The sequence below is a fragment of the Oculatella sp. FACHB-28 genome (assembly GCF_014696015.1).
Classification (GTDB): domain Bacteria; phylum Cyanobacteriota; class Cyanobacteriia; order Elainellales; family Elainellaceae; genus JAAUTN01.
In genome coordinates this window covers 1-53,986 of the sequence record NZ_JACJPJ010000052.1, presented here as the reverse complement: position 1 = coordinate 53,986, position 53,986 = coordinate 1, and the positions used below count along the sequence as shown (strand labels likewise).

Annotated in this window: 51 protein-coding genes and 1 tRNA gene; 34 read left to right on the top strand and 18 right to left on the bottom strand. The window is 49.1% G+C overall.

Translation table 11 applies throughout. The features are described 5' to 3' along the window. Positions 1-170: 170 nt before the first annotated feature. Positions 171-326 (bottom strand): hypothetical protein, encoded by a 156-nt coding sequence (locus tag H6F88_RS10800; protein WP_190642758.1) that lies wholly within the window; start codon positions 324-326, stop codon positions 171-173. Between the two features lie 19 nt (positions 327-345). On the opposite strand from H6F88_RS10800, the gene larB reads away from it, so the two are divergent. Next, positions 346-1,140, top strand: a complete 795-nt coding sequence (larB, locus tag H6F88_RS10795) for a nickel pincer cofactor biosynthesis protein LarB (protein WP_190642757.1) — start codon at positions 346-348, stop codon at positions 1,138-1,140. Between the two features lie 44 nt (positions 1,141-1,184). Here larB and H6F88_RS10790 read toward each other — a convergent pair whose 3' ends face one another. After that, positions 1,185-1,922, bottom strand: coding sequence for a phycocyanobilin:ferredoxin oxidoreductase (locus H6F88_RS10790; RefSeq protein ID WP_190642756.1), 738 nt, complete (start codon positions 1,920-1,922; stop codon positions 1,185-1,187). Positions 1,923-2,071: 149 nt separating this feature from the next. Between H6F88_RS10790 and H6F88_RS10785 the strand changes: the two genes are divergently transcribed. The 3 genes from H6F88_RS10785 to tatA all read left to right on the top strand — a co-directional run bounded on the left by H6F88_RS10785 (position 2,072) and on the right by tatA (position 5,283). Beyond that, positions 2,072-3,532: a protein kinase gene (locus H6F88_RS10785; protein ID WP_190642755.1), complete on the top strand. Its 1,461-nt coding sequence runs from the start codon at positions 2,072-2,074 to the stop codon at positions 3,530-3,532. Beyond that, positions 3,426-5,018 (top strand): serine/threonine-protein kinase, encoded by a 1,593-nt coding sequence (locus tag H6F88_RS10780; RefSeq protein ID WP_347277689.1) that lies wholly within the window; start codon positions 3,426-3,428, stop codon positions 5,016-5,018. Before H6F88_RS10785 ends, H6F88_RS10780 begins: the two co-directional genes overlap by 107 nt. 82 nt (positions 5,019-5,100) lie before the next feature. Further along, positions 5,101-5,283, top strand: a complete 183-nt coding sequence (tatA, locus tag H6F88_RS10775) for a twin-arginine translocase TatA/TatE family subunit (protein ID WP_190642754.1) — start codon at positions 5,101-5,103, stop codon at positions 5,281-5,283. Between the two features lie 50 nt (positions 5,284-5,333). On the opposite strand, the gene cphA is transcribed toward tatA, so the two are convergent. Continuing rightward, entirely contained in the window at positions 5,334-8,099 is a 2,766-nt protein-coding gene (gene cphA, locus H6F88_RS10770) for a cyanophycin synthetase (RefSeq protein WP_190642753.1), read from the bottom strand. Positions 8,100-8,241: 142 nt separating this feature from the next. Then, positions 8,242-9,093, bottom strand: a complete 852-nt coding sequence (locus H6F88_RS10765) for a cyanophycinase (protein WP_190642759.1) — start codon at positions 9,091-9,093, stop codon at positions 8,242-8,244. Between the two features lie 626 nt (positions 9,094-9,719). Between H6F88_RS10765 and trmD the strand changes: the two genes are divergently transcribed. The 5 genes from trmD to H6F88_RS10740 all read left to right on the top strand — a co-directional run bounded on the left by trmD (position 9,720) and on the right by H6F88_RS10740 (position 13,982). After that, complete coding sequence (trmD, locus tag H6F88_RS10760; protein WP_190642752.1) at positions 9,720-10,433, top strand: tRNA (guanosine(37)-N1)-methyltransferase TrmD; 714 nt, start codon at positions 9,720-9,722, stop codon at positions 10,431-10,433. Positions 10,434-10,437: 4 nt separating this feature from the next. Next, positions 10,438-11,277: a sialate O-acetylesterase gene (locus H6F88_RS10755; RefSeq protein ID WP_190642751.1), complete on the top strand. Its 840-nt coding sequence runs from the start codon at positions 10,438-10,440 to the stop codon at positions 11,275-11,277. A 16-nt stretch (positions 11,278-11,293) separates the two neighbouring features. After that, entirely contained in the window at positions 11,294-11,785 is a 492-nt protein-coding gene (gene ispF, locus H6F88_RS10750) for a 2-C-methyl-D-erythritol 2,4-cyclodiphosphate synthase (protein WP_190642750.1), read from the top strand. A gap of 50 nt (positions 11,786-11,835) precedes the next feature. Next, a complete protein-coding gene (locus H6F88_RS10745; RefSeq protein ID WP_190642749.1) occupies positions 11,836-12,540 on the top strand; it encodes a PHP domain-containing protein in 705 nt (234 codons plus the stop codon). 737 nt (positions 12,541-13,277) lie between these two features. Continuing rightward, the gene (locus H6F88_RS10740; RefSeq protein ID WP_190642748.1) at positions 13,278-13,982 is read left to right on the top strand and encodes a hypothetical protein; all 705 of its coding nucleotides are present in this window, start codon (positions 13,278-13,280) and stop codon (positions 13,980-13,982) included. A gap of 18 nt (positions 13,983-14,000) precedes the next feature. On the opposite strand, the gene H6F88_RS10735 is transcribed toward H6F88_RS10740, so the two are convergent. Further along, the gene (locus tag H6F88_RS10735; RefSeq protein WP_190642747.1) at positions 14,001-14,471 is read right to left on the bottom strand and encodes a L,D-transpeptidase; all 471 of its coding nucleotides are present in this window, start codon (positions 14,469-14,471) and stop codon (positions 14,001-14,003) included. Positions 14,472-14,936: 465 nt separating this feature from the next. Between H6F88_RS10735 and H6F88_RS10730 the strand changes: the two genes are divergently transcribed. From H6F88_RS10730 to H6F88_RS10720, 3 genes are all read left to right on the top strand, one after another. Further along, positions 14,937-16,070 (top strand): hybrid sensor histidine kinase/response regulator, encoded by a 1,134-nt coding sequence (locus H6F88_RS10730; protein ID WP_190642746.1) that lies wholly within the window; start codon positions 14,937-14,939, stop codon positions 16,068-16,070. An 88-nt stretch (positions 16,071-16,158) separates the two neighbouring features. Beyond that, positions 16,159-17,541 (top strand): aldehyde dehydrogenase, encoded by a 1,383-nt coding sequence (locus tag H6F88_RS10725; RefSeq protein ID WP_190642745.1) that lies wholly within the window; start codon positions 16,159-16,161, stop codon positions 17,539-17,541. 15 nt (positions 17,542-17,556) lie between these two features. After that, positions 17,557-19,554, top strand: a complete 1,998-nt coding sequence (locus H6F88_RS10720; RefSeq protein WP_190642744.1) for a cation:proton antiporter — start codon at positions 17,557-17,559, stop codon at positions 19,552-19,554. A 1-nt stretch (position 19,555) separates the two neighbouring features. On the opposite strand, the gene H6F88_RS10715 is transcribed toward H6F88_RS10720, so the two are convergent. From H6F88_RS10715 to H6F88_RS10700, 4 genes are all read right to left on the bottom strand, one after another. Beyond that, entirely contained in the window at positions 19,556-20,140 is a 585-nt protein-coding gene (locus H6F88_RS10715) for a hypothetical protein (protein ID WP_190642743.1), read from the bottom strand. Between the two features lie 11 nt (positions 20,141-20,151). Continuing rightward, positions 20,152-21,378 carry a type II secretion system F family protein gene (locus tag H6F88_RS10710; RefSeq protein WP_190642742.1) on the bottom strand — a complete coding sequence of 409 codons (1,227 nt, stop codon included), beginning with the start codon at positions 21,376-21,378 and terminating at the stop codon, positions 20,152-20,154. A gap of 184 nt (positions 21,379-21,562) precedes the next feature. Next, positions 21,563-22,690, bottom strand: coding sequence for a type IV pilus twitching motility protein PilT (locus tag H6F88_RS10705; protein ID WP_190642741.1), 1,128 nt, complete (start codon positions 22,688-22,690; stop codon positions 21,563-21,565). A gap of 106 nt (positions 22,691-22,796) precedes the next feature. Continuing rightward, positions 22,797-24,800: a GspE/PulE family protein gene (locus H6F88_RS10700; protein WP_190642740.1), complete on the bottom strand. Its 2,004-nt coding sequence runs from the start codon at positions 24,798-24,800 to the stop codon at positions 22,797-22,799. Positions 24,801-25,297: 497 nt separating this feature from the next. On the opposite strand from H6F88_RS10700, the gene grpE reads away from it, so the two are divergent. The 9 genes from grpE to H6F88_RS10655 all read left to right on the top strand — a co-directional run bounded on the left by grpE (position 25,298) and on the right by H6F88_RS10655 (position 34,640). Continuing rightward, entirely contained in the window at positions 25,298-26,062 is a 765-nt protein-coding gene (grpE, locus tag H6F88_RS10695) for a nucleotide exchange factor GrpE (protein WP_190642739.1), read from the top strand. 214 nt (positions 26,063-26,276) lie between these two features. After that, complete coding sequence (dnaK, locus tag H6F88_RS10690; RefSeq protein WP_190642738.1) at positions 26,277-28,232, top strand: molecular chaperone DnaK; 1,956 nt, start codon at positions 26,277-26,279, stop codon at positions 28,230-28,232. A 111-nt stretch (positions 28,233-28,343) separates the two neighbouring features. Continuing rightward, on the top strand, positions 28,344-29,489 hold the full coding sequence (dnaJ, locus tag H6F88_RS10685; protein ID WP_190642737.1) for a molecular chaperone DnaJ: 1,146 nt from the start codon (positions 28,344-28,346) through the stop codon (positions 29,487-29,489). Next, on the top strand, positions 29,486-29,761 hold the full coding sequence (locus H6F88_RS10680) for a sulfurtransferase TusA family protein (protein WP_190642736.1): 276 nt from the start codon (positions 29,486-29,488) through the stop codon (positions 29,759-29,761). The genes dnaJ and H6F88_RS10680 overlap by 4 nt, the downstream gene beginning before the upstream one ends. 3 nt (positions 29,762-29,764) lie before the next feature. Beyond that, positions 29,765-30,865, top strand: a complete 1,101-nt coding sequence (gene rsgA / locus H6F88_RS10675) for a small ribosomal subunit biogenesis GTPase RsgA (RefSeq protein ID WP_190642735.1) — start codon at positions 29,765-29,767, stop codon at positions 30,863-30,865. 117 nt (positions 30,866-30,982) lie between these two features. Beyond that, positions 30,983-32,170 (top strand): HlyD family efflux transporter periplasmic adaptor subunit, encoded by a 1,188-nt coding sequence (locus H6F88_RS10670; RefSeq protein ID WP_190642734.1) that lies wholly within the window; start codon positions 30,983-30,985, stop codon positions 32,168-32,170. A gap of 37 nt (positions 32,171-32,207) precedes the next feature. Continuing rightward, the gene (locus tag H6F88_RS10665) at positions 32,208-32,693 is read left to right on the top strand and encodes a GNAT family N-acetyltransferase (protein ID WP_190642733.1); all 486 of its coding nucleotides are present in this window, start codon (positions 32,208-32,210) and stop codon (positions 32,691-32,693) included. A gap of 25 nt (positions 32,694-32,718) precedes the next feature. Then, positions 32,719-33,951: an ABC transporter permease DevC gene (devC, locus tag H6F88_RS10660; RefSeq protein ID WP_190642732.1), complete on the top strand. Its 1,233-nt coding sequence runs from the start codon at positions 32,719-32,721 to the stop codon at positions 33,949-33,951. Positions 33,952-33,953: 2 nt separating this feature from the next. Next, complete coding sequence (locus H6F88_RS10655; RefSeq protein ID WP_190642731.1) at positions 33,954-34,640, top strand: DevA family ABC transporter ATP-binding protein; 687 nt, start codon at positions 33,954-33,956, stop codon at positions 34,638-34,640. A gap of 7 nt (positions 34,641-34,647) precedes the next feature. Here H6F88_RS10655 and H6F88_RS10650 read toward each other — a convergent pair. Together H6F88_RS10650 and rplS are read right to left on the bottom strand one after the other, a co-directional pair. After that, positions 34,648-34,720: transfer RNA gene (locus H6F88_RS10650), tRNA-Trp, on the bottom strand. Positions 34,721-34,784: 64 nt separating this feature from the next. After that, entirely contained in the window at positions 34,785-35,147 is a 363-nt protein-coding gene (rplS, locus tag H6F88_RS10645) for a 50S ribosomal protein L19 (protein ID WP_190642730.1), read from the bottom strand. A 314-nt stretch (positions 35,148-35,461) separates the two neighbouring features. Here rplS and H6F88_RS10640 point away from each other — a divergent pair, with 314 nt between their 5' ends. The 7 genes from H6F88_RS10640 to map all read left to right on the top strand — a co-directional run bounded on the left by H6F88_RS10640 (position 35,462) and on the right by map (position 40,742). Continuing rightward, positions 35,462-36,334 carry a DUF4382 domain-containing protein gene (locus H6F88_RS10640; RefSeq protein ID WP_190642729.1) on the top strand — a complete coding sequence of 291 codons (873 nt, stop codon included), beginning with the start codon at positions 35,462-35,464 and terminating at the stop codon, positions 36,332-36,334. Further along, positions 36,331-36,828 carry a carboxypeptidase-like regulatory domain-containing protein gene (locus tag H6F88_RS10635; RefSeq protein ID WP_190642728.1) on the top strand — a complete coding sequence of 166 codons (498 nt, stop codon included), beginning with the start codon at positions 36,331-36,333 and terminating at the stop codon, positions 36,826-36,828. The genes H6F88_RS10640 and H6F88_RS10635 overlap by 4 nt, the downstream gene beginning before the upstream one ends. Positions 36,829-36,830: 2 nt before the next feature. Beyond that, entirely contained in the window at positions 36,831-37,481 is a 651-nt protein-coding gene (cbiM, locus tag H6F88_RS10630) for a cobalt transporter CbiM (RefSeq protein WP_190642727.1), read from the top strand. Positions 37,482-37,484: 3 nt separating this feature from the next. Then, a complete protein-coding gene (gene cbiQ / locus H6F88_RS10625; protein ID WP_190642726.1) occupies positions 37,485-38,294 on the top strand; it encodes a cobalt ECF transporter T component CbiQ in 810 nt (269 codons plus the stop codon). Positions 38,295-38,307: 13 nt separating this feature from the next. After that, positions 38,308-39,096: an ABC transporter ATP-binding protein gene (locus H6F88_RS10620; protein WP_190642725.1), complete on the top strand. Its 789-nt coding sequence runs from the start codon at positions 38,308-38,310 to the stop codon at positions 39,094-39,096. Positions 39,097-39,174: 78 nt separating this feature from the next. Further along, the gene (locus H6F88_RS10615; RefSeq protein ID WP_190642724.1) at positions 39,175-39,675 is read left to right on the top strand and encodes a sulfocyanin-like copper-binding protein; all 501 of its coding nucleotides are present in this window, start codon (positions 39,175-39,177) and stop codon (positions 39,673-39,675) included. A gap of 239 nt (positions 39,676-39,914) precedes the next feature. Then, positions 39,915-40,742: a type I methionyl aminopeptidase gene (gene map, locus H6F88_RS10610; protein ID WP_190642723.1), complete on the top strand. Its 828-nt coding sequence runs from the start codon at positions 39,915-39,917 to the stop codon at positions 40,740-40,742. Here the strand turns inward: map and kefC are convergent. The 5 genes from kefC to H6F88_RS10585 form a co-directional block, all read right to left on the bottom strand. Continuing rightward, complete coding sequence (gene kefC / locus H6F88_RS10605) at positions 40,739-42,616, bottom strand: glutathione-regulated potassium-efflux system protein KefC (protein ID WP_190642722.1); 1,878 nt, start codon at positions 42,614-42,616, stop codon at positions 40,739-40,741. The two genes, map and kefC, sit on opposite strands and share 4 nt — an antisense overlap. Beyond that, positions 42,609-43,244, bottom strand: coding sequence for an NAD(P)H-dependent oxidoreductase (locus H6F88_RS10600; RefSeq protein ID WP_190642721.1), 636 nt, complete (start codon positions 43,242-43,244; stop codon positions 42,609-42,611). Before H6F88_RS10600 ends, kefC begins: the two co-directional genes overlap by 8 nt. A gap of 205 nt (positions 43,245-43,449) precedes the next feature. Next, positions 43,450-44,172: a rhomboid family intramembrane serine protease gene (locus tag H6F88_RS10595; RefSeq protein WP_190642720.1), complete on the bottom strand. Its 723-nt coding sequence runs from the start codon at positions 44,170-44,172 to the stop codon at positions 43,450-43,452. Beyond that, positions 44,169-45,332 carry a pyridoxal phosphate-dependent aminotransferase gene (locus H6F88_RS10590; protein WP_190642719.1) on the bottom strand — a complete coding sequence of 388 codons (1,164 nt, stop codon included), beginning with the start codon at positions 45,330-45,332 and terminating at the stop codon, positions 44,169-44,171. Before H6F88_RS10590 ends, H6F88_RS10595 begins: the two co-directional genes overlap by 4 nt. Positions 45,333-45,668: 336 nt before the next feature. After that, complete coding sequence (locus H6F88_RS10585; RefSeq protein ID WP_190642718.1) at positions 45,669-46,928, bottom strand: MFS transporter; 1,260 nt, start codon at positions 46,926-46,928, stop codon at positions 45,669-45,671. Between the two features lie 103 nt (positions 46,929-47,031). Here H6F88_RS10585 and H6F88_RS10580 point away from each other — a divergent pair, with 103 nt between their 5' ends. Both H6F88_RS10580 and ruvA read left to right on the top strand, forming a co-directional pair. After that, positions 47,032-47,781: a sucrose-phosphate phosphatase gene (locus H6F88_RS10580; protein WP_190642717.1), complete on the top strand. Its 750-nt coding sequence runs from the start codon at positions 47,032-47,034 to the stop codon at positions 47,779-47,781. 39 nt (positions 47,782-47,820) lie between these two features. Next, positions 47,821-48,444, top strand: a complete 624-nt coding sequence (ruvA, locus tag H6F88_RS10575) for a Holliday junction branch migration protein RuvA (RefSeq protein WP_190642716.1) — start codon at positions 47,821-47,823, stop codon at positions 48,442-48,444. Positions 48,445-48,511: 67 nt separating this feature from the next. Here the strand turns inward: ruvA and H6F88_RS10570 are convergent, their stop codons facing one another. Together H6F88_RS10570 and H6F88_RS10565 are read right to left on the bottom strand one after the other, a co-directional pair. Beyond that, a complete protein-coding gene (locus H6F88_RS10570; protein ID WP_190642715.1) occupies positions 48,512-49,675 on the bottom strand; it encodes a GUN4 domain-containing protein in 1,164 nt (387 codons plus the stop codon). 31 nt (positions 49,676-49,706) lie between these two features. Continuing rightward, positions 49,707-50,057 carry a hypothetical protein gene (locus H6F88_RS10565; RefSeq protein WP_190642714.1) on the bottom strand — a complete coding sequence of 117 codons (351 nt, stop codon included), beginning with the start codon at positions 50,055-50,057 and terminating at the stop codon, positions 49,707-49,709. Positions 50,058-50,568: 511 nt separating this feature from the next. On the opposite strand from H6F88_RS10565, the gene H6F88_RS10560 reads away from it, so the two are divergent. The 4 genes from H6F88_RS10560 to H6F88_RS10545 all read left to right on the top strand — a co-directional run bounded on the left by H6F88_RS10560 (position 50,569) and on the right by H6F88_RS10545 (position 53,595). Beyond that, positions 50,569-50,808 (top strand): hypothetical protein, encoded by a 240-nt coding sequence (locus tag H6F88_RS10560; protein WP_190642713.1) that lies wholly within the window; start codon positions 50,569-50,571, stop codon positions 50,806-50,808. Positions 50,809-51,064: 256 nt separating this feature from the next. Then, on the top strand, positions 51,065-51,703 hold the full coding sequence (locus H6F88_RS10555) for a hypothetical protein (RefSeq protein ID WP_190642712.1): 639 nt from the start codon (positions 51,065-51,067) through the stop codon (positions 51,701-51,703). Positions 51,704-51,930: 227 nt separating this feature from the next. Continuing rightward, positions 51,931-52,512, top strand: coding sequence for a hypothetical protein (locus tag H6F88_RS10550; RefSeq protein ID WP_190642711.1), 582 nt, complete (start codon positions 51,931-51,933; stop codon positions 52,510-52,512). A gap of 243 nt (positions 52,513-52,755) precedes the next feature. Continuing rightward, positions 52,756-53,595 (top strand): hypothetical protein, encoded by an 840-nt coding sequence (locus H6F88_RS10545; RefSeq protein ID WP_190642710.1) that lies wholly within the window; start codon positions 52,756-52,758, stop codon positions 53,593-53,595. Positions 53,596-53,986: the final 391 nt, after the last annotated feature.

Below are 53,986 nucleotides of genomic sequence, written 5' to 3'. Positions count from 1 at the left end.
TCATCGACATGACAGAACAGGGATTCTAGACTAAGCATGGGGCGGTTAGATGAGTTAAAAATTAGGTACTTTCAACTCTATCTATTTCGCCCCTCCTTATCCCGAACTCACGTTAAAGTAGTAGATGAAAGGGATGAGAGATGAAGGAATGAGGGATGAAAGGGTAGAATCTATCCCGTAGGGGCGAACGGCCGTTCGCCTTTTAACTCGTTCCCAAGCTCTGCCTGGGAATGCAGATTTGGAGGCTCCGCCTCCCCTCCTTCACGAGGCAGAGCCTCGCTGTAGGCATCTCCAGGTGGAACCCGGAGACGAAGATTTCCTTTCATCCCTCATCCCTCCCTCCCCGTGTCTCAACCCGAAGCTCTCCAAAATCTGCTCAACGCCGTCGCTCTGGGTGAAATCAGCCCAGAAAACGCGCTCGACAAACTCAAGCATTTCGACTTTGAACCGGTTGCCGACTTTGCCAAGATTGATCACCATCGATCGCTCAGAACTGGCTTTCCAGAAGTAATTTGGGGTCCAGGCAAAACGCCGGAGCAGATTGCTCACATCATGACCGCAATGCGGCAGCGCAACCCCGTCGTGATGGCAACTCGAATTACGCCCGAAGTTTACGAAAAGCTTCAGCCACAGGTTCCTGGGCTACGTTACTTTGAGCTCGCCAGAATTTGCGCTTTGGTGCAGTCTTCTGCGGCAGATGGTGAAATGCCAGAAGTTCAGCATGAGGGGGCGATCAGCCTTCTCTCTGCCGGAACTGCCGACCTTGCTGTCGCCGAAGAAGCAGCCGTCACCGCTGAGCTATCTGGATTTCGGGTAAACCGACTGTGGGATGTTGGCGTTGCCGGAATTCATCGTCTCCTGAGCAATCGCCAGGTCATCCAGGAAGCCGATGTTCTCATCGTCGTGGCAGGTATGGAAGGCGCGCTTCCTAGCGTCGTGGCAGGGCTAGCAGATTGTCCCGTCATTGCCGTACCAACCAGCATCGGCTACGGAGCCAACTTTGGTGGGCTTGCCCCTCTCCTAACCATGCTCAACTCCTGCGCCGCTGGAATTGGAGTCGTCAACATCGACAACGGCTTCGGCGCAGCCATTCTCGCCGGACAAATTCTCCGCACCGCTCAGCGTCTCAAGGATCGCTAGACGCAACGCGTGTCTTTTAGTTTGAGGGCGATCGCCTAATGTTGTTATTCAGGTGGAAGGTCAAACAGTACCGTTGTCAGATAGCGCTCAGCCCATTCATCACCAAAAGCCTTCTCTAAAACGCGGCGAGTTTTATCATTTTTCTGCTGTTTGGTGCAGTAATAGTGCTGTCCAGCAAAGATTTCAGACCGTTGCTCTGGCGTAGAAGGAGTAGCGATCGCCACCTGACAATGAACTTCTAAAAATGCTGCTACCCGTTCCAAAAACAGCGTTTCTTCTTCAGGATTACCTGGACGAATAAATAGACAAAATTCAGAAAAAATATCACCCCAATCTGGCAAATCACGCGGTTGGGAAAAAAAGATGTGGGGTAAAGCTTGTAATCTGGACTGATAGCTTTCGGGTAATGTGCGATCGCTACTTGTTGGAGAGAGGTCAACGATTGCCGCGCTAATTTGTCCTCGTCCACCTACCAAATCTGTGCCAAACATCGGCAGAGCGTAGTCAGGATGCGGAAACATTACACAATGCAGAATGTCTAGCGTTGTCCCCACTCGCGCCAGCTCCAAATGCATCTTGCGGAACTGGGGTGACTGATAGCAGCGATTCTCAATCGTCAGCCTTTCCCCTTCCAATCGTCCTTCCACGTAGCCCAAATCTTCAGGAAGTTGGTAAGGAGACAGATCCAGATGCTCTTGCCAGATTGCTTCAATGCGATCGGCAAGCCGCTGAATTAAAGGATGCTGTTGGGCGCGAATAGAGGTTTTAGTAATTTCTGACATGTGAAACAGGAGTTTTATAAGAAATTAAGTGCTTGATCCAGCTTAGAGGAATCTGGGATCAAGGGCAGCAGAGTCACCCTATCAGGTGATTCTGCTCATCTAAAAAAATGAGCTATAAATGACGCACAACAATAGGGGAGCAGCTACGTATGACACAATCCCAGGAAAACGCTCCCGGTGAAGTATTACACGATCGCTACGAAATTCAGCGGCAGCTTGGGAAGAATGCTGGACGGCGAACGCTGCTAGCGCGTGACCTGCAAACCCAAGAGTTAGTCGTTGTTAAACTTTTGTCCTTTGACAACGATTTTGAGTGGGATGATCTGAAGCTATTTCAGCGGGAAGCCGAAATGCTGAAAGCACTTTCCCATCCGGCAACTCCTCAATATCTCGACTATTTTGAACTGGAATTAACCTACGGTAAGGGGTTTGCCTTTGTTCAGAACTACGTAGAGGGGCGATCACTTGAAGAACATGTCCAGTCAGGACGCACCTTTAGCGAATCAGAAGCAAAACAGATTGCCCAATCCCTTTTAGAAATTCTCACCTACTTGCACGGACGACAACCGCCTGTCATTCATCGAGACATCAAGCCCAGCAACATTTTGCTCACTGACCGATCGGGCAACAGTCCGGGACAGGTTTATCTCGTAGATTTTGGCTCCGTCCAAACGTTAACTGCAAGTCAGGGAGGCACCATTACTGTTGTCGGTACCTATGGCTACATGCCGCCTGAACAGTTTGGTGGATACGCTACGCCTGCTTCAGATTTGTACAGTTTGGCGGCTACTTTAATTTATGTATCGACAGGCAAACATCCCTCCGATTTACCTCAAAAAGATCTCTGTATTCAATTTGAGTCAGAAGCTCAGTTTAGCTCCGCGTTTACCAGTTGGCTCACTTGGCTCACAGCACCGAATTCGAGCGATCGCCCCTCCTCTGCTGAGCAAGCCCTAGAAGCATTGCAGCAACCTGCTCAAATTAGCCCCTATGTATTATGCCCCAAGGAAGTCGTGCCGATGGGGGAACTGTTGTGGAACAGCCTTTGGCGCAGTTGCAGTGTGGGATTTGTGGTTGGAGGAGTGATTTCTGTAATCGATATTCTGTCCATAGTAATCCTGATCGGGTTAACTTCTGACGCAAGTGTTTTCAACATTCTCAGTATTTTCTCTTACGCTGCTTTGGGGGGCTTATTAGGTGCAGTATTGTATGGCTTACTTGCAGGAATTCCGGTTGGTTTTATAATTAGCATCTGGACGCGTCGGCAATACTACCCCCTTCACCACCCACGCAAATACAGACAAACGATCAAAGCAGTTGGTACTCTGACTGGCATCGCTGCGGCAGTGATAATTTTTTGGGGTTTCATCATTGCCGGGCTAGCACTTACAGATTCTGATGCTGATATGGCTTCCTATAATGTAATAACCTTGGTTTTGGTTACGGTAAGAGCCTTTTCGTCAGTTGTCTTGTGGGGATTGGTGGGAGGAGCGATTGGACAAAGTGTTGCTCAGTGGTATGAGCGGCGATCGCGCATTGGAGATCCCGAAGAAGAAAAGCCTCGTCGAGCTTTACCCAATTACAAACTTTTCTTCATCAATCGGAGCTAATTCTGCTTTGCAGTCTCATTCAGGCAAAGACTGGTCGCTACGGGTTTACGGTCCCAATTGTCAGACATTAACCAACATGACAGATTTTGCCAGGGAAACCTTACCCAGTTCTTCTCATGCAGCCTCCATTAACCTTCTCAATCAGGTACTGCATGGACGCTATCAGATCCAGCAGCAGTTGGGCAGGCGAGCCGGACGGCGCACCTTTTTAGGCCTCGATTTAAACACTCAAACACAGGTTGTACTGAAGTTACTATCATTTGGTAATGACTTCGAATGGCATGACCTGAAGCTATTTCAGCGAGAAGCCGAAGTTCTTAAGGCACTGTCTCATCCAGCCATTCCCCAATATTTGGATTATTTTGAGCTAGACTTGCCTGGCTTGAGAGGTTTTGTGCTGGTGCAGACCTATGTAGCAGGCAAAACGCTAGAGGAACATCTGAAGGCGGGGCGATCGCTCAGTGAAGCGGAAGTCAAACAAATCGCCAAAGATCTGCTGGAAATCCTGGTTTATTTGCACGGACAGCAGCCTGCGGTCGTACATCGAGATATTAAGCCGAGTAATGTGCTGCTAGGCGATCGCTCTGGCAACAGTCCCGGTCAGGTTTACCTGGTAGACTTTGGCTCCGTTCAAAATTTGGCAGCAAGAGAAGGAGGAACCATCACCGTAGTAGGCACCTATGGCTACATGCCGCCTGAACAATTTGGCGGACGGGCAGTGCCAGCCTCAGATCTCTACGGCTTGGGAGCAACCCTGATTTATCTGGTGATAGGTAAGCATCCCTCAGATTTACCTCAGCAAGATTTTCGGATTCGGTTTGAATTTGCTACCAATGTTTCTCCAGACTTCGCAAGCTGGCTCAGACATTTAACAGAGCCAAGTTTAGAAAAGCGGTTTGCCTCTGCCCAAAAAGCACTGGACGCGCTTGGGCAACCTAGCTCCATTCAGCAAATGGGATTGGGAGGGTTTGCTCAACCTGTTGGAAGCCAAATTTCGCTGACCCAGCAACCCGACTTTCTAGAAGTTCTGATTCCGGGAAAGTTTAGCCTCAGTCAAGTTGCACTGATTGCGCTATATACCTTGCTTCCCGCTCAGATTCTTACTGCAATTTCGATAGAAACGCCAGGATTAGCACTCCTTGGTTTGTTGCTGCTATTGCCTTTGCCCAAAGTTTTGTTTTCAGCATTTGGGCGAATTCGACTACGGATTGATCAACAGCACATTTCTATAACGCACGAGTTATTTGGCTTCAACTTCAAGCAAAAATCTAGTTCAAGACAAGACATTCGAGCAGTACACCTGATTCAATCAAAGCGATTTGGAGCTAGATCAAGGTTAGTTATCTGGACTGAAGACACAGCTCCAAAACCCCAAAAATATAGTAAATACGAGCTTCGTAAGAATGATTTGCTAGACCAGTGGGAACTGAAATGGTTAGCGCATGGGATAAGCGACTGGCTGGGATTGCCGCTGACCCGAAAGTAAGGAGAACCGGAAGGCTTGCTCTTTCCTTTCCGAATCGCCCTATAGTAAATGGGATAAAGGGCTTAACGATAGGAGATTCTGTATGGCATTAGGTTTAGGCTGGGCAGAAGTGAGCGTTATTGGAGTCGTCGCACTGCTAATTTTTGGCCCCAAAAAGATTCCAGAGCTTGGTAGCGCTTTGGGCAAAACCTTGAAGGGCTTCAAGGAAGAAATGAACCAGCCCTCAGAAGATGAGGAACAGGATTTGGATGAGGACAAATACTAAATGAATGATTAAAGGTAGTAAACGTTTGCTACCTTTAACCGTTCACCCTTTTATCCTCGATTAACGCCTAAGTTCAGTGTCGCTTCCTCTGCCTGCACTTCAACAGTTTGGAAGCCGTTTTGAGTGTTGGCAGCAGTTTCGACTGTCACGGTATAGTCACCGTTGGAGTTACTGATGCTGGCAGTTTGGTAGGGAGTTGGCTGTTGTAACGGATGTCGAGCTTTGATCAGGCTAATGGCGCGACTGACAGTTTCCGGCAAAATGACAACTAGACCGCCTGAAGGCGCACTATCTAGAGCGGTATTCACTGCTTCGGTTTCATTCAGAATGACTTCGTAGGGGCGATCGCTTCCTCCTTTCTGAATGCCTTGAACAATCAGTGCGGCTGCATCACCTCGTGGACGACCTCTGGTGTCGTCGTCTTCTTTAACGATAATTCGGTCAAAGATATCGGCAGCGAGTTTGCCTAGCGTGATAAAGTCTTCGTCGCGGCGATCGCCTGGCCCACCCACAACACCGATGCATTCTCCGGGCCAGTTGTTGACAAAGCTGCCTAACGCCTCATAGCTGGCGGGGTTGTGGGCATAGTCAATCAAGGCATGGAATTCTCCCAGGTCAAATAGGTTCATTCTGCCGGGAGTTTGATCTACCGATGCCTGGAAGGTCATCAGCGCTGCTCGAATACTTTCGATGCTGACACCCTGAGCAAAGGCAGTAAGGCTGGCTGCCAGGGCATTGGCAATCATGAAGGGGGCACGGCCGCCCATCGTCAGCGGCACATGCACCGCTTGCTCGATTCGCAAGGTCCAGTCGCCTTTGAGAATGGACAGGTAGCCGTTCTCGTAGACTGCTGCCAGTCCGCCCCGTTGGGTGTGCGATCGCACCAATTCGTTGTCTGGATTCATCGAAAAGTAGGCAATCTGTGCTTTTACCCGTTGTGCCATTGCTGCAACGAGGGGATCATCAGCATTCAGAACAGCGTAGCCATTGGGTCGAGCTGTTTCTACAACAACGCTCTTGAGGTGTGCCAGGTCTTCTACCGTTTCAATGTCACCAATTCCCAGGTGGTCAGCCGCGACGTTCAACACAACGCCTACATCGCAATAGCTAAAGCCTAAACCCGAGCGCAGAATTCCACCTCGGGCTGTCTCCAATACGGCAACTTCTACGGTTGGGTCTTGCAAAATTACCTGAGCGCTTTGCGGACCAGTCGTATCGCCCTTTTCCACTAAATAATCTTGAATGTAAATGCCGTCGGTGGTGGTGTAGCCCACGACCTGTTGAGTTTGCTTAAAGATGTGGGCAATTAGCCGTGTAGTGGTGGTTTTGCCGTTGGTACCCGTGATCGCAATGATGGGGACGCGGGTCGGGGTTCCGGGCGGAAACAGCATGTTGATTACAGGTTCTGCCACGTTGCGAGGAATGCCCTCACTGGGGCAGACGTGCATCCGGAAGCCGGGGGCCGCATTGACTTCAACAATTACGCCATCGGTTTCACGCAAGGGACGAGAAATATCTGCCGTGACGATGTCGATCCCAGCAATGTCTAGCCCAATGATTCTAGAAACTCGCTGCGCCAGCCAAATGTTTTCGGGATGAATGTCGTCCGTGCGATCGACTGCAATCCCACCTGTGCTCAGGTTTGCGGTAGCTCTGAGATAGCAGATTTCTCCGGCAGGCAAGACGGTGTCGAGATCATAGCCCTGGCGATCGAGCAGTTGCCACGTGGTGCGATCGATTTCAATCCGCGTGAGAATGTTGTCGTGCCCTTCGCCCCGCCGGGGATCGCGGTTCGTCTCGTCTACTAGTTCAGAAATGGTAGATTTGCCATCTCCAATGACGTGAGCAGGAACCCGTTCTGCAACCGCGACGACCTTGTGGTTAACCACCAATACGCGATGATCTCGCCCGGTGTAGTAACGTTCAACGATGACCGCTTTGGAGACTTCTTTGGCTGCATCATAGGCTTCTTCTGCCAGTTCCCAGGAGTCAATGTTGATCGTGATCCCGCGTCCGTGGTTGCCGTCTAGTGGCTTGATCACGATGGGGTAGCCACCTACGTCGGCGATCGCCTGTTCCAGTTCGTCCAGGTAGTGAATCACTGCTCCACGCGGCACAGGGACGCCTGCGTCTTGCAGAATCTTCTTAGTGCCTTCTTTGTCAGAAGCCAGTTCAACGCCTAAAATGCTAGTGAAATTGCTCAGCGTTGCCTGCACTCGTTTTTGGTAAGCTCCATGCCCTAACTGGAGCATGGCACGAGAGCCTAGCTGCATCCAGGGAATGTCACGGGCTTCGGCTTCTTTAACAATGCTTTCAGTACTTGGTCCCAGAGCTGCCTGGGCACCGAGATCCTGCAAATCGCGCAGGTCCTGTTCCAACTCTTCAAGCGGGTAGTGTCCGGTTTCAACAATGCTCTGGCAAAGGCGGAATGCAGCTCTAGTGGCATAGCGTCCGGCTTGCTCGTCTATATATTCCACCACCACCTGATACACTCCGGGGGTTGCGGTTTCGCGGGTGCGACCAAACCCAACGGGCATTCCTGCTAGAGTTTGCAGCTCCAAGGCAATATGCTCCATGATATGTCCCATCATGGTGCCTTCTCGTACCCGACTGAGGAATCCCCCTCGGCAGCCTGGAGAGCAGAAATGTTCAATTAAGCTGGGAAGCGCTTCGGTTAGTCCTTCGTAGAAGCCGGGAATTTCATTGGAGGGACGTTCTGCCAGGTCTTCTAAGTCCAGGCGCACTATCACCAGCTTTTGGTGTCGAATGCTCCAGTAATTTGGACCACGTAAGGTTTGGGTTTTTAGAATTCTCATAACAATGTTGGCGGCTCGCTTGGGGCGAAAAGGACGCTATTCAATACTGTCTAGTCTCAAGCTTGGGAAAACTGTTAGACCGTTCACGGTGAACAGTTTTGAGCTCAGGTGAGTTGAATTAGACTAAAATTTGGCTCACTCCTTAAGCCCTGGTCGCAAGAGCTAGCCGTTTGTTCATGTCGTAGCGATCGCCAGGACTGAGAATGTGAACTCTCAAATTGTGGATGCTGAGCGGATCGGTAGTGCCCACGTCAGATTGATTGGTGTGAGAAACGCTGCTGGGATCAATCACCGTAACCGTGCCTTTGCCGATCACCTGAAAGATGCCACTGTCTTCAAATAGGGCGCAGGTATCCTCATCGATGCCGATCCCCAGTTTGTCGGGGTAGATAGAGATCGCGCTCATGAGGCGCGCCATACGATTTCTGTTGTGAAAGTGCTGATCCACAATCACATCAGGAATGATGTTTAGCCCAGTCGCTAAATCTACTAAAGATCGATTTGGTGATTCGCCGCTGCCGCCGCCAGCAATCATGTGTTCTCCCATGACGGCAGCCCCTGCACTCGTACCAGCCAGAGTAATTTCACCTAACTGTGCCCGAACGCGGACTCTTTCCATAATAGGGGTATCTGCCAGCAACCCGCAGAGCCGAAGCTGGTCGCCACCCGTCATGAAAACGCCCGTACACTGCTCAAGGTAATCTTTCCAGTCAGGATTTTCGCTTTGTTCGCGATCGCGAATATCTAAAATTTCGATCGCTTTTGCCCCCATTTCCTCAAAAATGGTGCGATAGCGATTGCCAATCACGCTAGGTTCACGCGAGGCACAGGGAATAATAGCAATTCGAGCGTCAGTTGCCCCCGCTCGATTAAAAAAAGCATTGAGAATTTGCCGTCCGTGAACTTTGTCTTCAGCACCGCCAATCACCAACACGGCAGCTTTTGTCAAATAAGGCATCCTCTGCTCATGGAATTGGGGTTCTAATTGCAGCATGAGATCGCTCCTGGGCATGAAGTTCATCAATCGCTCCAGCAGCTTACTAATTGAGATATTACCTCTATTCATCCTCTTGCTCCACCCTTGAGGTTTTGCACGATTCAGGATGCTTTTAAGCTGAGAAACACAGAACCGTTGATCATTCTACCCACTGCCTCCGCTATCTGAATTTAAGCAGAATACTAAGGGAACAGGTTTTCACCTGGTTGTCTTAGCCTGAACTAGAACTAGACCGACTCAAGCCGCTTCTGTTTCTGGAGCGTTACCAATACACACTATGACAAATATTTAAGCATAACTTAAGAGTTTCTTGAGTTTTTCTTATGGAAGGTGAGGAATTGGGAATTAAGGGTTGGGGATGGGGGATCAACCTCGTTCCCAACCCTAATCCCCGCTCAACACTGCTTCAACTTAATGAACCTAGGTCAGCCTCCTCGATATGCTTAGAGGTAATGGGATGTTCAGACATGATGATATTTAGATATAAACTGCTGAGGCGGATTGAATTGGAGAATCTTGTTACTTGACAGGCATTTCCCCAAACCGCTTCTGGTTTGCTTAGTGGCGTTCAAATGCGATCGCCTTATGGATGCGATCGCTCACAAACCTAATCCCCAACACCCGTGCGCTTTGACATCATTACCCTATTCCCAGACTTTTTTGCCTCCCCTCTGCAATCCGGCTTATTGGGCAAAGCTTTAGCAAAACAGATTGCAGAAGTACATTTGACGAACCCTCGCGACTTCACCACTGACAAGCATCGACGAGTCGATGACGAACCCTATGGTGGCGGTGTAGGAATGTTGATGAAACCAGAACCAATTTTTGCGGCGGCTGAGTCGCTTCCGGTTTTGCCTCAACGAGAAGTGATTTTGATGACTCCTCAAGGCAAGACGATGAATCAGCCCATGTTTCAGGAGTTGGCGGCAGGCTACGACCAGTTAGTGATTATTTGCGGCCACTATGAGGGCGTAGATGAGCGCGTTTTGCACCTGGTTACGCGTGAGGTTTCGCTGGGAGATTTTGTCCTCACCTGCGGTGAAATTCCCGCTCTGGCATTGCTGAATGGCGTAATTCGCCTCCTACCTGGCACGGTTGGCAAGGTAGAATCGCTCAAGGCAGAAAGCTTTGAAGCTGGACTGTTAGATTATCCGCAATACACTCGCCCGCCTGAGTTTCGGGGTTGGCGGGTGCCAGAAGTGCTGCTATCTGGCAATCATGCGGGGATCGATCGCTGGCGAAAAGAGCAGCAAATTCAACGCACCCGCGATCGCCGCCCTGACCTCTACGAAAGCTGGCTTAACCAATCCTCCCCTGATCCGCGTGGACTAGAGTGACTCCATGGCAGCAATCAAGCTTTTTATTCTGGCTGGGCAAAGCAACATGGTAGGGCGGGGAGAACTTACGGAACTGCCCCAAGAGCTAAAACAGCCAAACTTTCAGGTATTGTGGTACGGCTCTGATGGATGGCGACCGCTCAGCCCACCTACCGAGCCACTGCCCTGGAGCAGCAAATATCTGGAGCTTCGATTTGGCATGGAGGTTTCGCTGGGGCGATCGCTCTCCGAGTCGCTCTATCAATCCGTTGCAATTGTCAAATATGCGGTTGATGGTACTGATCTAGGGGAACAGTGGCAGCCTCAAAACTGTACGCTCTACTGCGCCATGCGCGATCGGGCGAATATGGCGATCGCTGACCTGAAAGACCAAGGCTATGAGGTAGAGGTCGCAGGTTTTTTCTGGATGCAAGGGGAAAGCGATGCCCTTTATCGTCCCTGGGCAGTTCGCTACGACAGAAATTTGGCTCGGCTATTTGCCCAAACTCGGCGCGACTTTGGAGCTGATCTGCCGATTGTTTATGGCATGGTGTCAGGTGATCCTGAGCGACTGCCGTATCTGCAAACTATTAGAACAGCCCAACAGCAGCTTGACCAGCGTGACCATCGGGCGATCGCCGTTGAGACTGAAAGCTACACCAAGTCCGATACAATTCACTGGAACACAGCCAGTACACTCAAAGCTGGAGAAGAATTTGCCTCTGCCTGGTTGACATTGGGCGAACCTCAAACGCCTTTGCCCTTCACCCCTCAACCCCAGTTTGTAATGGGCTTAGCTGCGTTTGTTCTTTTGCTTATAGGGGCAGCCGTCTTCTCCTGGTCTGCTCGAAAAGCTAAGGCTTGATTTTAGGAGTGTTTCAGTGTCAGTTAATCTTCGGATTGGAAATGGTTACGACATTCATCGGTTGGTTAGCGATCGCCCCCTGATCTTAGGCGGCATCAAAATTTCTCATGAATTAGGACTGCTAGGTCACAGCGACGCAGATGTGCTGACTCACGCGATCATGGATGCGATGCTGGGAGCACTAAGCCTGGGTGATATTGGGCATTATTTTCCCCCAACTGATCCCCAATGGGCAGGTGCCGATAGCTTATTGCTACTGGCGCAGGTCAACCAGTTGATTCAGGAGCGGGGGTGGCAGGTGAGCAATCTAGATTCGGTGATTGTGGCAGAACGTCCGAAACTCAAGCCGCACATTCAGGCAATGCGCGATCGCCTTGCCAAAGTCCTAAAACTTGCCCCCGACCAGATTGGGATCAAGGCTACTACCAATGAAAAGTTAGGACCCGTTGGGCGAGAGGAAGGAATTGCTGCTTACACGGTCGCCCTGCTAGAAAGGCAAGGCAGTTAAAGAGTCCATTTGGGTATAGTAGAAGACGAGTGTAAATTTTTAAGACCTATATGGCTGCCAATCTTGCTCAGGCTTCCGCTCAGATAGCAGCGCAGGATGCACCAGCACTAAAGCGCGTCTTTGACACGATCACCCTAGAGAGCTGCCCACGTTTATACAACTTCCACATGCACACTGTCTGCTCAGATGGCAGGTTGCAGCCTGAGCGGTTGATGGAACAGGCGATCGCTCTCGGTCTAAAAGGACTAGCAATCACCGATCACCACACGGTCAAGGGCTACTATGCTGCGCAAGAGTGGCTACAGTGGTACACGCCCGAATTAGCTCAGGTCGGTACTGTGCCTCGCCTCTGGACGGGCGTAGAAATTAACGCTGGACTATTAGAAACCGAGGTACACATCCTTGGTTATGCGTTTGATCCAACTCACTCAGCACTTCAGCCTTATCTAAAACGAGAGTCTAGCACCGGAGATCACTACCAGGCGGAGCAAGTCATCCACGCCATTCAAGCGGCGGGTGGTCTGGCAGTGTTAGCACATCCGGCTCGCTATCGGCGATCGCACCACCAACTGATACCTGAAGCAGCCCGACTGGGGATTGATGGGGTGGAGACATACTACGCTTACAACAACCCTCAACCCTGGAAACCTAGTCCAAAGCAAACGCAAGAAATAGAGCTATTAAGCAAGACCCACAGTCTATTCAGCACTTGTGGCACAGATACCCACGGTCTGAGCTTATTACAACGGCTTTAAGATCAGGTTAAACTTTCAGCCGTTTTCGTAACATGGTTGGCAAAGTGTAACCCAAGGCTGCTAGAGGTTTTTAAGTATTGAAAGTAAGCCTAGAAAGTCGTGTCAATTTGATTTTTGTTTGTGGCACAGGCTGAACGTGCCAGGAGTTTATTAGCGAGAAATTGCTTGAATCCTCTTTTCTGTTAAGTAATTTTAAGCGATTCTTATTTCCCTGTGTTATCAGACGGTCGCAGTCGTGGCAGATCGAAGGCATCTACTGCAGAATCTTGGCGAAATTAGCGTCAGCAAAAAGGCACTTCCTGAGAAGTGCCTTCAAATTGGATTGAGTAAAGCTGATTTAATAAATCTAATGATAAACACACAGCTTTTTTAGAACAGCTCTTTTCTAGGGTAAAGCGCCACTCTGCATGGTGATAATGCCAATTACTCCTACGCTGGCTAGAGCGAATAGAAGAACCATGGAGATGGATTGTCCCAAATGTTTTGAAGTTTTCATAAGTTTCTTACCTCTTCCTTAATTTTTTAAGAATGTTCCTCAGAATACCAAAGAACTTCTTGGGGCGAAATGAAACAGGTAGAAACTTAAATCAACTTAATCTTTCTTAAGATTTGCGATCGCTCTAACTCACAATTTTTAAGCCAAAACTTTGCTTTGCGATCGCTCCATTCGCCCCATGCTCTAAATGAATTCGCTATAGTGCTGCAAACAGTTTGAGTGGGCGAATGTTGGGGCAGTCGTGAAAAAAGTTGGATTTATTGTTTTTGCAATTCTCTTAGGAGTTGGTTTGGGAGCGCTTGCAGCAATTTCCCTCTCTTGGCAGCAAGCAACACAGCTACCGGAGTGGTATGACAGTCAGAAACAAGCAACTAATCTAGACGCAACGGAAAGCACGATCGCCAGAGATAGAATCATTCGAGGAATAACCACAACTAGTAGCAGTGGAATCACCCGCATTGATGGTGAACTCAATGCAACAGATATTAATCAGTTAGTTGTGGGAGCGATCGCCACCAATCCCAACTACCGTCCTGTCTTGGAAGGAACCAGAGACATTAATACGACCATTCAAAACGGTCAGGTGCAAAGTGGAGCCGTGGTTAATCTGTCTGAGATTCCAACGGAGCAACTCAACCCCACAGAACGAGCTTTATTGGAGCGGCTTTCCCAAACCTTTCCTGCTCTAGCAGACCGAGAGATTTACCTTGGCATTGAAGGACAACCCAGCTTTGAGCAGGGGCGCTTGTTGTTGAGTGAGGATACGGTTATTCGCGTGGGCGATCTGAGGCTAACGCTCGACCAACTCCAAAGCCTGTTTGGAGTCTCAAGAGAACAGATCGAGCAGCAAATTAACCAGAAGCTTCAGCAAGAAGGACTGGATCTAAGCACAGTCGAGTTTCAGGGTGATAGCGCTGTGGTCAGAGGAGAAGTGCGATCGCCCTGAGTTACTCGTAAACTTCAATCACTCATGCACTACAACTGGGGTGCCCATCTCTGCCCAACTAAACAACCACTCCGCATGATCGACTGCAACATTGACACAACCGTGGCTCATCGGCACGCCAAACTGATTGTGCCAGTAGGCACCATGAATTCCATAGTTACCGGAGTAGTACATCACAAAGGGCACATCGGGAATGTTGTAGTCATCTCCCTGCATTCGTGCAACGCGATGCATCGACTGGATTTCAAATGTGCCGGTCAGAGTAGGGGTTGCGTCTCTGCCCGTTGAGACAATCACCGCCCGCACCGGATTGCCGCCCTCCCAAGCAATCAAGCGCTGTGTAGACAAGTCAACCTGAATCCAACGTTGGCTCGACTGCTGTAAGTCGTACATGCGAGTAGCGATCGCCTCTGCATTGTCAGATGGCTCGACCGCCAATACTGACCCAGATTTTGCTCCAGCAATGGAGAGTGCTAGCGCCAATGCCATAGTTAGGGAAACCTGAACCCCAAATTTTCTCAAAGATAAGAGTAAGCCAGGACAGGTGAAGCGTTTCATATCAAGATTTGCAACCAATGCTATGAATAGCGACCTGTTTCAAAACCTAAAATGTTCCTACAATTGCGTTTCTGCTAGAAACCTTTACTTAAGCCGTGTCCAACAGATTCTCTAATACCACCTTTAAATATTAGAGCTACAGATGGAGGGGCACCCCGCGTCACTGCCCTTCCATCTGTAGCTTATTTTTGTAGAAACGCTGTAAAAACACTGAGCAGGATTCATGGTCTTGACGTAAAGAGGCTGTTCTGGGGAAGTAGGGTAAGTAAAAATACTAAAGAAAATCTGAAGAATACTTCGTTGGTAGGAGGCAAAAAGCGGGGTGGGGTGAGAAGATCTTCAAAAAAGCTCTTGACAGTCGTTCTTTCTATATATCGTGACTAAGTAATAATTTTCATGGACTACTCGCCCCTATTTGGTAGATCTTCCAAAGTTGATCGCGTTCTCGTTGTAGACGATTCGCCCGACAACACGTTTTTAATTCAAGCAATTTTGGAGGAAGAGGGATATAAGATCGACGTTCTCAACAATGGCAGCGATGCTCTCGCTTACATTAATGCGTCTCCACCCGATCTGCTGCTGCTAGACGTGATGATGCCAGGAATGGATGGCTTTGAGGTAACACAGCGGATCCGTAAAAACGCTAAGCTGCCGTTTATTCCAATTTTACTGATTACGGCTCATGACCAACCCCGTGTGTCGCAAGGGTTGGATATTGGTGCGGATGATTTTATTCGTAAGCCCGTTGAGTTTGATGAACTGTTAGCACGGGTGCGATCGCTGCTGCGACTCAAGCACAGTGTTGATGAGCGAGACCAAATTGCCCGTCAGCGTGAAGATTTTGTCTCGCGTCTTACCCATGATCTGCGGACTCCACTTGTGGCGGCGGACCGGATGATGTCGTTGCTGCAGCAGGGGGCGTTGGGCGAGTTGTCTCTTGAGGTCCTAGAGGCACTAGCGACCATGGAGCGCAGCAATCAAAATCTGCTCGATATGGTCAATACCTTGCTTCAGGTTTATTGCTATGAGGCAGGACGGAAGACGCTTAGCCTGACCCCGATCGACGTGCGCCAACTGCTTAAGGAAGTTGTGCAAGGGCTGATGCCGATCGCCCTCGATAAGGGACTGGCTCTACAAACGAATCTTGCCGACGATGATAAGCTGATTGAGTTGCGGGGCGATCGCCTGGAACTACACCGTGTTTTTACCAATTTAGTCGGCAACGCGGTCAAGTTTACGGACACTGGCTCAGTCACCGTTCGACTCAGCACCACCGTTCACGTAAAGGCAGACCAATCTGCTGAATCTTGGGTCAAGGTAGAAGTCGAAGATACTGGCCCAGGAATTTCGCCAGAGTATCACACCTCTTTGTTTGAGCCGTTCCGCCACGGCAACCACAAGCGATCGGGTAGTGGACTGGGGCTACATCTTTCCTGCCAAATTATCAAAGCGCACCGGGGCACCATTGAGGTTGAATCTCAGTTGGGCAAGGGTAGTCTGTTTACGGTGGAGTTGCCGACTCATCTCTAGAACAGATCCGCTTTGTCTACCTACCAAAATTTTGGTGGAACCTGTCACAATTAAGGCGATTCCCCTTTTTGAAGTAGGTTGAGGCAGCATGGTGCAGTTAGCGACCAGTCAGGTTCACGAACTTGTGCAGCAGCAGCGACAGTTTTTTAACAGCGGCAAGACAAAATCCGTTGACTTTCGCATCGCTCAACTTCAAGCCTTGAAGCAGGCAGTCATCGATCACCAGGCTGCCATTTTGATCGCCCTTGCAGAAGATCTGGGAAAACCGGAGTTTGAAACGTTTGCCACTGAAATTGGCGTAACGCAAGAAATTGATTATGCCTTAAAGCATATTCGCACTTGGGTTAAGCCCAAGAGAGTAGCCGCACCGTTTACGCAGTTTCCTGCGGTGGCAAAGATTTTGCCAGAACCTTTGGGGGTTGTACTGATTCTCGGACCCTGGAACTATCCGTTTCAACTGATGATTTCGCCGCTGGTGGGTGCGATCGCCGCTGGCAACTGTGCCCTGCTAAAGCCATCTGAAATTGCCCCAAGCACCTCTCGGCTAGTCGCAGAAATCATCCAAAAAACCTTTGACCCTGCCTATGTCAGCGTTGTAGAAGGCGGTGTAGAGGTCAGCAAAGCTGTTTTAGCAGAAAAGTTTGACCACATCTTCTTCACAGGCGGTACGGCGATCGGCAAAATTGTCATGGCTGCGGCGGCTCAACATCTGACTCCTATAACACTAGAGCTAGGCGGCAAAAGTCCTTGTATTGTCGATCGCAACATTTCCCTAGAGGATGCTGCCAGACGGATTGCCTGGGGCAAGTTTATCAATGCGGGTCAAACCTGCGTTGCACCCGATTATCTGCTGGTTGATCGCCAGGTTAAACCTGCCCTGCTGACCGCGATTCAAACTTGCATTCAAGAATTTTATGGAGAAGATCCGGCTAAGAGTCCAGACTACGCCAGGATTGTAAGCCCCAAGCAGTTTTCGCGATTAGCAAACCTTCTGCAGAGTGGCAAGATTCTGATAGGGGGTAAAACAAATGAGCAGGAGCGTTACATTGCGCCAACTTTGATAGATCAGATCTCACCCGATGATCCGGTGATGCAAGAGGAAATTTTTGGGCCAATTCTGCCAGTGATTGAGTATGAAGATATCGGCGAGGCGATCGCCCTGATCAACAGCAAATCCAAACCTCTGGCGCTCTATCTCTTTTCGCGTGACAAACAGCTACAGCAGCGAGTGCTTCAAGAAACCTCCTCTGGTGGCGTTTGCATCAATGACACGATCATGCATATTGGCGTTCCAGAACTTCCCTTTGGTGGCGTCGGCGATAGCGGAATTGGCAGCTATCATGGCAAGTCCAGTTTCGATACCTTTTCCCATCACAAAAGCATTCTGCAAAAATCCTTTTGGTTTGGGCTCAAAATTTTATATCCACCCTATGCAGGCAAACTCGACCTGCTGAAAAAAGTCTTCAGTTAATCGAGAAAAACTAATATGGCTCAAGAACTGACGCTGATTGTTGAGATGGTTACGGTTCTTGGAACTGCAACGCTGGGAGGATACTTAGCCAACCGACTTCATCAGCCTGTACTGTTGGGCTATCTGCTGAGTGGAATTGTCGTTGGACCAGCAGGTTTTGGGCTGGTCAGGTTAGAAGGCGACATCGCAGTTTTATCTGAGGTCGGAGTCGCACTGCTGCTTTTTACTCTGGGAGTAGAATTTTCTCTGGCAGACTTGCTGCGGTTTCGACACATTGCTCTAGGGGGCGGCTCAATTCAAATTCTACTGACCACGTTGTTAGGAGGTGGATTAGCCTATGCAACAGGTTGGGTAGATACCGTTCCGACTGCCATTTTTCTGGGAGCCGTGCTTTCTCTCTCCTCGACGGCAGTCGTGCTAAAAAGCTTGATTGAGCGAAACGAGGTGCAGACAGCCTACGGGCAGGTCATGCTGGCAATGCTGATTGCCCAGGATTTAGGTTTAGGGCTTATGCTGGCCGTTTTGCCTGCTTTAACTCAACCGCCAGAGGCGATCGGCGGTGAACTGATCAGCGCCTTGGTGAAATCTTTATTTTTTATAGCCATAGCACTAGTTGTGGGAATATGGCTGATTCCGCTGATTATGCGGCGGGTGGTCAGAACGGGCTCCCAGGAAGTGTTCATTCTGACGATTTTTACTCTTTGCCTGGGCGTAGCGCTGCTAACTTCAGTGTTGGGTTTGGGGATCGCAATGGGCGCTTTCGTAGCAGGGCTGATGATTTCAGCGGTTGAATACGCAGACCAGGCGCTAGATAAAGTTTTGCCGATGCGCGATGTGTTTTCGACGCTATTTTTTGCCTCGATTGGCTTGCTGATTGATCCCCTGTTTTTACTGGAAAATATTTGGGTGCTGCTGGGGTTGGTGGCGATCGCCATGATTGGCAAAGCCTTGATTGTGACTGGTGTTGTCCGGCTGTTCGGCTATTCTCTTAAAACATCACTCACGGTAGGACTAGGGATTAACCAAATTGGAGAATTTTCCTTTGTTCTGGCAGGAGTTGCCCAAAGTCTAGATTTGTTTTCGCCCCGACTCTATGGACTGACTGTTGGCACAACCGCTGTAACACTCCTGGTTACGCCATTTTTTCTCAAAGCATCTCCTTATCTTTTCAGCACTCTAGAAAGATTGCCGCTGGTTGGCTCAATGTTGCGCGACAGTCAAGCTCCTCGTGCCATTGCGGTTGACGCAGGCATCTCTAACCACATCGTGGTGGCAGGTTATGGCAGGGTTGGGCAAACACTCGTGCGGCTCCTGAATTCTCAAGGGCATCATGTTTTGGTGATTGACAACAATGAGGCGACTGCTCAAGCTTTGCGAGATCAGGATATTCCTTACCTTTACGGAGATGCATCCAGTGAGCTGGTGTTGCAAAAGGCGTATCTACCTAAGGCAAAGGCATTAGCGATCGCCCTACCCGATCCCCTAGCCACCCGGCTGACACTCAAGCGGGTGCTAAGCTTGGCTCCCGATCTGGACACGATTGTGAGAGCGCACGTTAACCAAGAGATTGACGTACTCTACCAACTCGGAGCGCAAGAGGTCGTTCAGCCTGAGTTCGAGGCGGCTTTAGAAATGGGAGCGCATCTGTTGCTTAATTTAGGCAGTCAGCCTAACCAGGTTCTGAAAGTAATTAATACCTATCGCTCTAGGCGCTATCGCGACATTGTGCCCGAACGAACGGAACTGGTCGTAACTGACTTAGAAACTGCAATGGAAGGGCTTCAAGGGGAATGGCATACATTAATGCCAAGTTCTCCCTTGAATGGGTTAACGCTAGCAGAAGCTGACATTCGGCACAAGACTGGTGTGACGATCATGGCAATTCGGCGTGGCAGGGAGGTAAACCGTTATCCTGGTGCAGACACGCTGCTGTTGGAGGGCGATCGCCTGCTTGGAGTCGGCAGCATAGAAGAACGAACCGCTTTTAAAGCATTAATCAGCGGCAAAAGTTAACTCATCCCTCATCATTCGCCAATGTCTCTAACGACTCTTGCTGCTCTTCTTCAACGGAATAAATGCTTTCTGTCACATAGGGCAGACTAGCACCACGCAGACCGCGTCTGATGCGGTCTGGAGTTTCTGGGAACGTAACAAACAGCGGATGCGTTTCATCAGCTCCCTCACTCAGAATGTGTCGATGGCGAGGAGGCATCATCCACTCATATCCTTTGTCGAGCCAAATTTGAGTTTGTCTCCAACGACCCAGTAGCTCTGAAAAATCTTCTTGAGGGCGATGGATAAAAACAAAAATTTCTACGCCCGTCTTGATCTTCCACTCTGGATCGCACATCAAAATACCAACGTCACAGGGCAGCCGAACCATTTGTCCGGCTGCAATGCTGACTTCTGTTGCACTGATTGCAGGTGCTGCATCCCGAATCCGAACGATGGGAAGCGGAATCGTAATCACGCTCTCGCTGGGGCGGCGCATACTGGGGATCATTTCCAGATAGGGGCGAAATCGCTTGAGTAGGGCGATCGCCCCCAAGTGGTCACTATAGTCCGCCAGAGACTCTTCGTAGTGAGATTGTCGAGTCATGGTTTGATGAATTAGTTGATTGCGTCCATTACCTTAAACATCGGTAAGTACATCGCAACCAGAATTGAACCTACCATGCCGCCCAAGACCACGATCATGATCGGTTCCATAATGCTGGTCAACGCTTTGACGGCTTGCTCTACTTCATCCTCGTAGAAGTCTGCCACCTTCATCAGCATCGTATCGATTTCTCCAGTTTCTTCACCGATACTGATCATCTGAATTGCCATGACTGGAAAGACCTGCTCTTTCTGCAGTGCCAGACTGATCATGCCACCAGACTGTACTTCCCGTTTTGCTTCATCAACTGCGTTTGCAATCACCTGATTTCCTGCGGTATCCCGCACAATTTCCAGAGCCGTCAGAATGGGAACTCCAGATCGAGATAAAGCACCAAAGGTACGGCAGAAACGAGCAGTGGCAGTTTTCTGGATCAAATCACCAAACAGAGGCATCTTTAAGAAAAACCGATCCATCGTTTCCCGTCCAACCCGAGTACTGTAGTACTGCCGATAGGCAAACGCTAACACGACCAGAATAATGATTAGACCAATCACGTAGGTGGGCGTTCTTAAGAAGGCGCTGATCTGAAGCATGACCTGAGTAAATATAGGCAGCTCTGCGTCTAGCTCATCGAAGATGCCCGCAAAAATAGGTAGCAGGAAGACAGTCATCCCAATAAAGACGGAGATCGCAATCACTCCTACTGCGATTGGATAAGTTAGTGCAGACTTAATCTGGTTTTGCAGCCGAGAAACGTCCTCTAGCAACTTTGCCAGACGATTCATGACTTCATCCAACACCCCCCCCACTTCTCCAGCCTGCACCATGCTGACATAGAGATTGTCAAAACATTTAGGGTGCTTTCGCATCGAGTCTGAAAGGTTAGTACCCTGCTGCACGTCTGAGCTAATTTCTTGCAACGCTTTCTTAAGTTTTGGATTAGGGCACTGATCAGACAACACGCCTAGCCCTCTCACCATTGCCACGCCAGCATTAATCAACACTGCAAACTGACGAGAAAAAATTGCTTTGTCCTTGATTGAAACGTTGGTTAAGGCAGTTTGAAGCTGGCTCAGATCAACGTTCATGTTCAAGCCCTGATCTTCAGTCAGTTCTTGAACAAACAAGCCCTGCTCCCGCAGCGTAGAACGCGCTTCAGCGGGAGTGTCTGCCATAATTTTTTGCCGTCTTGGGTTTCCTTTAGCGTCTCGTGCGCGAACAACGTAGGTAGGCATGTCTCACCGTCTGAGTAAGTAAGGGGGTGTGAAGAGAAGAGGACAAAAAGGGAATAATGGGGAGTTTACCCGGATTCAAGCCAATTTTGTCACCCTAGTAAAGATTGGTTTCCGGTGCCAGGATTGTCTCTGAGGTGCAGGCTCAATCCCTGGAGAGGTCTAACAATCCTGGCACGTTGCCAGGTTATCTGGGGTTAGCACCCGCATAGTTATTTGGCTTAGTTGGGATTGGCGCACCAGTACCGCCAATCAAGCGTTGCAACTCGTCTGGTCGAGAGGTTCTAGACATAGCGGATTCAAAGGAAATCAGCCCCGCTTTATATTGATCTGCCAAAACTCTTTCAAGCGTTTGCATTCCCAACTTACCGCCCGTTTGAATTGCTGAGTAGATTTGAGCGGTTTTGCCCTCTCGAATCAAGTTGGCGATCGCCGGAGTCACAATCATGATTTCCTGGGCCATGACCCGCCCAAACTCGTTTGGCTTGGGATTTTTTCTCGACACCAAAGTCTGGCTAAACACCGCTACCAAGGAGTTAGAAAGCTGAACCCTGACCTGCTGCTGTCGCTCCGAAGGAAACACGTCGACCATGCGGTCAACGGTTTGGGACGCCGAACTGGTGTGCAGAGTCGCAAAGACGAGGTGTCCAGTTTCAGCAGCGGAGATAGCCAGAGAAATGGTTTCCAGGTCACGCATCTCTCCAACCAAGACAATGTCCGGGTCTTCCCGCAAAGCAGCTCTTAGCGCGTTAGAAAAACTCTTGGTGTCTTCGCCCAACTGCCGCTGGTGGATCAGACTCTTGATCGGTTCGTAGACAAATTCAATGGGGTCTTCAATCGTTAGAATGTGTTCTGCGCGAGTCCGATTGATCAGGTCGATCATCGCTGCCAGCGTTGTTGTCTTACCAGAGCCAGTAGGACCAGTCACCAGAATCAAGCCTCTTGGCTTTTCTGCCATTTCACGCACTACATCTGGCAACCCAAGCTTCTCAAAGCTAGGAATTTTGGAGCTGAGCGCCCGCAAACAGGCGGCGTAGGTTCCTCGATCTTTGTAAACGTTTACGCGAAAACGAGCCAATCCCTTTACCCCGTAGGAACAGTCGAGTTCCCAGTTTTGCTCTAAATTTTTCCGCTGAGTATTGTTGAGCATACTGAAGATCAGTCGCTGGCACTGTTCAGAGGTCAGTGGTTCATCTCCAATCGGAGTTAGATGACCACTGATGCGGAAGTATGGCGGCAACCCAGCAGAGAGGTGAAGGTCCGATCCACCCATCTCAATCAACTGCTCCATCAAATCTTCGATCATTAACTCCATTTGTTTTTCTCCTTTAAATTTGGTGATGCAGGGTTAGCGGCTTTCATCGCTGACGATGCTTCAAGCTGAACAATGATTTGGATGATACATACTCCAGGAAAAACTTCTAATCCTGGAAACGGGGAGTCGTACAGTAGGGACAGTCTAACCATTCTGGACGATGCTCAGCACCGCAGACTCGACAGGTCAATGAACTCTTACGCTTAGCTTTTAGCTCTGCTTCTAAGCCTGTATCGGTGAATGTAACCCGCTCAACCTCATCCAGCGTCGTAGACCCTTGACGTACCAGGTTCAAACTGTAGGACAGCAGCGTTTTCATGCCTTCTTCGACCGCTACTTCCTTGATGCGTTCGGTGGGCGCACCCTCGGTAATCATGGTTTGTAGTCGCTCGGTAACGCGCATCACCTCATAAACCCCACAGCGACCTTTGTAGCCAATGCCGCCGCAGGCTGAGCAAAGTTCTCCTGCTTCTCTTGCAAGCAGAATTTCTTCTGCTTGCAAAAAGTTGGCTTTATAAAACGTAATTTCAGCGTCGTGGCTGACAGAAAGTCCAAACCGAGCCAGTTCTTCGTGGGATGGGTTGTATGGAATGCGGCATTCGCTACATACTCGACGAACTAGACGCTGGGCCAGTACCCCAATCAGAGAACTGGAGACCATGAAGGGTTCAATACCCATCTCGTCTAGACGGGCGATCGCACTGGCTGCATCGTTCGTATGTAGCGTTGTTAAGACAAGGTGTCCTGTTAAAGCAGCTTCGATCGCCGTCTTCGCCGTCTCCTTGTCTCGCGTCTCACCTACCAGAATCACATCTGGGTCTTGTCGCAAAAATGCCCGCAGCACTGAAGCAAAATCTACGCCCTTCTCCCGCAAGACCTGAACCTGAGTCAGTCCTGGCAGTGTATATTCAATTGGGTCTTCAACTGTACTGATATTGACGCCGGGGTCATTTCGCTCTGCCAGCGCTGAATATAGCGTCGTGGTTTTACCTGATCCGGTTGGGCCAGTGACCAGAATCAACCCAAATGGACGAGCAACCATCTCCTGCATAATCTGCAAGGTATCTGGGTCAGTAATCAGTTTGTCTAGACCAAGCTGAGTCGCAGAGTTGTCTAGAATTCGCAGAACGACTTTCTCTCCGTAGCGGCTAGGCAGTGTGCTAACCCGAAAATCAATTTTGCGATTATCAAAAATCCGCCGAATTCTACCATCTTGGGGCAGGCGACGCTCAGCGATATCTAGCTCAGCGATGACTTTGAAACGGGCTGTCACCGCAGCCACAATTTTTTTGGGTAGGGGATCAAACGCTTGTCGCAGTACACCATCCTTACGAAAGCGTACCCGCAAAGACTCTTCCTGAGGCTCGATATGAATATCAGAAACCCCCTCCTGCAGAGCTTTGACCATGATTTTGTTGACCAGAGCAATGACTGGAGCCGCCTCTGCATCTTGCAGAGCCTCATCTAGGTTTGCATCTAGATCGCCTGGTGCTTCTTGTAGGTCTAAGTAGTCTAGAACCTCCAGGTCTGCTTTAACATCTACCTTCGATTCCTGTTCACGCTGCTTTTCCCGCTCTTGTTGCTCGTCAAGATAATGATTGATGATGCGCTGATAATCTTCTGCGGTAATCACCATCCGCCGAAGCCCCAACCCTTTGGGTCTCAACAGTCGATTCAAGTCGTCCTGTGCATCTAGATTGTCTGGATCAACCATTGCCACGAGGACATAGGGCAAGTCTCCCTCCTGCTTAGACACGGGCACCAACCGATGGCGACGGCAAAAATCAACTGGAATCAGCGTGTCAATCAGCAGGCTTACTTGATTTGAGGAAATCTGGTTGATTTCCGGGTCGAGAGACTCAACGCCGTAGAGAATTTTAAGTTCAAATAGCTGCTGCTTCTTGTATTGGCGTAACAAGTCCGGCGGAAGCTGCTGCCCTGTAATCATCTCCAGCACTTCGGTCAGGGGTCTGCCTGACTTACGGCTTTCAACTAGAGCTTGCTGCATCTGCTCGTTGTTGATGTAGCCCGACTGAATCAGTTTGTTACTAAAGGGCGAAAAATTATGCTGGACGATTAGGGCACGGCGCTGTGACGGGGAATTAGCCATAGCTGATGCAGAAAGTCTCCTTACAAGAGGGTCTCAGGATTGTTACCAGAGCGTTTATGAGGATAATCGACTCGCAGCTAAAGTTAATTAAGGCTGCGTGAGAAATTTGCTAGGCCTTGGAAGCGTCGCACTTTTCAAAGAACTCCATGAAAGAATCATAGTGCGATGAAACCTGAAGAGGCTAGTCGGAAACTACCAGAGATTTGTCCGTATCGGGTTGCGATAGAGTAGTACTCGGTTGGATGGGGTTAAATAGCTAAACTTTGTGTTCACGATAATAGCCTGTACGACCAAATTTGGCTCTCTACCCAAACGCTCTGGGTTAAAAAGCATTGTCCAATTCGCTTAATCGTTAGAATCATCCATAGATGAACTCGTATCCATTGAAGACCTTTCCCAAATCAAGACAACAAATTAGCAAAGTTTTGACAACGGATTCGGTTTAATTGGAAATAGCCCACGAGAAATTCAGTTCTAGGTTCTGGATATAGTAGACAATGATTGAGGAAGAAAAGCAGCTAGAGAACGTTCAAGGGTCAGAGGCTGATACCTCAGAGGATGTACAGCAAGTGGAGAGTGAAACAATGCCCGATGAGGCAACGGTACAAAATAGTCAAGAGGTCGCTTCAGAGTATTCAACTGCGGACCCGGAGTCTGTGGGGCAAGTGATCGAAGCTGAAGCTGAACCTGTAGAAGCTGAGCCAGAGGTTCAGCCTGTAGAAGCTGAGGTAGACAGTCGAGCGATCGCCGAGCTAACTCAACAAGTCGAGTCTTTAAAGGCTCAGGTTGAAGAACGCACGGGGCAGTACATGCGGATTGCCGCTGATTTTGACAACTTCCGCAAGCGGACTCAAAAAGAGAAGGAAGACTTGGAGCAGCAGGTCAAATGCTCCACGATCGTCGAGTTGCTGCCAGTGGTCGATAACTTTGAGCGGGCGCGATCGCAGATCAAGCCGCAAACTGATCAGGAGATGAATATCCACAAGAGCTACCAGAGCGTTTACAAGCAGCTGGTTGATTGTCTCAAGCGGGTTGGCGTAGCGCCTATGCGTTCTGAAGGCAAAGAATTTGACCCCAATCTGCATGAAGCTGTCATGCGAGAAGCAACAGACGAACATGCTGAGGGCACTGTGATCGAGGAGTTAGTACGAGGTTACCTCCTGGGTGAGCGAGTTTTACGCCATGCGATGGTTAAAGTTGCTACCGCCCCAGAACCCGTGATAACTTCGGATGAAGCATATCAGGGCGAGACTGACGGTTAAGGGAATCTCAGTAGACGCGTACTTTATTTACAAGTTCTTGATGAGGTGCGTGTTGTTTCTACGGTTATAGCTGTCGCTTTGCTAAGGGGTTGCCCATAAAATTTAGGCTAAGCTGATCAGATTCCCGAAAAATTGCGGAATACTCTGTTAGAAATGAGTTCAATTCATCTACATTTTGTACTCATTCACTTGAACACGTTCACAGCCGCTAATTATGGGAAAAGTCATTGGTATTGACCTGGGCACGACAAATAGCTGTGTTGCTGTCTTGGAGGGCGGTCAACCGATCGTCATCTCCAACTCCGAAGGAGGGCGGACAACTCCCAGCATTGTTGGCTTTGCCAAAACGGGTGAGCGGCTGGTGGGGCAGCTAGCAAAGCGACAAGCTGTAACGAATGCCGAAAATACTGTTTTCAGCATCAAGCGATTTATTGGTCGGCGTTGGGATGATACCGAAACTGAGCGAACTCGAGTTTCCTACACCTGTATCAAAGGTAAGGATGACACGGTAGACGTGCAGATTCGGGGTCGCACCTACACTCCCCAAGAGATCTCAGCCATGATCCTGCAAAAGCTCAAGCAGGATGCTGAAAATTATCTGGGTGAACCTCCCACTCAAGCTGTGATTACGGTTCCTGCATACTTTACGGATGCTCAGCGACAAGCCACTAAAGATGCTGGAACGATCGCAGGGCTAGAAGTATTACGAATTATTAATGAGCCGACGGCCGCTGCATTATCTTACGGTCTCGATAAGCAAGACCAGGATCAAACCGTACTGGTTTTTGACCTCGGAGGCGGCACCTTTGACGTTTCAGTCTTACAGCTAGGGGATGGTGTGTTTGAGGTCAAGGCGACTTCAGGCAACAATCACTTAGGCGGTGATGATTTTGATAATGCCTTGGTGCGCTGGATGATCGATAGCTTTAGAGAAAATGAAGGCATCGATCTGTCGATTGATAAAATGGCGCTTCAGCGTCTGAGAGAAGCGGCTGAGAAAGCCAAAATTGAGCTTTCTAACATGCTGACGACCTCAATCAATTTGCCGTTCATCACAGCGGATGAAACGGGTCCCAAGCATCTAGAAATGGAGCTAACTCGCGCTAAGTTTGAGGAATTAGTCAATCACCTGGTACTCAGCACGATCGAGCCAGTCAATCAAGCACTCAAGGATGCCGACCTGACCGGTGAGGATATCGATCGGATTATTCTGGTTGGAGGTTCTACCCGAATTCCGGCGGTTCAGGACGCAATTCGCCAGTATTTTAATGGCAAAACTCCTGATCGCTCAGTTAACCCCGATGAGGCTGTGGCGTTAGGTGCAGCAGTGCAAGCAGGTGTCTTGGCTGGCGAAGTCAAGGATTTGCTTCTGCTTGACGTAACACCGTTGTCTCTAGGCATTGAAACGCTAGGTGAAGTATTTACCCGAATCATTGAACGAAATACGACTATTCCTACAAGCAAGACGCAGACATTCTCGACCGCGACCGATGGTCAAACTTCGGTCGAAATCCATGTTTTGCAAGGAGAACGAGCTTTAGCAAAAGACAATAAAAGTTTGGGTAAATTTCAGCTAGCGGGCATTCCGCCTGCACCTAGAGGAGTGCCTCAGATTGAGGTGTCGTTTGAAATTGACGCAAATGGCATTCTTCAGGTGGCAGCTAGAGATAAGGGCACCGGGCGAGAGCAAAGCGTGCGAATTACCAACACAGGTGGACTAACCCCATCTGAGATCGAGCAAATGAAGCTAGATGCGGAGATTAACGCAGAGGATGATCTGCGTCGCAAGCAACTGGTGGAATTGCGGAATCAGGCAGATGGGCTGTTCTATAGCTGGGAGACAACGCTCAGGGATAATGCTCAGTTTATTACTGATGGTCTTAAAGCAGAGGCAAATGGGCGAGTGGCTGAACTGCGGGCGGCGGTCGCTGACCGCTCCATTTCCGTTGAAGCGATGAAGCAACGGCTAGATGCTCTCCAGCAAGCCCTGTTTGCAATTGGCGCGTCAGTGTATCAGCAGATCAACCAGGATGATCCAGATTATGACTATTCAGACGAGACTTCCATTGCAGAAGATAACGGCAACGTTAGCTCAACGCTAGAGGAAGAGTTTGGATACGGTTTTGAAAACGATGACACGGTAACTGCTGATTACGAGGCAGTCGATTAGCCTAGAGTGCTAGGGTATTAAATAGGGGGTGTAGGGTGTAAGCTATCCTAGCCCTAGTGAGTTTCCTAATTTTCAAACCTAAAGCCCTTCTATCTAAGCAAGCAGTCTCCTATGGCTCGTGATTATTATGAAATGCTCGGTGTCTCCCGTGATTCAGACAAAGAGGAGATCAAGCGTGCTTACCGACGTTTAGCGCGCAAGTATCACCCTGATGTCAACAAGGAAGATGGTGCCGAGGAGCGCTTCAAGGAAATCAACCGAGCCTATGAAGTGCTTTCTGAACCTGAAACTCGTGCCCGTTACGATCGATTCGGTGAAGCAGGAGTTGGCTCTGCAGCGGGAGCCGGCTTTCAGGACTTCGGCGATTTGGGCGGTTTTGCCGACATTTTTGAAAGCTTTTTTAGTGGCTTCTCTGGCGGTATGGGCGGGCAACCAGGCGGCGGTGGCGGTCGTCGTCGCGGCGGCCCGGTCAGAGGGGATGATTTGCGGCTCGACCTAAAGCTTGATTTTCGTGAAGCTGTTTTTGGCGGCGAAAAAGAAATTCGCATTAGCCATCTGGAAACCTGCACGAACTGTAGCGGCTCAGGGGCAAAGCCGGGTACTCGTCCTAGAGCTTGTCCGACCTGCACCGGCTCAGGACAAGTGCGTCGTGCCACCAGAACGCCCTTTGGCAGCTTTACTCAAGTCTCAGTTTGCCCGACCTGCAATGGTGCAGGGCAGGTGATTGAGGAGAAGTGCGAGATTTGCGGCGGCAGTGGGCAGAAGCAGGAAGCCAAAAAGCTAAAAATTACGATTCCGGCTGGGGTTGATAATGGCACGCGGCTGCGCGTTTCTTCGGAAGGGGATGCGGGGCAGCGAGGTGGACCACCGGGCGATCTGTATGTTTACCTGTTCGTGAATGAAGATGCCGAGTTTCAGCGCGATGGCATTAACATTCTCTCGGAGATCAAGATTAGCTATTTACAGGCAATTCTAGGCTGTCAGATAGAGGTGAATACGGTAGATGGACCCACTGAGCTGACCATTGCCCCTGGCACCCAACCTGGAACAGTGCTCACCCAGGAAAATCAAGGTGTACCCCGCTTAGGCAATCCGGTTAGCCGTGGGGATCATCTAATCACTATCCAGATTGATATCCCAACGCGGTTGACTACTGAAGAGCGTGAGCTATTAGAGAAGCTAGCTAAGATTCGGGGCGATCGCCTTGGTAAAGGAGGTGGCATTGAAGGCTTTCTAGGGGGGCTGTTTCGAGGATGAGTAGTGCAGCATCTACTGCTGAGCATCTGCCCGATGCTCAACTGGATTTGAGGGGAACGCCCTGTCCGATTAATTTTGTCAAGACAAAACTTCGGCTGGAAAAGATGGCTCCAGGCGCTTTACTAGAAGTCTGGCTAGACCCAGGAGAGCCGATGGAGCAGGTTCCTGATAGCCTGACGATGGAGGGCTATGGAATTGAGCAAGTTGAGGAACGGGCAGGGTTTTTCGCAATTCGAGTGCGACGACCCAGCGAGAAGAGTTCTGAGTGTTGAGTGATGAGTGCTGAGTTAGACCAGCAGCCTAACGCTCAGAAATCCGAGAACGACTCGGTGATTGCAAGTTCTGAAGATCTGGTAGGCACAGTCCTGGCAGTTCAGGCCAATTACTATTGGGTGCAGTTGGGCGACAAATCGCTGCTCTGTACGCGGCGATCGCGCCTGAAAAAAATTGGGCAGCAGGTTTGGGTGGGCGATCGCGTCCAGGTCGAGGAACCTGATTGGGCTGGGGGAAGAGGGGCGATCGCCCAGGTATTTCCCCGCGACAGTGAACTCGATCGTCCACCGATCGCCAATGCAGATCAAATTCTGCTGGTATTTGCCCTGGCAGACCCTAACCCAGAGCCGCTTCAGCTTAGTCGCTTCTTGATTAAAGCTGAGTCAACTGGGCTAGAAGTTTGTCTGGGTTTGAATAAGAGTGACTTGGTGAGTGCTGAAATGCAAGCAGAGTGGCGCGATCGCCTTCAACAATGGGGCTATCAGCCTCAGATGCTCAGCACCCAGCATCAAATGGGGTTGGACAACCTGCAAACTCAGCTTAAACAAAAAATTACGGTCATCTCCGGTCCCTCAGGAGTAGGTAAATCGAGTTTAATCAACCAGCTAATTCCAGACGTAGATTTGCGGGTGGGTTCAGTTTCCGGGAAGTTGGGACGTGGTCGTCATACAACGCGGCACGTCGAGCTATTTGAATTGCCGGGTGGCGGTCTGTTAGCTGATACGCCCGGTTTCAACCAGCCAGATTTGGACTGTGCGCCTGTGGAATTGGCAGACTTTTTCCCAGAAGCGCGACAGCGGTTAGCAGAAGCGACTTGCCAATTTAGTAACTGTCTGCACCGAGATGAGCCAAACTGCGCTGTGCGGGGCGACTGGGAACGCTACGAGCATTATTTGGTGTTTTTGGAAGAGGCAATCGCCCGTCAAACTCAGCTTCAGCAAAAAACTGATCAGGACTCTAGCATGAAGCTGAAAATTAACCAGAAAGGCGAGAGCTATTACGAACCTCGCCTGGAAAGCAAAAAATATCGTCGCCAGTCACGGCGTACCCAGCATCAAACTTTGGATGCAATGATATGGGACGCTGAGTCTGAAGAAGACTGAAATTGCTCTTCAGGTCAAATTCAATCCACCAGTGAAATGACCGGGCGGGGGAGGGCAAATTTCCTTGGGATCAAGTCAACTGGTTTAAGAAAGTTTTGCTGAAACTGCTGTCGGGCTATGGTTCATTTTCCTTCCCTGCTTCCAGCATTGGGTCGCTACGCTGCTCATGCGGTCGTTTTTGGTATGGTTTCAGCTTGTACGGCTTGTGGTTTTTTGCAGGCAGAACAGCCTCCCGCTGATACTACAGCTGAGGTTGCACCGATCGCCACCGTTGTCGCGTTAGGTCGTTTGGCTCCCAAAGGGGAAGTGATCAAACTCTCTGTGCCTAATGCTCAAGATAGCCGGGTGAATCAAATCCTGGTGGAAGAGGGCGATCGCGTTGAAGCAAATCAGGTAATCGCCATTTTGCAAGGGCAGGAGCGACGGCAGCGGGACTTAGAGGAAGCCCAGAAAAACGTCGAATATTACCAGGCATTGCTAGCTCAAACGCAGTCTGGAGATGCCAAAAATGCAGAAATTGCGGCGCAGCGAGCAAACATTGCGCGACTGGAGGCGCAGCTTCGTACCGAGGTAGATGAGCGGCGGGCGGCGATCGCCAGTGCCGAAGCCGAACTGCGGCGGGCAGAATTGAACTATCGGCGCAACCAATCGCTTCAGCAGGAAGGGGCGGCTAGCATTGAGGAATTGGAACTGGCGCGTGAGGAATTTGAAACGAGGCAAGCGGCACTGTCTCAAAGACGGGCTGAACTAGACACCACCTTGGCGACCCTGCGGGAACAGATTCGGCAGGAGCAGGAAAATCTGGCGATGCTGCAAGAGGTTCGCCCGGTGGATGTGCAGGTGGCTCAAGCTGAACTGGATAAGGCTTTAATTGCAGTCGAGCAAAGGCAGGCTGACCTGGAAGATACGCAGGTCAGAGTGCCAGTAGCGGGTCAGATTTTGCGAATTAACACACGCGTAGGGGAACAGGTCAACACAGAGCAGGGCATCGTGGAATTGGGGCAAACGGATGAGATGTATGCGATCGCCGAAGTTTACGAAACTGAGATTACTAAAGTCCAACTCGGGCAAAGTGCCACTATCACAAGTGAATATGGCGGCTTTGAAGGAGGGATTCAGGGCACTGTTGATCACATTGGTTTACAAATTGGGGCGCGTACTCTTTTGAGCAATTCCTCTGACCCCACGACGGATGAGACAACTCGCGTTGTGGAAGTGAAAATTCGGATCAGTCCAGAGGATAGCGTCAGGGTTGCTGACTTAACGAATATGCAGGTTCGGGTTGAGATCGATGTTGAAAGCTGATGTTAAGAGTTGATATTGAGGCTTGACGCAAACAGAAATGATTGAAATTAAACCGATTCAACCGCATCAAATTGAGGATGTTAAGCAAGTCATTTTGGCGGTATGTCAGGAGATTTTTCAGGTCCCTGAGGAAGTGATTCGGCGGCATGACAATCTCTCGGATATTGATCAGGTGCGATCGCACTACTTCGACAATCGAGGAATTTTCCTGGTTCTACTTGATGGTGAAACGGTTGTTGGCTGCGGGGCGATTCGTTATTTAAGTAGCGACACCAGTGGCGATATTTGTGAACTCAAACGTATGTGGTTCCTTAACCCCTACCGAGGACAGGGATGGGGAACCAAGATGAGTTACATGCTGCTGGATTTTGCTAAACGGAATGATTACACAAAAGTTAGGTTAGATACTGTTGATGAGTACAAACAAGCCCCAGCCATCAAGCTTTATCAGCGTCTCGGCTTTTATCCAATCGAGCGATACAACGATAGTGCTTGCACAGTTTTTTTAGAGAAGCTGCTCTAGTCAATGAGTCATAAGTGATTGTTCTATGAAACGTTTTCTTAAATCTTCTCTTGAATGGCTTCAGATCAACAAACCCTTAGGGTGGGCACAGTTATCTCATCAAAAGGCGCGATTGCTCGTTGCGATGACAGGAGTGGCGTTCTCTAACATTCTCATCTTTACCCAGTTGGGATTGCGGGCACTGTTGTTTGATGGAGTCACGCTGGTACCAGAGAATCTAGCAGGTGATTTGTTTTTGGTGTCTGCTTATACGCCAACTATTAGCTTTGGTAGCTTTTCGCGCATTTATCTCTATCAAGCAGATGCAGTGACTGGCGTTGCGGCTGCCAATCCGCTTTATATCAGTTCTGCAGAATGGGTAAATCCCGAAGATCTACAGAATCCTTCAGCGGACAGAACGGAAGAGGCGAGTTCAGAGATCGACTTCTTCCCCAGTACCGTTAGAATTCTGGCGTTTAATCCGGCTCGTCCGGTATTTGATATGCCTGAGGTAAACCAGCAGCTTGATTTGCTGAATGCGCCCGGTAGTGTTTTGTTTGACCGCCTTTCACAGGACCAGCTTGGCCCTGTACCAGACCTATTGAGCCAGCAAGGTGTAGTGAGTACGGTGATGAGTAAACGCCGAACTCATGTGGTGGGGCTATTTAGCCTGGGCAGCACCATGTTTGATAAGGGGCATGTGATCATGAGTGACTGGAATCTTGCTCAGCGCAATGGTCAGGATAGTCTCCAGCAGGTGAATGTAGGCAGTTTGTTTTTGGAGGCGGGAGCCGATCTGGAGACGGTGCGAACTCGCTTGCAAAGTACCTTGCCGCCAGCAGTGAAGGTGATGACTCGTGAGGAGTTGATGCAGTCAGAGCAGGCATTCCGGGCTTCTTTTCCGGAGGGGAAGATTCTTAACTTTGGAGCGGCGATCGGGTTTGTGGTGGGTGTGGTGATTGTATATCAGGTACTCTACACCGATGTGAGTGATCATTTGCCTGAGTATGCAACGCTCAAAGCGATGGGCTACTCAGATGTTTCGCTGCTGGCTGTAGTGCTTCAGGAGGCAGTGATTCTGGCAGTTTTGGGGTTTGTTCCGGGTTACATCACCTCTTACTGGATGTATGGGTTGCTCACTTATTTGACTAAGATTCCGCTAACGATGCGGGCGGGTATTGCATTGCAAGTATTTATCCTGACGCTGGTGATGTGTGTGATTTCGGGGGCGATCGCCATGAACAAGCTTCGTTCTGCTGACCCTGCGGACGTATTTTAGTCATGGAACCTGTTGTAGCGGTTCGTAATTTGAACCATGCGTTTGGGCAGGGGGCACTGCGGAAACCAGTGCTGATGGAGGTTGACCTGGATTTATATCCGGGCGAAGTGGTGATTTTAGAGGGGCCATCGGGTGGTGGCAAAACCACTTTGCTAACATTAATTGGCGCATTGCGAGCGGTGCAGGAAGGTAGCCTAAAAATTTTGGGGCAGGAGTTGCAGGGCGCAAAAAAAAGGCAACTGATTCAAACGCGCAACCAGATCGGCTTTATCTTTCAGTCTCACAATTTGCTGGAGTGTTTGACTGCTTGGGAGAACGTGAGTACATCTTTGAGGTTGCACAAACATATTCCACCGCGTGAATACCGCAAGCGATCGCTAGAAATTCTCACTGCTGTAGGGCTGGGCGATCGCGTCGATTACTATCCCGAAAAGCTGTCGGGTGGGCAAAAGCAGCGAGTGGCGATCGCCCGTGCCTTGGTTAGCTATCCTAAACTGCTGCTGGCGGACGAACCCACTTCGGCACTCGACAGCAAATCGGGACGAGATGTCGTGGAAATTATGCAGCGACTTGCTAAAGAAGAAGGCTGCACCGTCTTACTAGTGACTCACGACAATCGCATTCTGGACGTAGCTGATCGAACCATTCACATGGAAGATGGACGACTGACGCGGAATACAATCCGTTGAATTAAAGCGCGCCCTGGAGGACTCGAACCCCCGACATCAGGTTTTGGAGACCTGCGTTCTACCAACTGAACTAAGAGCGCATTTGGGGTTTACCGGAGCATACCCCAGTTTAACAGCTTGTGTCGCTGTATAGTACCTAGCAGTTTAAAGTGCCCGGTCAAACCGCTGCTTGAGGCGAGTTGCCTTACCAACGCGATCGCGCAGATAGTAAAGCTTAGCGCGACGCGCTTTGCCTCGACGAATAATCTTGATGTTGGCAACGCGAGGAGAATGAAGCAAAAATACTCGCTCTACGCCAACGCCTTGGAAGATGCGGCGAACGGTGATGGTTTCATTGATGCCACCATTTCGCATGGCAATAACGGTGCCTTCATAGGGCTGTACCCGCTCTTTGCCGCCTTCCTGAATCCGTACACCCACACGAATCGTGTCGCCAACGTGGATGATAGGCAAGTCACTCTTTAACTGCTCCGCCTCAATCGAGCGGATGATTTCCTGCGCTTTCATAGCTTTTTCAATACTCACAATTTCTCAGTATAGTCCTAGCTTGGGAAGAAAGTCTATTAGCAGTATTTTGATTTTTCCAGAAAATCTACTGTTTTCAGTCCTGTCCTTTTTCCCCAGGATCAGGATTTTGGGCAAATTCGGGTAGAATTCGGTTTATTTTATCCCCCCTTGGCGGATTGAATTTCTTAGAAGAACGAGGTTCACTGAACTGTTGTATTCCCCAATGCCTGAGCATTTCTACGGCTCAGAGCATGAGAACAACGGAATTTAGCACCAAAACTTCTGTTGATTAGATAATCAGGACGACCTTCTGCATGAAAAAGCAACTTCTAACACTGGTAGGTTTAGCCCTCATCCTGCCAGGCTTACTCCAGGCTTGCGCTGGTGGTGAAACCCCTGAAGCTGAAGCTCCCGAAACTGAATCAACCGCTGAAACTCCAGAGACTCAAGCCTCAGGAGAAACAGGTACACTGCAAATTCGAGCTAATGGAGAAGATTTTGTTCGTCAGGGATTTGTGTCTAAAGACGGATGGGAAATTAGCTTTGATCATCTTTATGTAAATCTAGCTGACTTGACAGCATACCAAACTGAGCCGCCTTACGAGCCAGAAGCAGGCGACGAATTGCAAGCTAGTCAGGAAGTCAAGGTTGAAGAGGTGAAGACGATTGACCTGGCAGAGGGAGACGAAAATGCAGAGCCAGTTTTGGTGGAAGAGGTAGAAGCCCCCGCTGGTCGCTACAATGCCCTCTCTTGGCAAATGGTGAATGCGGATGAAGGCCCCGCGAGCGGCTATGCAATGGTAATTCAGGGTGTTGCCACGAAGGATGGCGAAACTGTTAACTTCACGCTGAACGTAGATGAGGAGTTGGCGTTTAGCTGCGGAGATTTTGTCGGTGATGAGCGCAAAGGCATTTTAGAACCGGGCGGCACGGCTGACGTAGAAGCAACTTTCCACTTTGACCACCTTTTTGGCGATGGGGAAGCTGCGCCTGATGATGAACTGAATGTGGGTGCTTTGGGTTTTCAATCTCTAGCTGATTTGGCTGAGGGTGGGGAACTAACGGTTGATACGGCTGACCTGGAGCAAAATCTTTCTGAGGAAGATTACAACAAGCTGCTTGAGATTTTGCCGAGCCTGGGTCATGTTGGGGAAGGTCATTGTGAGGAGACACAGTTAACGACATGAGACGAACGTTTGCTATTCCTCTAGCGCTGATCTCAGTTGTGAGTTGGCAGGTGAGGGCGATCGCCCACGGAGTGGGGATCACCTACCAGGCAACCGAAGCAATAGAGCTTCAAGCTAACTATGACAGCGGTGAGCCGATGGCAGAGGCTCAGGTGTCGGTCTATTCGCCTGCAGATCCATCTACGCCCTGGCTAACCGGCACTGCGGATGAGACAGGGCGCTTTGTGTTTGCCCCAGACCCCTCCATTCCTGGTACGTGGGAGGTGCAGGTGAGACAGGCTGGACATGGCGAAATTCTCAACATTTCTGTAGGTGGAGAAGCAGGCGTGTTAGGGGCAAATGCAGGAGCATCTGAGGCAGACGATGAGTCAAATAGCCAGATTGCTTCTGGCATTGGTGACAACCTTTCGATTCCTCAAAAAGGGCTGATGGCTGTTTCAGTGATTTGGGGATTTGTGGGTACTGCTTTGTTCTTTCTTGCCAGGAAGAAATAGCGATGCACATTCCTGATGGCATTCTTCCGGCTTCAGTGTGCATTGCGGGCTATGCGATCGCCGTTCCTGTAACCTGGTATTCCCTGCGCCAAATCAATCGGCTCAAAGATCCGACTGAGGAGTTGCCCAAAGCCTCGTTGCTAACAGCCGCCTTTTTCATTGCCTCCTCGATCAACATTCCCGTGCCGCCCTCCAGCGTTCACCTGGTGCTAAACGGACTGTTGGGATGTGTTTTGGGCTACTTTGCCTTTCCTGCCATTTTGGTGGGTCTATTTTTTCAAGCCATTATGTTTGGGCATGGAGGGCTAACAACATTGGGCGTAGATGCAGTGATGATGGGCATTCCAGCACTGGTGGCGTCTCACATTTTTCAGTTGCGTCATGTCTTCAGACAGAAGCTAGGCGAGAAGCTAGCGACTAATGTATTTGCATTTCTTGCTGGAGCTTTGGGTTTGGGACTTGCAGCCGTGATCTTCTTCTTTCTGGTGATTACCAACATTCCGTCTGGGTTTGATGCGCAGACGGAACGAGCGGCCGTTTATGGGCTGTCGCTGGCTCACCTGCCGCTGATGCTAATTGAGGGTACTTTTACGCTGTTGTTGGTCATGTTTTTGCAGCGGGTGAAGCCAGAACTAATTGAGCGGCGAGGGTAGTGCATGAGGTTTGAGTTAGACGAATATGCCTATCTTGATTCGCCGCTACACCGCTGGGAGCCTCGGTTTAAGCTGATTGGCTTGCTGGTTCTGATTTTTGCTTTTGCTTTCATTAAAGATCTGCGGCTGGTGCCTGTGGTGTTGGCGATCGCCGCCACACTCTATCTCCTCTCCCGGATGCCGCTCTCCTTTTTGATCAGTCGGTTACGCTATCCGGGTTTCTTTTTGCTGGGCGTAATTTTGCTGCTGCCGTTTTTCTCTGGCGAAACGGTGCTCTGGCAGTGGGGAGTGCTGACCCTACGGCAAGAAGGCATTTTAGCCATGCTGCTCGTGGTCGGTCGGTTTCTCGCGATTATTACAACGGCACTCATTCTGATGGGCACAACTCCCTTTTTAACGACCGTGAAAACGATGCGATCGCTAGGGTTGCCGAGTCTGATTGCTGATATGACGCTGCTTACCTATCGCTACCTGTACGATATTGCGGCAAATTTAAGCACCATGCAGCAAGCCATGCGGCTGAGAGGGTTTGGCAGATCCCCGCAAAAAAAGTACCTGCCCTTCATGCCTGACCTGCGGGAATTAAAACTTTTGGCTTCGCTCGCTGGGACGCTGTTAGTCCGTAGCTACGAGCAATCCGAAAGAATTTACAAAGCAATGCGGCTACGGGGCTATGGTAGCGAAAAATTTAAAGTTCACCCAGTTTATGCTGGGCCGACCTCATCACCCGCAACATTAAGAACCTGGAGCGGCTTTGGTTTGGTCTGTACACTTCTGATTGCGACAGGTTTAGTCGTGGCAGAGATTCTTTAGGTTTAGTTTGTCTATGAGTTCCACCGAGCGGCTATCCCAGACCAGCAACACACTTCAGCAGATCCAATTGGCACTGGAGATCAAAAAACTGTGCTTTTGCTACCCTGATGAGCCCAATGTTTTGCATGAAATTAGTTTGCTTGTCAAAGCTGGAGAAAGGATTGGCGTAATTGGTCACAATGGCTGCGGTAAAACTACTTTTTTTCGATTGATCTGCGGCGTTCTCAAACCAAACGCTGGAGAAATTGTTGTCTTTGGCGAACCCATTTTGCCAGGAGATTTTCGTCCTGAGATCGGTTTACTGTTTCAAAACCCAGACGACCAGCTTTTCTCAGCCTCGGTGCGAGAAGATGTCGCGTTTGGTCCGCAAAATATGGGGTTGCCGCCCGAAGAAGTCGATCTGCGGGTTCAGGAGGCGATCGCTCTCACCGGGCTACAAACGCTCTCTCATCGTCCACCCCATCACCTATCAGGTGGTGAAAAACAGATGGTGGCGATCGCTGGAGTTCTCGCCATGCGTCCCCGCGTGATGCTCTATGACGAGCCTTCCGCCAATTTAGACCTACGTGCCCGTCGTCGCTTGATTCAGTTTTTGCAGCGATCGCAAGAAACCCTGCTGATCTCTGCGCATGATCTGGAGCTGATTTTGGAAGTGTGCGATCGCGTTATTTTGATGGACGAAGGTCGCATCGTTGCAGATGGCGATCCCCATCAAATCATGGGTAACCAGGAACTGATGGAGCGCCACGGATTGGAAAAACCGCATTCCCTCATGCCTCACGTTGATCTCCATCATGGGTGAAGAGGATTCTGTCTTGTAACCAGAAATTCTTCACCTGATAATTAGGGCAAGCAACGTCAAACGGATGGAGGGTAGTCAATGTTTACTCTGTGGCGAGGATTACGGTTTAGTTTCCGTTGGTTTCTGGGGCTGGCAATCAGCTTGAGTATTGTGATTGGGGTGGGAGCACTACCGCAGTTCAGTGGAAGGGCGATCGCCGCTGTCCTCTCCCATTCAGAACCGCTAATGGAGATCAGCGTTCACCTGGGCAACTCCACCGAAGAACTAGAATTCGTCCCCGACCATCTAGAGTTCATTGCAGGCAGACGCTACAAGCTAGTACTAGATAACCCCAGTTCTCAAAAACATTACTTCACCGCTAAAGATTTTGCCGATGCCATCTGGACGCAAAAAGTAGAAGCAGGCAACGTTGAAGTCAAAGGCGCAATTCACGAACTCGAACTCAAGCCGGGAGCGATCGCCGAATGGGTCTTTGTGCCACTCAAATCAGGCACCTACGAACTGCACTGCTCCATTGCTGGACATAGCGAAGCCGGAATGCGGGGCGTATTGACCGTAGCAGAACAGCAACCCGTCTGATTAAAATTCGCAAAGAGCAGCCAACCGTGCATCCCACCGATGCGAAGCGCGTCATGCTGCTTATCCTAGATCCTTGCGGAGGGGGTTTGGGGGACGCGCTTCGTCCCCCAGTGGGGGTTTGGGGGCAAAGCTCCCAAAAAAGTCTGAAATCGAGAGACAATTGATAAAATTAAGACTTTGCTTGTACCACTTCCCGCAAATTCTTCTAACTTCCCCGCTCCCACCTTACTGAGTCTTCCATGAATTTCCTCACCAACCTTTTGCCTCAACCTGCGCCCGGACCTCGCATCAAAAAACAGCGTCGCGGCGTAGAAACCAAATCGGCAGCCGAAATTGAAACCATGCGTCAGGCGGCAAAAATCGTCGCCACCGTTCTCAAAGAAATCTCAGAACTCGTCGAAGCCGGCATGACCACTGCTGACCTGGATGCCCACGCCGAAAAACGCATCCGAGAAATGGGCGCAACACCTAGCTTCAAAGGCTATCACGGGTTTCCTGGCTCCATTTGCTCCAGCATCAACAACGAAGTCGTTCATGGCATCCCCAGCCACAAAAAAGTAATTCGCCGAGGCGACGTACTAAAAGTAGACACAGGTGCCTACTACGAAGGCTTCCACGGCGACTCCTGCATCACGATCGCCGTTGGAGAAGTCACCCCCGCTGCCGCAAAACTTATCCAAATTGCCGAAGAAGCCCTCTACAAAGGCATCAAGCAAGTCAAAGCCGGAAGTTATTTACTGGACATTGCTGGAGCGATTCAAGATCACGTCGAGGCAAATGGCTTCAAAGTTGTTGAAGACTTCACCGGACATGGAGTTGGGCGCAACCTGCACGAAGAACCATCTGTGTTTAACTTCCGGACTCACGAAATGCCCAACGTCAAGCTTAAAGCAGGCATGACCCTGGCGATCGAACCGATTCTCAATGCTGGCTCGAAGCATACTCGGACATTGAGCGATCGCTGGACAGTCGTCACCGTCGATCGCTCCCTCTCAGCCCAGTTTGAACATACTGTCCTGGTTACTGCGGATGGATATGAGATTTTGACCGATCGCAGCCAACTTTAATCTTTACGTAAAGCTGAAATATCCCAGGCGCGATCGACTTCCTGAGTCAACTCGCGATCGTCGGACTGCAACAATTGCCCCAAATCCTTGGCAAGCTGACGCGATCGCGCCAACACCATCGTCTCATCTCCCTCAGCCGCTGCCATGTCGCGCAACGCCTCAACATCGTGAAACTTAAACGTGCGGGCCGCTCGATGCGCCTTATACGACCGAACCCCCAACAGCTTTAACGCCTCCACACCCATATCCAGCGCCGAGCTAAAGGTTTCTCGCTCAACCACCTCCACACCCCGACGAATTAGCTCATAGGCATGGCGACGGTCGATCGCCCGTGCCAGAATTTTTAGATGGGGAAAATGCTTGTGCGTCAGATCAACAATCTCCAAGGCTTTCTCAGGATCATCGATCGCCACCACCAGCAGCCGAGCCTGCTCTGCCCCTGCTGCATGGAGCAGATCAATCCGAGAGGCATCTCCATAAAACACCTTCCAGCCAAACCGCCGCAGCAAATCGATTTGGCTAGGGTCATGTTCGAGTAACGTTGGACGGCAGCCATTAGCAATCAGCAACCGTCCGACAATCTGCCCAAAACGACCAAATCCAAGAATGATCACTGGATTTTCGTTGTCGTCAATTTCGTCAGCTTCCCGTTCCACTTCCGCCGTAACAAACCTGGGCTGCACCAGTTTCTCATTGATGATCATGAGTAGTGGAGTGATCACCATTGATAGCGCCACAACTGCAACCAGCGGTTCTGAAACGTCTGGAGGCAGAACTCGGTTTTGTGTCGCAAATGAGAATAGGACAAAGGCAAACTCACCACCCTGTGCCAGAGCAAAGGCAAACAGCAAATTTTGGCTGATTTCAAGGCGAAAGATACGACCCAGCGCAAAGAGAACGGCGAACTTGGCGATCGCCAACCCCAGCACCATTCCCAGAATCAATAGCGGCTGCCGAAGGAGCAGATTAAAATCGATGCTGGCTCCGACCGAGATAAAAAATAGCCCTAACAGTAAGCCCTTAAACGGCTCAATGTCGGACTCCAGTTCATGACGGTACTCATTATCTGCCAGCACCACACCCGCCACAAATGTTCCCAGCGCTGGAGAAAGCCCGACCTGCTGCATTGCTAGGGCAATTCCAATCACCAGCAATAGAGCCATTGCGGTAAACATCTCTCGCAGCCGCGTATCAGCAATAAAGCGAAAGATTGGACGCATCAAAAATCGCCCACCGAGAATAATTCCAACTACTGTGCCAATCACCAGTAGCGCTTGCTGCCAGGCAGGTAAACCCGTTCCCTCTGCCGCCTCTGCCACAAAAATGACCTGATTTTGCGCGGTTGCAGTACCTTCCAAAGCCAGCAGCGGCATCAAAGCCAGCATGGGAATCACCGCAATGTCTTGAAATAGCAGCACTGAGAAGGAAGACTGCCCCCCATCCGTCTTGGCTAACCCTTTTTCGTTCAGAGTTTGCAGCACGATCGCCGTTGATGAAAGCGCAAGAGTCATGCCGATCGCCAGCGCTATCTGCCAGGGAAGTCCAAAAAGTAGGCTGATGCCTGCAAACACTATCGTTGTTACCAACACCTGCAGTCCGCCCAATCCCACAATCGGCACTCGCAAACGCCACAGCAGCTCAGGCTGTAGCTCCAAGCCGATTAGAAACAGCATCATCACCACGCCAAATTCGGCGAAGTGCATCACATCTTCGCCTTCATTGCCGACAAAGCCCAGCACAAATGGTCCGATGATCACTCCCGCTAGCAGATAGCCCAGCACAGAACCTAGTCCCAAGCGTTTGGCGATCGGCACTGACAGCACTGCTGCCACTAAGTAAATGAATGCCTGATAGAAGAGACTTTCATTAGACATGGTGAGACACCTCCTGGGACTTGAGAACTTGGTCGAGCCCATGATTGATGTGCTTAAACTGGGGCAACTTCTCCCAATTCACCCGATCATCCCGCAATGCCGTAATCACCTGGTGATAGTCTTCAGTGTGTTTGACGAGTTGACCCTGTTCCTGAATCTGATGAGTTCCTTGAACCACAAAGGGCGGCAAATAGTCCATGCCACACAGGTGAGCCGTTTGCTCAAATGGCACCAGCAATTCTCGTACCGAAAAGCGATTGTATCCCTGACGGCAATAAGCCTGCTCTCCGCCCCCGGTTGTGACTGTTGAGAGAAACTTTTTGCCGCGCAGTGCTGTTCCCCCTTTGCCATAGGCAAAACCATGCTCTAGTACCAAATCCTGCCATTCTTTTAAGATGGCTGGGCTGCTGTACCAGTAGAAGGGATGGTGAAAAATAATGATGTCGTGCGCTAGAAGCAAGTCTTGCTCAGCTTTTACGTTGATGTGAAAGTCAGGATATTGCTCGTAAAGATCATGAACAGTGACGGCATCTAACCCTTGAACCGCTTGAATTAAACACCGATTTATTCGTGACTTCTCTAAGGCTGGGTGAGCAAACAAAATCAAAATCTGGTTAGGATTGCCCATTATTTTTACAGGATGAGGAGAGAAGGTTGTTGATATGGGTTTAAGCAGAATTTGCGACTAATTCCACTGGCATAAAGGATAGGTTAGGTTGTACGGTTTTGCCTAGCTTACGGGTTAGAGCGTGCCTTAAAACTGATCGAAAGATGAGGCTTTTTGCACCCATGGCGCATAGAAAAGCCCCAGCTTTAGAGCAGTCCCAGGGAATTCAACTGTTCTCTATTTCTTTTGCTGAAACTCGACGGGGCATGAGTAGAAAAATTAAAACTGCGCCGATCGCCAGTCCGACTGCGTGCATCCAGTAAGCAAAGCTGCCTGAGTTGATGCCTGTCTCAATGTTGAAGGTGCTAACGCCATAAAAGATTTGTTGCACAAACCACCAGAACAGGTAAAACAGAGCAGGTAATTCAATGGGGATGAAGAGAATGATCAGTGGCACAATGGTCTCGATTTTTGCTTTGGGATAGCTCAAAAGATAGGCACCCAGAATGCCTGCGATCGCCCCATTTGCCCCGACCAGTGGTGCATTCAGCGTTGGCTCACTCCACACCTGAATCGCACTCGTTATCATGCCGCAGACAAAGTAAAACAAGAGGAATTGCCCGTGCCCCAGACCCTCCTCTATGCGGCGACCAAAAACAAACAAAAACAGCAGATTTCCGATCAGGTGAGCAAAACCGCTGTGCAGAAATAGCCCCAGCACAACGGAGATGCAAATGAGAATGGCGGCAATCCAGCTTCCGTCTAGCATATCGGTCGCCATTTTGACAATCCGCGTTGGGACAACCGCCCAGGTATTGAGGAAATCTGCCAGTTCACCCGTATTTGCTAGATTTAGCTCGATCGCAAACAACGCCACATTCACCGCAACCAGCAGATAGGTAACTACCGGAGTTTTGCGGTTGGGCAGGTTGTCTGCAATCGGAATCATAGTGACTGCACAAAGGTCGCTAACCGTTCCATACCTTTTTTGATGCTGTCCATGTCGGTAGCGTAGGAGAGGCGAATGTGATCATCTGCGCCAAAGGCAACGCCGGGAATGGCGGCAACCTGGTGAGACTCTAGCAGGCTACTGCAAAAGTCAAGGGATTTCATTCCCGTTTTGCTGATATTGATAAAGACGTAAAAGGCTCCGTCTGGTTTCGGACAGCTTAAGCCGGGAATCGTGTTGACCGCATCCAGGATGAACTGTCGCCGCTCGGCAAAGGCAGATACCATTTGCTGAACGCAGTCTTGGGAACCTTCGTAGGCAGCGATCGCCCCATACTGAGCGAAGGTACACACATTTGAGGTGCTGTGTCCTTGAATTGTAGTGACTGCCTGAATGATTGGCGGTGGTCCAGCCAGATAGCCAATTCGCCAGCCCGTCATCGCGTAGGTTTTGGCAAAGCCGCTGCTGGTAATGGTGCGCTCGTAGATTTCGGGTCCAGCCGCACCGATGCTGAGATGTGTGGCTCCGTCGTAGAGGATTTTTTCGTAAATCTCATCGGCGACGACCCAGAGATTTTTTTCAACCACGACATCGGCGATCGCCTGAATTTCATCAGGCGTGTATACCATTCCGGTCGGGTTGGATGGTGAGTTTAAAATCAGCAGTTTGGTTTTTGGCGTAACGGCTTGCCGGATTTGGTCAGCCGTTACCCTCAAGCCTGTTTCGGCGGTAGTCGGCAAAATCACCGGAGTTCCTTCTGCTAGCTTCACCATTTCGGGATAGCTGAGCCAGTAGGGAGCCGGGATCAACACCTCATCACCAGGGTCGATCAGCGCCAGCATCAGGTTAAACAAAGACTGTTTGCCGCCATTGGTGACAATGATGTTTTCTGCTCCGTAGCAGAGGCTGTTGTCATTTTGTAGCTTTTTAGCGATCGCCTCTCGCAGCCTTGGCTCCCCTGCTGCCGGACCGTAGCGCGTCTTGCCTGCATCCAGGGCTGCCTTTGCCGCTGCCTTAATGTGATCTGGAGTATCAAAGTCGGGTTCGCCAGCACTAAAACTGCACACATCAATGCCATCCGCTTTCATTGCCTTTGCTTTAGCAGAAATTGCCAATGTCAAAGAAGGAGTGACCTGACTTACACGTGCGGCTAGTTTCATGACAGTTTTAACCCGTGTGGATGAGATGCCCTGATCATTCACAAGGTTGGGCTTTTCCCGCGGAAAATCAGCTTTGTGAATAGATTTTGGCTTAGTTCCAAGCTATCTTATCCCAATTTGAAAATAACGGATTATCAAAAAGTATTTTCTCAATCAACTCCATCAATAAATGTGAGATTTAACCAGCGTAGGATGGGCAAAGAGTGTGAATAGCGGCATCAGTAGGGGCGAAGCATTCGGGCACAAGCTCTGGTTAATCCTAATCTCCCTGCCGAATGCTTCGCCCGTACACAAGGACGATGTCTCTGGGAAAGGATTCGGGAGGCGACTAGAAAGTTATCCATCATGCAGATGACGAATAACTTTACCTAAGTAAAGCAAAATTGCAATTCCCAGTAGGACACTTAAAGCGGAGACCATCCAGAAGGTTTGGGCAATCGAGCGAGTTTGATCCATTGCCCAGCCGCCTACTGTTGGTCCAATAAAGTATCCAACGGCCCAGCAGAGTGAATTGATTGAGAGGTAAACACCACGCAAAGATTCTGGCGCGAGATCGACGACAAGGGCTGAAGCAGATGGATTGTAAGCAGCGGTGGCGATCGCCATTACACTCAAGCCCAAAATTGCCCAGATTAAGTGAGCGGTTGAGGCAGTTCCGGTTATCCCAATGAGTAGGAAGCCAATTCCCCAAAGCAATGCAGAACAGGTTAACGCTTGCACACGACTAAACCGATTGAGGTAACGGGCAATCGGAAGTTGAGTCAGTGCCGCTAAGATGATATGCCAGGAAAATAAGGTGCTAATGGTGGACGTGGAAAAGCCGGATGCATCACTTCTCACGGGTACAAAGTTAGTGAAATAGAGCGGCATGGCACTGTTGATCTGAGCCAAATAAGTAGTGAATAGGATATTCACCAGAGCAAAGATGAGTAAGGTGCGATCGCGCAGTGCCACTGCCCAACCTTTAAACAAGGAGCGATTGACTTGTTCAGTATCGACAGTTTCGGCGATCGCCCAATACACCACGCCAAAAAACACTAAAAATGAGATGCCATCAATCACAAAGAGGGCGCGATAAGCTCCTGTGAGTGCAATCAACGTGCCACCTAACACAACGCCCAAACCCAGCCCTACTGTATCTCCCAATCGCGTTAGGGCAAAGGCTTCATTCCGTTGATCAACAGTGGTTAAATCGGCGACGACTGCCTCAGTTGCGGGCCAATATAATCCAATACCCAACCCCATCAGTAAGTTGCCGATGAGAAATGTTGGAAAGTTGTAGGTTAGTGTCAGAAATACATCTGCCAGAGCTGAAACCGCTGCCGATAATAACAGGGTTTTTCTACGTCCCCAGCTAGGTGAGTCGGCAAAGGAGCCACCCAAAATTCGCCCTAACACGCCTGAAATCGATCCGCTGCCAATGCCGATGCCTACAATGGTTGCTGATAGCCCAACCTGGTTAACAAAGAAAATCGGTGCATAGAATAAGGTGAAACCATTTCCAATCTGAGAGAGGAGACGACCTGCAATCAAAATCCAAACGCGATGATCGAGTTGAGGCAGCCAGGCAAGCAGCTTTCGGCGAAAGGAGTTCATGGGCAGGCGATCTAGAAAACAGCAAAGAAGCACCCTTGCAGTGTATTGTGATCTCGTCAGCCTGAGCAGATTTCTGAGGCAACGTGAACAGTAGGGGGTTACTGTGGCAAAATTTTTGTTTGTGACGGATTTAGACAACACTTTGGTCGGCGATGATGACGCTCTAGAGCAACTCAATCAGCAGCTTCTTCAGCATCGCGAAGAACACGGCACGGTGATTGTCTATGCAACGGGGCGATCGCTCCCTCTATTCGAGGAACTGCGTTCTGAAAAGCCATTAATTGAACCTGATCTGCGAGTGCTGGCAGTGGGTACTGAAATTTATCGTCAGGATGGTGATACTCCAGATCCCACCTGGGCGAGTCAGCTTAACCACCGATGGGATCGAGAAAAAGTCAGGGCGATCGCCGCTCAATTTAACGACCTGACCCCCCAGCCGCAAAGCGAACAAGGCCCATTTAAGGCAAGCTATTTCCTGGAAGAAGCTGCGTCCAAGGAGGTATTAGCCTGCCTGGAAGCCGAACTCAAAGATCAGGGATTAGACGCTCAGCTTGTCTACAGCAGCGGACATGACCTGGATATCCTGCCGAAACGGGCAAACAAAGGTGCAGCCGTTGCCTTCCTTCAGCAAAGCTTGCAGATCCCGAAGGAAAGAACTGTTGTTTGCGGCGATTCGGGTAACGATTTGTCGATGTTTCAGGCAAATCACTCACGCGGCATCATCGTTGGCAACGCTCAGCCAGAATTGCTCAACTGGCATCACGAAAACCCATCCGGCGATCGCTATCTGGCACAGTCTCACTGTGCAGGTGGTATTCTAGAGGGCTTGAAGCATTTTGGTTTCATTAGCTAAATGTTTTGGCTAAAACCTGCCCCGTCTTTCGCTCCTTGAATGATCAGCTACCTTAAAGGCACCCTCGCCGCAATTCAGAAAATTGGCAACAATCGGGTTATCCTCACGCTCGAAGTCAACCAGATTGGCTACGAGCTACAGGTACTCCCGCGCATGACTCAGGAACTTTCGGCGGGTGAAGTGGTGCAGGTCTTCACTCACTTACAGGTGCGAGAAGACCAAATGGTGCTGTTTGGCTTTGCGTCAATGGCGGAGCGCGACCTGTTTCGCCAACTGGTCAGCGTCAGCGGCGTAGGTCCTCAACTGGCAGTTGCCCTGCTGGATACTCTGGGACTGCAAGATCTGGTGCAGGCAATTGTCAGCAGCAACACTCGCCTGCTGTCTCGCACTCCCGGAGTCGGCACGAAAACCGCTGAGCGAATTGCACTGGAGCTAAAGGCAAAGCTGTCAGACTGGCGGCTTCAGTCGGGACTAACCACCCTGCCCGATGCGGCTCCTGCAACCACCATTCAAGAAGATGTGGAAATGACGCTACTAGCTCTGGGCTACACCACCAGCGAAATTATGCAGGCACTCCGGGCAGTCGGGCAAAAGACCGCATTATCCAAGAATGCCGATGCAGAAGATTGGATTCGAGAAGCGATCGCTTGGTTGAGCCGTTAGTTATTATTCACCACGAGTAAACTCCTCATAGAATAGCTCTTAAAGAATGAGTAAAAAAAATCCTTAGCTAGTCCAGAAGTAAATACCTTCTTAACCATGCTGGAAGAAACGAAACATTGGAGTAATTTCGTTCCATAAAATCATCAAATAGACATTCACTTAAAAAGCAGTAATTGGAACTTAAATTGTAGTTTTCCCAAAACAAAATTTTTGCTGGCAAATGTCCTTTTGGATTTGTGATCAGATAATCAAAGTCTACATGATAGATTCGACCTCCTTCATTGGACCAACCAACAGCTTCAACAAATATATCGTATTTAGATCTTGCTGAATTAAATTCATTTTTATACTGATACTTTAAAATCTTCAGCCAAATCTGTTTTTGTACACTGAAGCCAAATCGCCCCCCACTTGCCTCTAACCAAAGTCTATTAATTGTCAACAATTGTTTACGAGAAATTTCTTTGACATCTATATCTGTGCAACGATATTTTTGAAGATCTTCTGGCATTAGCTTTGCAATTACCCTAACAGTTTCGTCGTCAGCCTCACGCCATTGAGCTGTTTTGAGTAAATATTTCAACTTTCGATATCGTTTGTCTAATTCAAAAAATGATTGTTTCCTTGGCTTTTGCTCCAACTCAGTTGCGACTTCAACTATCTTCTCTGCGGCATCAATTTCGTCTGCGATGAAGGTAAATCCTAATACATTCAACCAAGCATACAACTTATCTTTAAGCTCATCTCTGTGGTACATCAATGTTGCTAAATCATCAACGATCCTCTGTTGAGCATTTTCTGCACTAGATACTTGCTTCTCTACTTGCCCCACAAGCTGCTTGATTTTAATGACTGCGCTAGACAGATCTTGATTGAAGTTAAAATTGTTGAAAATGTTTTTGTCACCTTGTACATAGTCACCGTGAATGTTGAGAGATTCATTATACGTGCCTGAATCAATACTGATAAATCGGCTGGTAGAATCGCCAGGGTTATGAGAGGATGCTTTTTGCGGAATAGTCTCTGCTATATTTGAGCCCAACTTCAAAAGGTATAAGCCACTAGACAATCCGAAGGCGAAACCAACTACCTTGAACGGAAACTTTGGGATTGCCAATGCAACTACTGCAACACAGAGAAGCAGCAAACCAGGGGAAAAATAGTAAGCCACACTTTTCCCTGTAAGTAGCCACCAAGTTTTGAAAGCAAGCATCCCTGGTAGTTGCCTCATTACGTTCCTACGAAATTAGATAGGTTAGAAATTATATCCCTAGCAGCTTGAGCGAAAGCTCAACAACTTTACCAATTCCTGCTTCAATACCACCATTAGTAGCTATATAGTTTCCTAAACGAATCAATATGTTTCCGGCTTCTGGGTTTTTTCTTACTCGGTTAGCTAGCTCGGTAGCCGCCTTCTGTTGAGCTTCATCTAACGGATAGCGACTTTGCATCTGATGTAGAATTCGTTGGATGTTAATTACTGCTTGAGTTAAATCCTCCTCAATGATTTTTCTGCTTTGAATCTTGTTGCCTTGAACAAAATCACCTTGTACTTGAACAGTTTCGTTGTATGTTCCGTTGGAACCGAAATTAATATTACGATTGTTAGTCATAAAACTTTTTGCTTTTTAAGTTGGAAACTTCTGTAAACCATACAAATTATATTCAATATTAGTTGGTTCTATTGCATTTAGCGTCACGAATGACTGTAAAAAGGCTAAGCTTCATTCACATTCATGAGATCATTTCTTACTGTTGCAATAAATCCACACTTACCATCTTGACGAAGAGCCATTATCCCAGATATGCTGTCACGCTAAGGTTGTCTTTTTTACTTACGGCAACCCGACTAAACCCAAAGATCTAGCGCTACCCAAGGCTGCGCCAACAGCCCTGAGCAGCTAACCCCCAAACTGATCCAGGCAGTCTGGCGGCTAATGGTGGATTTTAACACTCCCTTAGTCACCCCGACTTGTCATGTCAAAAAAGTGTTGCTTACCCTTGAGGACATGAAAGTGAAATAAACTCACTTTTAGTTCCCTCACTCACTGGTGCAACGTGTGAATAATGCGGGGTGGCTAGGTTTTTGGGGTTTCCTCAAAAACCTTAAAGGAGTTACAACTCATGTCTCAATGTTTCCTCGATCCCAACGCACCTACCGTTGAGAGAGAAGTTTCCGCACTTCAGAATAGTGAGCGCGATCGCCTGCGAGTTCTGATTATCGGCTCTCGTGATGGTGTAATCGAAACGATTCACGACCTGCATGGTCGCGGCTTTGCTGAGGTGGGAATGTGGAGTCCGTTGCTACCTGCTCCGAGTTCTGGTGAAGTGATGAGTATACTGACTCGCGATCGGAGAAGGTAAGAGAAGAAGGAAGGAGGAGGGGCGATCGCTCCCTCTTCCTCGATTCATTTAATGGATTCTGCACCTCAAGCTTGTCCAATCTGATACACGGGTATAAATTCAGAGTAATCCTTACGCCCTTGTGCCCTAGTAGTCATGAAGTGCTGAAATTCTGAATTTATGCGGAAAGTTTCCATATAATAAGTTGTTATGCTGCCAAATCTCCTGGTGTGGAAAGCACAAAGCTACTTGCAACATATTAATAATTATCCTAAGCATGGACATTGCTACAAATGTTGCATTAATAGGTGCGCTGTTTACATTTTTTGCTGCAATCCTTACAGCACTCGTTAGCTTTTTCCGTGAGCGATCTGAGAGAGAAAAATGGAGGAGAAGTTTAGAGTTTGAAAGAGTTAAATGGGAAAGAACGATAGAATTAGAGCGCGAAAAATGGCAAAAGACTATTGAACTTGAGGAACGACGTATCAAGCATGAAGAAAATAAATGGATCTTAGAACTCAATAGTCAGCGAGAACTAGAGCTGTATGGGATGAGACTTCGTGCATATCCTGAAATCTTTGCGGTGCTTGAACAGCTATCCCACTATCGCATCAACAGAATCGATGAAAATGAAGCTAGAGAACTTGCTGAAAAATTAAATAAATGGGGATATAGTGATGCGGGCCTTTGCATGTCACCGGATACAAGAGAAGCTGTCTTTGCTCTCCGAAGGAAAATTGGTAAGTACTTGCAGAAAGAAATAAGTGCTAAAGATTTAACCAAAGGACCACGCACAGATCTGATTGAGTTGATGAGACGCGATTTAAATCATGGTTCGCTATGGCGAGAATTCGAGACATTAACAGGTAGAAACCTCTCAGAAGTACAAAAATTTATTGAGAAAGAGGAATCTTGATCTGTAGGTACAGCATAACAATCCCGTTGCACACCGACCGAGTCAAGTTTGTTATTGAATCAGAGAATTTACTAGCGGCGGGTGAACGGGGTGGTTGTATTGCTTAGGTTATGGATCGTAGCAATAGTCCAAGGGCTTCTCGTTGGTATGGAGTGAAAATTAGTTGAAGAGTGGTTAAGGTGGTAATTTAAAAGCGATTTCTAGATCAATCAGCGTGAGGAAATCCGGTGGAATTTTTCTTCAGCCAACTTATAGGTCTTCTAGTTGGTATTTTGTCATCCTGGGCTTTCTTGTATGTCCTGTTGCTAGCAAAGCCGAGAATTATTATCTCTAAAAATATAGTTTTCAATGAAAAGAAAGGAAGTCTGCTGATTAAAGTAATGAATCGAAGCAGAAGACAAGCAACAGATATTCAAGCAAGTCTGGCTCTGGTGGAACGAGACACTATTGGGAGATTCTTCACACTCCATAGTGCTCAACTCAGGAAAGATTCTCTCCCTGCCTTAGCTCCAAAACACGAATCGCATAATCCTTGGGGGCTTCGAACTGCCTATGTATTCGCTACTGATGAGGGAGTACAGATTTTGGAGAAATTGTCCTCTGCTCATCAAAACGAAAAACGGCTAGTCTTTACATTGTCGGCAACCGATGGATTGAGTGGGACAAAAGTTGTTCAGCAAATTTCATATCGGTTAGAAGATGTCAAATCGGGACGATTTGGTATATGGCTTGAGGTTAAAGAGGATGGAGTACAACAGTTACAGCAAAGTAAACAGGATAGCGATGACGATGGAGATTTTATAGCATAGATAATTGCTAGTTGTGTCCTTTCAACAATCGCGTTGCAACGGACAGTTGAAAGGCTCTTCGTCTACCCTTGGAGTTCTTTTGCTGCCGCTGAACGCAATCTGTAGGCTGCATGTTTTTAGGCTTGTTAGGGTTTTTCCTTCAATTTTCCGGTGCAGCTAAAGCACCCATAAGGGTACTGCGATGCTCAAATTCAGCCGCTTAGAGTGGGGGCGTAAACAGAGTTAAGCAGTAAAGGAAAACCCATGCCTCAGACAAAACTTGGAACTTTTCACGATGCCTCTGGCAAAATCACTGTCGCTGTCTTTGAACGCAAGGCTGGCAATCAGCAAGCACACTTTCATGATTTTGCGTGTACCGTCCCTGATGATATGGTTGTTATTGGAGGAGGCGCAGAAGCAACCAACAGACCGCCAAACGGCGCACTTCTAACTGCTTCCTATCCAAATCAAAATCTCTCAGCTTGGTTAGCATCCTCAAAAGATCATGAGCGACCTCAGCCACATTTTTTAAAGGTTTATGCAGTTGGGTTGAAAATAGCTGGAATGACACGAGACGCTCTTCTCCAGCACATTCACATTGGTCGCAGCGTTAGTGAACTAGCTCAGCATCCCGAAGCGTCAGAGTCAGTGCCACCTGGATTCCTGCTAATCAGTGGGGGTTTTCATGTGAACTGGCTAGACTTCAATCCACAGGGTGGAAATCTTGCTACAGCGTCATTTCCTGAAAATGCTTTTTCATGGAAAGCAAGGTCAAAAGACCATATGACTGTTAGTTCAGCCATTCTAAGTGTTTATGCAATAGGTATCAGGGAGAATCTTCCAGTTGGTCGTGTCCAACACTCAATTCAGACAAAAGATTCTGGACATGCTGCACATCCTTCTACAACAGCAGATGTTCTTTCAGGTTTTGCCCTTGTTGGTGGTGGTGCCGAAATTCATTGGAGGGGTGAGGGAAATCTATTATGGCAACTTCGACCAACAACAGATCTTGCAAACCAAGATTTCAGTGCAGGTGGTAAAGATCACATGAAACCATCACCTGCAACTTTGACTGCTTATTCCATCGGCATCAAGATCGTCTAATTTTCCAGTAGGCTGCCTAACATGCGTGCACCCGACCGTCGAGCGTTACTCATTACAACCGAAAAGCGCTCAGCGGCGGGTGACGGGCAACGTTGTGCAGCAAAGTTTGTCTGTGGGGCTGTACCTAAAGGCTACTTGTTAGCAGCAAAAGTCTGTCAAAGAAGTTCTCGTTCAACGTCAATGCTATATCTGTTATGTGAAACCATGAACTGAGGAAGCCGATGGAGAGATATAACCCGCTGTCCCCTGCTGAATCGTTAGAGGAGAGGAAACAGCAGGCTCTTCATCAGTGCGATCACCTTAGCAAAGATTTTGCTAAACGTGCTGACCGTCACAAAGCTCGATATAAGCAGCTTCAAGTTACTAGTATTACGCTAGCTGTCTGCACAAC

Coding starts and splice junctions, on each gene's coding strand:
- H6F88_RS10800 (WP_190642758.1), bottom strand. CDS start 326: ATGAAAGGAAATCTTCGTCTCCGGGTTCCACCTGGAGATGCCTACAGC.
- H6F88_RS10790 (WP_190642756.1), bottom strand. CDS start 1,922: ATGTCAGAAATTACTAAAACCTCTATTCGCGCCCAACAGCATCCTTTA.
- H6F88_RS10785 (WP_190642755.1), top strand. CDS start 2,072: ATGACACAATCCCAGGAAAACGCTCCCGGTGAAGTATTACACGATCGC.
- tatA (WP_190642754.1), top strand. CDS start 5,101: ATGGCATTAGGTTTAGGCTGGGCAGAAGTGAGCGTTATTGGAGTCGTC.
- cphA (WP_190642753.1), bottom strand. CDS start 8,099: ATGAGAATTCTAAAAACCCAAACCTTACGTGGTCCAAATTACTGGAGC.
- H6F88_RS10765 (WP_190642759.1), bottom strand. CDS start 9,093: ATGCTGCAATTAGAACCCCAATTCCATGAGCAGAGGATGCCTTATTTG.
- H6F88_RS10755 (WP_190642751.1), top strand. CDS start 10,438: ATGGCAGCAATCAAGCTTTTTATTCTGGCTGGGCAAAGCAACATGGTA.
- H6F88_RS10745 (WP_190642749.1), top strand. CDS start 11,836: ATGGCTGCCAATCTTGCTCAGGCTTCCGCTCAGATAGCAGCGCAGGAT.
- H6F88_RS10735 (WP_190642747.1), bottom strand. CDS start 14,471: ATGGCATTGGCGCTAGCACTCTCCATTGCTGGAGCAAAATCTGGGTCA.
- H6F88_RS10730 (WP_190642746.1), top strand. CDS start 14,937: ATGGACTACTCGCCCCTATTTGGTAGATCTTCCAAAGTTGATCGCGTT.
- H6F88_RS10725 (WP_190642745.1), top strand. CDS start 16,159: ATGGTGCAGTTAGCGACCAGTCAGGTTCACGAACTTGTGCAGCAGCAG.
- H6F88_RS10720 (WP_190642744.1), top strand. CDS start 17,557: ATGGCTCAAGAACTGACGCTGATTGTTGAGATGGTTACGGTTCTTGGA.
- H6F88_RS10715 (WP_190642743.1), bottom strand. CDS start 20,140: ATGACTCGACAATCTCACTACGAAGAGTCTCTGGCGGACTATAGTGAC.
- H6F88_RS10710 (WP_190642742.1), bottom strand. CDS start 21,378: ATGCCTACCTACGTTGTTCGCGCACGAGACGCTAAAGGAAACCCAAGA.
- H6F88_RS10705 (WP_190642741.1), bottom strand. CDS start 22,690: ATGGAGTTAATGATCGAAGATTTGATGGAGCAGTTGATTGAGATGGGT.
- H6F88_RS10700 (WP_190642740.1), bottom strand. CDS start 24,800: ATGGCTAATTCCCCGTCACAGCGCCGTGCCCTAATCGTCCAGCATAAT.
- grpE (WP_190642739.1), top strand. CDS start 25,298: ATGATTGAGGAAGAAAAGCAGCTAGAGAACGTTCAAGGGTCAGAGGCT.
- dnaK (WP_190642738.1), top strand. CDS start 26,277: ATGGGAAAAGTCATTGGTATTGACCTGGGCACGACAAATAGCTGTGTT.
- dnaJ (WP_190642737.1), top strand. CDS start 28,344: ATGGCTCGTGATTATTATGAAATGCTCGGTGTCTCCCGTGATTCAGAC.
- H6F88_RS10680 (WP_190642736.1), top strand. CDS start 29,486: ATGAGTAGTGCAGCATCTACTGCTGAGCATCTGCCCGATGCTCAACTG.
- rsgA (WP_190642735.1), top strand. CDS start 29,765: ATGAGTGCTGAGTTAGACCAGCAGCCTAACGCTCAGAAATCCGAGAAC.
- H6F88_RS10670 (WP_190642734.1), top strand. CDS start 30,983: ATGGTTCATTTTCCTTCCCTGCTTCCAGCATTGGGTCGCTACGCTGCT.
- H6F88_RS10665 (WP_190642733.1), top strand. CDS start 32,208: ATGATTGAAATTAAACCGATTCAACCGCATCAAATTGAGGATGTTAAG.
- devC (WP_190642732.1), top strand. CDS start 32,719: ATGAAACGTTTTCTTAAATCTTCTCTTGAATGGCTTCAGATCAACAAA.
- H6F88_RS10655 (WP_190642731.1), top strand. CDS start 33,954: ATGGAACCTGTTGTAGCGGTTCGTAATTTGAACCATGCGTTTGGGCAG.
- rplS (WP_190642730.1), bottom strand. CDS start 35,147: ATGAAAGCGCAGGAAATCATCCGCTCGATTGAGGCGGAGCAGTTAAAG.
- H6F88_RS10640 (WP_190642729.1), top strand. CDS start 35,462: ATGAAAAAGCAACTTCTAACACTGGTAGGTTTAGCCCTCATCCTGCCA.
- H6F88_RS10635 (WP_190642728.1), top strand. CDS start 36,331: ATGAGACGAACGTTTGCTATTCCTCTAGCGCTGATCTCAGTTGTGAGT.
- cbiM (WP_190642727.1), top strand. CDS start 36,831: ATGCACATTCCTGATGGCATTCTTCCGGCTTCAGTGTGCATTGCGGGC.
- cbiQ (WP_190642726.1), top strand. CDS start 37,485: ATGAGGTTTGAGTTAGACGAATATGCCTATCTTGATTCGCCGCTACAC.
- H6F88_RS10620 (WP_190642725.1), top strand. CDS start 38,308: ATGAGTTCCACCGAGCGGCTATCCCAGACCAGCAACACACTTCAGCAG.
- H6F88_RS10615 (WP_190642724.1), top strand. CDS start 39,175: ATGTTTACTCTGTGGCGAGGATTACGGTTTAGTTTCCGTTGGTTTCTG.
- map (WP_190642723.1), top strand. CDS start 39,915: ATGAATTTCCTCACCAACCTTTTGCCTCAACCTGCGCCCGGACCTCGC.
- kefC (WP_190642722.1), bottom strand. CDS start 42,616: ATGTCTAATGAAAGTCTCTTCTATCAGGCATTCATTTACTTAGTGGCA.
- H6F88_RS10600 (WP_190642721.1), bottom strand. CDS start 43,244: ATGGGCAATCCTAACCAGATTTTGATTTTGTTTGCTCACCCAGCCTTA.
- H6F88_RS10595 (WP_190642720.1), bottom strand. CDS start 44,172: ATGATTCCGATTGCAGACAACCTGCCCAACCGCAAAACTCCGGTAGTT.
- H6F88_RS10590 (WP_190642719.1), bottom strand. CDS start 45,332: ATGAAACTAGCCGCACGTGTAAGTCAGGTCACTCCTTCTTTGACATTG.
- H6F88_RS10585 (WP_190642718.1), bottom strand. CDS start 46,928: ATGAACTCCTTTCGCCGAAAGCTGCTTGCCTGGCTGCCTCAACTCGAT.
- ruvA (WP_190642716.1), top strand. CDS start 47,821: ATGATCAGCTACCTTAAAGGCACCCTCGCCGCAATTCAGAAAATTGGC.
- H6F88_RS10570 (WP_190642715.1), bottom strand. CDS start 49,675: ATGAGGCAACTACCAGGGATGCTTGCTTTCAAAACTTGGTGGCTACTT.
- H6F88_RS10565 (WP_190642714.1), bottom strand. CDS start 50,057: ATGACTAACAATCGTAATATTAATTTCGGTTCCAACGGAACATACAAC.
- H6F88_RS10560 (WP_190642713.1), top strand. CDS start 50,569: ATGTCTCAATGTTTCCTCGATCCCAACGCACCTACCGTTGAGAGAGAA.
- H6F88_RS10555 (WP_190642712.1), top strand. CDS start 51,065: ATGGACATTGCTACAAATGTTGCATTAATAGGTGCGCTGTTTACATTT.
- H6F88_RS10545 (WP_190642710.1), top strand. CDS start 52,756: ATGCCTCAGACAAAACTTGGAACTTTTCACGATGCCTCTGGCAAAATC.